The sequence below is a fragment of the Pantoea pleuroti genome (assembly GCF_014156615.1).
Classification (GTDB): Bacteria; Pseudomonadota; Gammaproteobacteria; order Enterobacterales; family Enterobacteriaceae; genus Pantoea; species Pantoea agglomerans.
In genome coordinates this window covers 1-57,671 of the sequence record NZ_SBFD01000006.1, presented here as the reverse complement: position 1 = coordinate 57,671, position 57,671 = coordinate 1, and the positions used below count along the sequence as shown (strand labels likewise).

50 protein-coding genes, 4 tRNA genes and 2 rRNA genes (1 of these 56 running past the window's edge) are annotated in these 57,671 nt (G+C 54.9%); 23 read left to right on the top strand and 33 right to left on the bottom strand.

The window, feature by feature from the left end:
* From nsrR to nnr, 12 genes are all read right to left on the bottom strand, one after another.
* Positions 1 to 275: the 5' portion of a nitric oxide-sensing transcriptional repressor NsrR gene (gene nsrR, locus EPG66_RS14930; protein WP_031592739.1), read on the bottom strand. Its footprint begins 169 nt before the window's first position; only the first 275 of its 444 coding nucleotides appear in the window; it begins with the start codon at positions 273 to 275; the stop codon falls past the left edge of the window.
* A gap of 218 nt (positions 276 to 493) precedes the next feature.
* Positions 494 to 1,792: an adenylosuccinate synthase gene (locus tag EPG66_RS14925; RefSeq protein WP_031592738.1), complete on the bottom strand. Its 1,299-nt coding sequence runs from the start codon at positions 1,790 to 1,792 to the stop codon at positions 494 to 496.
* 166 nt (positions 1,793 to 1,958) lie between these two features.
* Positions 1,959 to 2,159 carry a DUF2065 domain-containing protein gene (locus EPG66_RS14920; protein WP_182687371.1) on the bottom strand — a complete coding sequence of 67 codons (201 nt, stop codon included), beginning with the start codon at positions 2,157 to 2,159 and terminating at the stop codon, positions 1,959 to 1,961.
* A gap of 57 nt (positions 2,160 to 2,216) precedes the next feature.
* The gene (hflC, locus tag EPG66_RS14915) at positions 2,217 to 3,221 is read right to left on the bottom strand and encodes a protease modulator HflC (protein ID WP_010256123.1); all 1,005 of its coding nucleotides are present in this window, start codon (positions 3,219 to 3,221) and stop codon (positions 2,217 to 2,219) included.
* A 3-nt stretch (positions 3,222 to 3,224) separates the two neighbouring features.
* Positions 3,225 to 4,463: an FtsH protease activity modulator HflK gene (gene hflK / locus EPG66_RS14910; RefSeq protein ID WP_022623936.1), complete on the bottom strand. Its 1,239-nt coding sequence runs from the start codon at positions 4,461 to 4,463 to the stop codon at positions 3,225 to 3,227.
* A gap of 227 nt (positions 4,464 to 4,690) precedes the next feature.
* A complete protein-coding gene (gene hflX / locus EPG66_RS14905; protein ID WP_010256119.1) occupies positions 4,691 to 5,971 on the bottom strand; it encodes a ribosome rescue GTPase HflX in 1,281 nt (426 codons plus the stop codon).
* A gap of 72 nt (positions 5,972 to 6,043) precedes the next feature.
* Complete coding sequence (gene hfq, locus EPG66_RS14900) at positions 6,044 to 6,355, bottom strand: RNA chaperone Hfq (protein ID WP_010256116.1); 312 nt, start codon at positions 6,353 to 6,355, stop codon at positions 6,044 to 6,046.
* A 104-nt stretch (positions 6,356 to 6,459) separates the two neighbouring features.
* Positions 6,460 to 7,410 (bottom strand): tRNA (adenosine(37)-N6)-dimethylallyltransferase MiaA, encoded by a 951-nt coding sequence (gene miaA, locus EPG66_RS14895; RefSeq protein ID WP_031592737.1) that lies wholly within the window; start codon positions 7,408 to 7,410, stop codon positions 6,460 to 6,462.
* Positions 7,403 to 9,268 (bottom strand): DNA mismatch repair endonuclease MutL, encoded by a 1,866-nt coding sequence (mutL, locus tag EPG66_RS14890; protein WP_182687369.1) that lies wholly within the window; start codon positions 9,266 to 9,268, stop codon positions 7,403 to 7,405. The genes miaA and mutL overlap by 8 nt, the downstream gene beginning before the upstream one ends.
* A 46-nt stretch (positions 9,269 to 9,314) precedes the next feature.
* On the bottom strand, positions 9,315 to 10,985 hold the full coding sequence (gene amiB / locus EPG66_RS14885; protein WP_039390551.1) for an N-acetylmuramoyl-L-alanine amidase AmiB: 1,671 nt from the start codon (positions 10,983 to 10,985) through the stop codon (positions 9,315 to 9,317).
* On the bottom strand, positions 10,982 to 11,458 hold the full coding sequence (tsaE, locus tag EPG66_RS14880) for a tRNA (adenosine(37)-N6)-threonylcarbamoyltransferase complex ATPase subunit type 1 TsaE (protein WP_031592733.1): 477 nt from the start codon (positions 11,456 to 11,458) through the stop codon (positions 10,982 to 10,984). Before tsaE ends, amiB begins: the two co-directional genes overlap by 4 nt.
* Positions 11,455 to 12,975 (bottom strand): bifunctional ADP-dependent NAD(P)H-hydrate dehydratase/NAD(P)H-hydrate epimerase, encoded by a 1,521-nt coding sequence (nnr, locus tag EPG66_RS14875; protein WP_074399997.1) that lies wholly within the window; start codon positions 12,973 to 12,975, stop codon positions 11,455 to 11,457. Before nnr ends, tsaE begins: the two co-directional genes overlap by 4 nt.
* Between nnr and queG the strand changes: the two genes are divergently transcribed.
* A complete protein-coding gene (queG, locus tag EPG66_RS14870; RefSeq protein WP_031592730.1) occupies positions 12,974 to 14,113 on the top strand; it encodes a tRNA epoxyqueuosine(34) reductase QueG in 1,140 nt (379 codons plus the stop codon). The genes nnr and queG overlap by 2 nt on opposite strands.
* Positions 14,114 to 14,463: 350 nt before the next feature.
* Here queG and EPG66_RS14865 read toward each other — a convergent pair.
* The 4 genes from EPG66_RS14865 to orn all read right to left on the bottom strand — a co-directional run bounded on the left by EPG66_RS14865 (position 14,464) and on the right by orn (position 15,447).
* Positions 14,464 to 14,539 (bottom strand) — tRNA-Gly (locus EPG66_RS14865).
* A gap of 25 nt (positions 14,540 to 14,564) precedes the next feature.
* Positions 14,565 to 14,640 (bottom strand) — tRNA-Gly (locus EPG66_RS14860).
* 28 nt (positions 14,641 to 14,668) lie between these two features.
* Positions 14,669 to 14,744, bottom strand: a tRNA-Gly gene (locus EPG66_RS14855).
* 154 nt (positions 14,745 to 14,898) lie between these two features.
* Positions 14,899 to 15,447: an oligoribonuclease gene (gene orn, locus EPG66_RS14850; RefSeq protein WP_031592728.1), complete on the bottom strand. Its 549-nt coding sequence runs from the start codon at positions 15,445 to 15,447 to the stop codon at positions 14,899 to 14,901.
* Positions 15,448 to 15,548: 101 nt separating this feature from the next.
* On the opposite strand from orn, the gene rsgA reads away from it, so the two are divergent.
* The 3 genes from rsgA to mscM all read left to right on the top strand — a co-directional run bounded on the left by rsgA (position 15,549) and on the right by mscM (position 21,013).
* Positions 15,549 to 16,598: a small ribosomal subunit biogenesis GTPase RsgA gene (gene rsgA / locus EPG66_RS14845; RefSeq protein ID WP_031592727.1), complete on the top strand. Its 1,050-nt coding sequence runs from the start codon at positions 15,549 to 15,551 to the stop codon at positions 16,596 to 16,598.
* A gap of 171 nt (positions 16,599 to 16,769) precedes the next feature.
* Positions 16,770 to 17,669, top strand: a complete 900-nt coding sequence (asd, locus tag EPG66_RS14840; RefSeq protein WP_031592726.1) for an archaetidylserine decarboxylase — start codon at positions 16,770 to 16,772, stop codon at positions 17,667 to 17,669.
* Positions 17,670 to 17,683: 14 nt separating this feature from the next.
* Positions 17,684 to 21,013: a miniconductance mechanosensitive channel MscM gene (gene mscM / locus EPG66_RS14835; protein ID WP_069026552.1), complete on the top strand. Its 3,330-nt coding sequence runs from the start codon at positions 17,684 to 17,686 to the stop codon at positions 21,011 to 21,013.
* Between the two features lie 418 nt (positions 21,014 to 21,431).
* On the opposite strand, the gene mdh is transcribed toward mscM, so the two are convergent.
* Positions 21,432 to 22,370, bottom strand: coding sequence for a malate dehydrogenase (gene mdh, locus EPG66_RS14830; RefSeq protein WP_010699812.1), 939 nt, complete (start codon positions 22,368 to 22,370; stop codon positions 21,432 to 21,434).
* 428 nt (positions 22,371 to 22,798) lie between these two features.
* On the opposite strand from mdh, the gene argR reads away from it, so the two are divergent.
* From argR to yhcN (EPG66_RS14810), 4 genes are all read left to right on the top strand, one after another.
* Complete coding sequence (gene argR / locus EPG66_RS14825) at positions 22,799 to 23,269, top strand: transcriptional regulator ArgR (protein ID WP_010256080.1); 471 nt, start codon at positions 22,799 to 22,801, stop codon at positions 23,267 to 23,269.
* A 473-nt stretch (positions 23,270 to 23,742) separates the two neighbouring features.
* A complete protein-coding gene (gene yhcN, locus EPG66_RS14820) occupies positions 23,743 to 24,006 on the top strand; it encodes a peroxide/acid stress response protein YhcN (protein ID WP_022623941.1) in 264 nt (87 codons plus the stop codon).
* Positions 24,007 to 24,094: 88 nt separating this feature from the next.
* Positions 24,095 to 24,361 (top strand): YdgH/BhsA/McbA-like domain containing protein, encoded by a 267-nt coding sequence (locus tag EPG66_RS14815; RefSeq protein WP_031592724.1) that lies wholly within the window; start codon positions 24,095 to 24,097, stop codon positions 24,359 to 24,361.
* A gap of 93 nt (positions 24,362 to 24,454) precedes the next feature.
* Entirely contained in the window at positions 24,455 to 24,718 is a 264-nt protein-coding gene (gene yhcN / locus EPG66_RS14810; protein ID WP_010256072.1) for a peroxide/acid stress response protein YhcN, read from the top strand.
* 65 nt (positions 24,719 to 24,783) lie between these two features.
* Here yhcN (EPG66_RS14810) and EPG66_RS14805 read toward each other — a convergent pair whose 3' ends face one another.
* From EPG66_RS14805 to aaeX, 5 genes are all read right to left on the bottom strand, one after another.
* Positions 24,784 to 25,053, bottom strand: coding sequence for a barstar family protein (locus EPG66_RS14805; protein ID WP_010256069.1), 270 nt, complete (start codon positions 25,051 to 25,053; stop codon positions 24,784 to 24,786).
* Between the two features lie 55 nt (positions 25,054 to 25,108).
* Complete coding sequence (locus EPG66_RS14800) at positions 25,109 to 26,560, bottom strand: NAD-dependent succinate-semialdehyde dehydrogenase (protein ID WP_182687367.1); 1,452 nt, start codon at positions 26,558 to 26,560, stop codon at positions 25,109 to 25,111.
* A gap of 113 nt (positions 26,561 to 26,673) precedes the next feature.
* A complete protein-coding gene (aaeB, locus tag EPG66_RS14795) occupies positions 26,674 to 28,626 on the bottom strand; it encodes a p-hydroxybenzoic acid efflux pump subunit AaeB (protein WP_086906519.1) in 1,953 nt (650 codons plus the stop codon).
* A gap of 9 nt (positions 28,627 to 28,635) precedes the next feature.
* Positions 28,636 to 29,568: a p-hydroxybenzoic acid efflux pump subunit AaeA gene (gene aaeA / locus EPG66_RS14790; protein WP_031592721.1), complete on the bottom strand. Its 933-nt coding sequence runs from the start codon at positions 29,566 to 29,568 to the stop codon at positions 28,636 to 28,638.
* Positions 29,569 to 29,575: 7 nt separating this feature from the next.
* Positions 29,576 to 29,779: a p-hydroxybenzoic acid efflux pump operon protein AaeX gene (gene aaeX, locus EPG66_RS14785; RefSeq protein WP_010256058.1), complete on the bottom strand. Its 204-nt coding sequence runs from the start codon at positions 29,777 to 29,779 to the stop codon at positions 29,576 to 29,578.
* 230 nt (positions 29,780 to 30,009) lie between these two features.
* Here aaeX and aaeR point away from each other — a divergent pair, with 230 nt between their 5' ends.
* Entirely contained in the window at positions 30,010 to 30,927 is a 918-nt protein-coding gene (aaeR, locus tag EPG66_RS14780; protein ID WP_031592720.1) for an HTH-type transcriptional activator AaeR, read from the top strand.
* 33 nt (positions 30,928 to 30,960) lie between these two features.
* On the opposite strand, the gene tldD is transcribed toward aaeR, so the two are convergent.
* From tldD to csrD, 8 genes are all read right to left on the bottom strand, one after another.
* Complete coding sequence (gene tldD, locus EPG66_RS14775) at positions 30,961 to 32,406, bottom strand: metalloprotease TldD (protein ID WP_083070193.1); 1,446 nt, start codon at positions 32,404 to 32,406, stop codon at positions 30,961 to 30,963.
* Positions 32,407 to 32,470: 64 nt separating this feature from the next.
* The gene (gene yhdP, locus EPG66_RS14770) at positions 32,471 to 36,301 is read right to left on the bottom strand and encodes an AsmA2 domain-containing protein YhdP (RefSeq protein WP_182687365.1); all 3,831 of its coding nucleotides are present in this window, start codon (positions 36,299 to 36,301) and stop codon (positions 32,471 to 32,473) included.
* A 148-nt stretch (positions 36,302 to 36,449) separates the two neighbouring features.
* On the bottom strand, positions 36,450 to 37,919 hold the full coding sequence (gene rng / locus EPG66_RS14765) for a ribonuclease G (RefSeq protein ID WP_003855268.1): 1,470 nt from the start codon (positions 37,917 to 37,919) through the stop codon (positions 36,450 to 36,452).
* Positions 37,909 to 38,502, bottom strand: a complete 594-nt coding sequence (locus EPG66_RS14760) for a Maf family protein (protein WP_083070208.1) — start codon at positions 38,500 to 38,502, stop codon at positions 37,909 to 37,911. Before EPG66_RS14760 ends, rng begins: the two co-directional genes overlap by 11 nt.
* Before the next feature lie 8 nt (positions 38,503 to 38,510).
* Positions 38,511 to 38,999, bottom strand: a complete 489-nt coding sequence (gene mreD / locus EPG66_RS14755; protein WP_010256045.1) for a rod shape-determining protein MreD — start codon at positions 38,997 to 38,999, stop codon at positions 38,511 to 38,513.
* Positions 38,996 to 40,018, bottom strand: a complete 1,023-nt coding sequence (gene mreC, locus EPG66_RS14750; protein WP_031592717.1) for a rod shape-determining protein MreC — start codon at positions 40,016 to 40,018, stop codon at positions 38,996 to 38,998. Before mreC ends, mreD begins: the two co-directional genes overlap by 4 nt.
* 148 nt (positions 40,019 to 40,166) lie before the next feature.
* Positions 40,167 to 41,210 (bottom strand): rod shape-determining protein MreB, encoded by a 1,044-nt coding sequence (mreB, locus tag EPG66_RS14745; protein WP_004385136.1) that lies wholly within the window; start codon positions 41,208 to 41,210, stop codon positions 40,167 to 40,169.
* 311 nt (positions 41,211 to 41,521) lie between these two features.
* Positions 41,522 to 43,471 carry an RNase E specificity factor CsrD gene (gene csrD / locus EPG66_RS14740; RefSeq protein WP_010699819.1) on the bottom strand — a complete coding sequence of 650 codons (1,950 nt, stop codon included), beginning with the start codon at positions 43,469 to 43,471 and terminating at the stop codon, positions 41,522 to 41,524.
* 285 nt (positions 43,472 to 43,756) lie between these two features.
* Here csrD and msrP point away from each other — a divergent pair, with 285 nt between their 5' ends.
* The 14 genes from msrP to EPG66_RS14670 all read left to right on the top strand — a co-directional run bounded on the left by msrP (position 43,757) and on the right by EPG66_RS14670 (position 56,903).
* The gene (gene msrP, locus EPG66_RS14735; protein ID WP_031592715.1) at positions 43,757 to 44,761 is read left to right on the top strand and encodes a protein-methionine-sulfoxide reductase catalytic subunit MsrP; all 1,005 of its coding nucleotides are present in this window, start codon (positions 43,757 to 43,759) and stop codon (positions 44,759 to 44,761) included.
* Entirely contained in the window at positions 44,762 to 45,367 is a 606-nt protein-coding gene (msrQ, locus tag EPG66_RS14730; protein WP_022623945.1) for a protein-methionine-sulfoxide reductase heme-binding subunit MsrQ, read from the top strand.
* Between the two features lie 232 nt (positions 45,368 to 45,599).
* Positions 45,600 to 46,052, top strand: a complete 453-nt coding sequence (gene aroQ, locus EPG66_RS14725) for a type II 3-dehydroquinate dehydratase (RefSeq protein ID WP_010256011.1) — start codon at positions 45,600 to 45,602, stop codon at positions 46,050 to 46,052.
* 25 nt (positions 46,053 to 46,077) lie between these two features.
* Entirely contained in the window at positions 46,078 to 46,539 is a 462-nt protein-coding gene (accB, locus tag EPG66_RS14720; RefSeq protein ID WP_031592713.1) for an acetyl-CoA carboxylase biotin carboxyl carrier protein, read from the top strand.
* 11 nt (positions 46,540 to 46,550) lie between these two features.
* On the top strand, positions 46,551 to 47,900 hold the full coding sequence (gene accC / locus EPG66_RS14715) for an acetyl-CoA carboxylase biotin carboxylase subunit (RefSeq protein ID WP_031592712.1): 1,350 nt from the start codon (positions 46,551 to 46,553) through the stop codon (positions 47,898 to 47,900).
* A 72-nt stretch (positions 47,901 to 47,972) separates the two neighbouring features.
* Positions 47,973 to 48,215, top strand: a complete 243-nt coding sequence (locus EPG66_RS14710) for a YhdT family protein (protein ID WP_031592711.1) — start codon at positions 47,973 to 47,975, stop codon at positions 48,213 to 48,215.
* Entirely contained in the window at positions 48,205 to 49,650 is a 1,446-nt protein-coding gene (gene panF / locus EPG66_RS14705; RefSeq protein ID WP_031592710.1) for a sodium/pantothenate symporter, read from the top strand. The genes EPG66_RS14710 and panF overlap by 11 nt, the downstream gene beginning before the upstream one ends.
* A 16-nt stretch (positions 49,651 to 49,666) precedes the next feature.
* The gene (gene prmA, locus EPG66_RS14700; protein WP_069025437.1) at positions 49,667 to 50,548 is read left to right on the top strand and encodes a 50S ribosomal protein L11 methyltransferase; all 882 of its coding nucleotides are present in this window, start codon (positions 49,667 to 49,669) and stop codon (positions 50,546 to 50,548) included.
* Between the two features lie 367 nt (positions 50,549 to 50,915).
* Positions 50,916 to 51,881 (top strand): tRNA dihydrouridine synthase DusB, encoded by a 966-nt coding sequence (gene dusB, locus EPG66_RS14695; RefSeq protein ID WP_031592707.1) that lies wholly within the window; start codon positions 50,916 to 50,918, stop codon positions 51,879 to 51,881.
* Positions 51,882 to 51,904: 23 nt separating this feature from the next.
* On the top strand, positions 51,905 to 52,201 hold the full coding sequence (gene fis, locus EPG66_RS14690; protein ID WP_003855228.1) for a DNA-binding transcriptional regulator Fis: 297 nt from the start codon (positions 51,905 to 51,907) through the stop codon (positions 52,199 to 52,201).
* A 543-nt stretch (positions 52,202 to 52,744) separates the two neighbouring features.
* Positions 52,745 to 53,770 (top strand): amino acid ABC transporter substrate-binding protein, encoded by a 1,026-nt coding sequence (locus EPG66_RS14685; protein WP_010255984.1) that lies wholly within the window; start codon positions 52,745 to 52,747, stop codon positions 53,768 to 53,770.
* 68 nt (positions 53,771 to 53,838) lie between these two features.
* Complete coding sequence (locus tag EPG66_RS14680) at positions 53,839 to 55,017, top strand: amino acid ABC transporter permease (protein ID WP_031592703.1); 1,179 nt, start codon at positions 53,839 to 53,841, stop codon at positions 55,015 to 55,017.
* A 15-nt stretch (positions 55,018 to 55,032) separates the two neighbouring features.
* Entirely contained in the window at positions 55,033 to 56,133 is a 1,101-nt protein-coding gene (locus EPG66_RS14675) for an amino acid ABC transporter permease (RefSeq protein ID WP_182687363.1), read from the top strand.
* Positions 56,134 to 56,141: 8 nt separating this feature from the next.
* Entirely contained in the window at positions 56,142 to 56,903 is a 762-nt protein-coding gene (locus EPG66_RS14670) for an amino acid ABC transporter ATP-binding protein (RefSeq protein ID WP_010699823.1), read from the top strand.
* 193 nt (positions 56,904 to 57,096) lie between these two features.
* On the opposite strand, the gene rrf (EPG66_RS14665) is transcribed toward EPG66_RS14670, so the two are convergent.
* From rrf (EPG66_RS14665) to rrf (EPG66_RS14655), 3 genes are all read right to left on the bottom strand, one after another.
* A 5S ribosomal RNA gene (gene rrf / locus EPG66_RS14665) occupies positions 57,097 to 57,212 on the bottom strand.
* Positions 57,213 to 57,246: 34 nt separating this feature from the next.
* Positions 57,247 to 57,322 (bottom strand) — tRNA-Thr (locus EPG66_RS14660).
* A 14-nt stretch (positions 57,323 to 57,336) separates the two neighbouring features.
* Positions 57,337 to 57,452 (bottom strand): 5S ribosomal RNA (gene rrf / locus EPG66_RS14655).
* Between the last annotated feature and the right edge of the window lie 219 nt (positions 57,453 to 57,671).

Below are 57,671 nucleotides of genomic sequence, written 5' to 3'. Positions count from 1 at the left end.
GCGCAATCCACTAATTGTAGTGGTTCCATCTTACGTACCACGTCGCCAATGACAATCTGACGAGCTGGCATACCCAGACGAATGCCCCCGTTTTTACCACGCGTTGCGGCGACATAGCCCGCCCGGCTCAGCTGATTGATGATTTTGACCATATGATTACGGGACAAACCATAAGTGTTCGTCACTTCCGTAATATTGGTCTGCTGACCTTCCGGCAACGATGCCAGATAAATCAGTGCCCGTAAGCCATAATCAGTAAAACTCGTGAGCTGCACAGTAACCTCAGTGAACCTTCAGACGCGGCGTGACCTTATCCGCCCTGTGATTGATGCCAGGATTAAATCGGATCGCCATTCGATTAGCTACGATGATAAACCAGAGTCTGTCTGGCCGTGCGCTTTTTTAAGCCAGCAGAAGGTTTGACAAGCGAAGGGAGGTTAAGTGGCATCAAAGAATGGAAAAACAAGGGCCGGACAACGTCCGGCCTGAATGATTACGCGTCGAACGGGTCGCGCAGAATCATTGTTTCACTGCGGTCAGGGCCGGTAGAGATGATATCAATCGGCACCCCTGTTACCTCTTCCACACGCTTGATGTAGTCACGCGCGGCCTGAGGCAAACCTTCCAGCGTCTTGACGCCAAACGTTGTCTCGCTCCAGCCTGGCAGGGTTTCGTAGATCGGCTCAATGCCTTCCCAGTTCTCTGCCGCCAGTGGCGTGGTGGTCACTTCGCGGCCATCAGGCATACGATAAGCCACACAGATCTTCACCTCTTTCAGGCCATCCAGCACGTCCAGCTTGGTCATGCAGAAACCTGACAGGGAGTTAATCTGGACCGCGCGGCGAACCGCTACCGCATCCAGCCAGCCGGTACGACGACGGCGACCGGTGGTCGCACCAAACTCATTACCCTGCGCACAGAGGAATTCGCCGGTTTCATCGAACAGCTCGGTCGGGAACGGGCCTGCGCCAACGCGGGTTGAGTAAGCTTTCACGATACCCAGCACGTAGTCGACATAACGCGGGCCAATGCCTGAACCGGTCGCTACGCCACCTGCGGTAGTGTTGGATGAGGTCACGTACGGATAGGTACCGTGATCGATATCCAGCAGCGTACCCTGTGCACCTTCGAACATAATCAGATCGCCACGCTTACGCGCGACGTCCAGCAGTTCAGAGACGTCAACGACCATGCCAGTCAGGATGTCAGCGACTTCCATCACATCACTCAGGACTTTATCGAAGTCGACTGCCGGCTCTTTGTAGTACTCCACCAGCTGGAAGTTGTAGAAATCGACCACTTCTTTCAGCTTGGCAGCAAAGGTTTCTTTGTTGAACAGGTCGCTGACGCGCAGTGCACGGCGAGCGACTTTATCTTCATAAGCCGGTCCGATGCCACGACCAGTAGTACCAATCGCTTTGGCGCCACGAGCACGTTCACGCGCCATATCCATCGCAACATGATATTGCAGGATCAGCGGACAGGCTTCAGAAATCAGCAGACGTTCGCGTACCGGAATCCCGCGCGCTTCCAGGCCTTTCATCTCTTTCATTAAGGCTTCAGGAGAGAGCACTACGCCGTTACCAATGATGCTGGTGACGTTATCGCGCAGAATGCCAGAAGGGATCAGGTGGAGGACGGTTTTTTCACCGTTGATGACAAGCGTGTGGCCCGCATTGTGGCCGCCTTGATAACGCACAACGTAATTCGCGCGCTCAGTCAGAAGGTCTACAATCTTACCTTTACCTTCGTCACCCCATTGGGTGCCCAGTACGACGACGTTCTTACCCATTTCTCAAAATCACCGATTGCTTAAAAAAGGATTCTACCATCTGATCCCGTGGTTTTCAGCACTTTTAGCATACGATTGCGCGCTTTTTTGCCTGAGTTTTGATCACTACAACATGTTGGGGATAATAGCGTTGAAAGGCACAATTTAGCCGGTCTGAACGTGAGCCTCAGAGGTTACCGTGCAGGCTGAGCATGCAGTAAATCACCATACCAGCAACGACCAGCCCGCCACCAAAGCGGTGCAGCAGACGATCGGGCAATCGCGTCATCGTCAGGATCATGCGTCGCCAGGCGCGCGGAATAAACATCGGTCCCAACCCTTCCAGCACTAACACCAGCGCCAGCGCCATCCAGATGCTTGTTTTCATTCTGATACCCAAAAAAAAGGGCCGACAACATTGTCGGCCCACAGGTTATATCAGTTCTTAGCGTGTCGCGTTAGAGGGCGCCTTCATATATCGGAAGAAGTCGCTATCCGGGCTTAACACCATCACATCCTGATCGCTATTGAAGCTGTTTTCATATGCACGCAGGCTACGAATAAAGGCATAGAAGTCCGGATCTTTGCTGAACGAATCGGCAAACAACCGCGCCGTTTCCGCATCACCGTCACCGCGTGTAATCAGCGCTTCACGCTGGGCTTCAGCCAGAGTACGGGTAACCTGGTAATCGGCCTGGGCGCGCAGTTTTTCCGCCTCTTCCTGACCCTGTGAACGCTGGCTACGCGCTACCGCTTCACGCTCAGCACGCATACGGTTGAAGATCGCATCAGACACTTCGGTCGGCAGGTTGATCTGCTTGATGCGCACATCCACCACCTGAATACCTAACGCCGCCATACTGTTCGGGTTCGGTGCTGGCTCGCTGCTGTTGGTTTCACGCTCGACACGGGCCGCTGCACTGGCAATCGCGTCATCAGCCGCAGGGGTTGCGATTTCATCATCGTTGCCTGCAGAGCCGGTATTCAGCGCGTCACGCACATCGGTGGTCAGACGACCACGGGAGTCCGTTACGATATCTTTCACATCCAGACGGCCCATTTCAGAACGCAAGCGGTCACTGAACTTACGTTTCAGCAGCACTTCCGCCTGAGAGACATCACCGCCACCGGTGGCCAGGTAGTAGCGACTGAAGTCGCTGATACGCCACTTGATGTAGGAGTCCACGATCAGATCTTTCTTCTCTTTGGTGACGAAGCGATCGGCCTGGTTATCCATGGTCTGGATACGCGCATCCAGTGTTTTAACCGTTTCCAGGAATGGAATCTTGAAATGCAGACCCGGCTCAAACACCTGCGGTTTGTTTTCGCCGTCGCGCAGGACTTTACCGAAGCGCAGAACAATGCCTCGCTGCCCTTCCTGCACCACAAACAGGGACGCATAGAGCGCCACCAGCACGACAATGATTAAAAATACTATTGGCTTACGCATCGATTACTCTCTCCCTTCGCGCTGGCTGTCGCTGCGCTGAGCATTCGCCCGACGCTGATCCATGATATTGTCCGGACTGTATGACGACGTGTCATTGCGGCTGGCACTGCTATCGGAGCGCGCAGGCAGCGAAGAACCATTCGCGCCTTTCTGACCATTCTGGCCCGATGAAGTCTGACCGCCACGCATCAGTTGATCCAGCGGCAGCACCATCAGGTTATTACCCCGATCGTTAACCAGTACTTTGCGGGTATGGCTCAGCACACGTTCCATGGTCTCGATATAGAGACGCTCTTTGGTGATTTCGGGCGCAGCTTTATACTCAGGCAGGATCTTGGCGAAACGCGCCACCTCACCCTGCGCTTCCAGCACGGTACGCTCTTTGTAAGCGCGTGCCTCTTCCAGAATACGTTGCGCCTGGCCGTTAGCACGAGGCTGAACTTCGTTGGCGTAAGCTTCGGCTTCACGAACGTACTGCTCGCGGTTTTCGCGTGCGGCAATCGCGTCATCAAATGCAGACTTCACCTCTTCCGGCGGACGTGCAGCCTGGAAGTTGACGTCCAGCACCGCGATCCCCATGTTATAAGGGCGAATCGTCTCGTCGATTTCACGCTGGGTATCGCTACGAACCACGGTACGACCTTCGGTCAGGATGCGGTCCATGGTAGAGCGACCAATCACGCCGCGCAGCGCGCTGTCGGTAGCCTGACGCAGGCTGTCGTCCGCGCTGGTCACAGCATAAAGATAACGTTCCGGATCGGTCACGCGGTACTGCACGTTCATTTCCACGCGCACCACGTTCTCATCAGAAGTCAGCATGACGCCAGAAGCAGCCAGTTCACGCACCGATTCAACGTTAACCGCACGCACCTGATCAACGAATGTCGGCTTCCAGTTCAGACCAGGTTCGACCAGGTGACTGAATTTACCGAAGCGCGTCACCACGCCACGTTCCGCTTCTTTGATGGTGTAGAAACCGCTTGCAGCCCAGATGACTACAGCAGCAACAGCCACGATACCAACAATTTTGCCACCGCTGCCGGAGCCGCGCTGACCGTTGTCGTTCTGTTTGCCACCGCCCAGTCCACCAAGCTTCTTGCTCAGCTTACGGAAGATATCATCCAGATCAGGAGGCCCGGATTCCCGTCCTCCCTTATTCCCCCCAGAGTTGCCGCCTTGATTATTGCTGCTTCCCCACGGGTCGCGGTCCTGTCCGTTATTTCCGGGCTGATTCCACGCCATGTTTCTACTCCATTTATTGTAATTACGATTTTTACCCTTCAGCTTTCGGATTGCAGCGGTGTTGGCTGCCTTCGCTCACCCTGGTCACTTACCTGCGTAAGCTCCCGGGGATTCACTCAGTTGCCGCCTTGCTGAAATCCGAAATACTCGGGTAACTCCAGCGTATTCGGGTCTGCAAAGAAAGTGCGACAATCTTCAATTTTTAAGGTAAATGCGTTTGGGCAATATCAAACAATGTAACTGGTCAGCGACGGTTCCTGCTTACATAAACGCATCCACTCAATAATGGGCATACGTATCTGCAATCCTACACTGCCGTCTTCTTCATTCCACTCTTTCTCAATCGCCTGCAGCTGATAGAAACGGCTGCGAAGTCGCCCCGCTTCCGGTGGCAGACGTAATGCGTGCTGGGCTATTTCACCCGCCAGACGCTCAGACAGCGCCTGCCATAGCAACGGAATGCCTGCGCCTGTCTGGGCGGAAAGCCAGACGCGGATTGGCAGGTTCTCTTCGTTACGATCGATACGCGGTTCAAATCCGTCGAGCATATCGATTTTATTCATCACCAGTAACGTCGGGATTTCGTCCGCTTCAATTTCTTCCAGTACGGCATCGACGGCGGCGATATTTTCCGTGACGCGAAGGTCAGCCCCATCAATCACGTGCATTAACAGCGTCGCCTGACGTGTCTCCTGCAGCGTGGCTTTAAAAGCGGCAACCAGATCGTGAGGAAGATGGCGAATAAAGCCTACCGTGTCCGCCAGTACCACGTCCCCGACATCAGCAACATTCAAACGGCGCAGTGTAGGGTCGAGCGTCGCAAACAGCTGGTCTGCGGCAAAGACGTTGGCGGAGGTCATGGCGTTAAAGAGGGTCGACTTGCCGGCGTTGGTGTAACCCACCAGCGAAACCGTTGGCACATCCGCTTTGGCTCGTGACTGACGTCCCTGCTCACGCTGTTTTTCAACTCGCTCAAGACGAGACAAAATCTGACTGATACGGCCGCGCAGCAGTCGGCGGTCCGTTTCTAACTGCGTTTCACCCGGGCCACGTAAACCAATCCCGCCTTTCTGGCGTTCAAGGTGGGTCCAGCCGCGCACCAGACGTGTCGCAAGATGGCGCAGCTGTGCCAGCTCAACCTGCAATTTACCTTCGTGGGTACGTGCGCGTTGGGCAAAGATATCCAGAATTAAACCGGTGCGATCAATGACCCGGCATTCGCACAGGCGCTCGAGGTTTCTTTCCTGAGCGGGCGTAAGGGCATGATCGAATAATACGACCGATGCTCCTGTTGTTTTTACCGCATCGGCAATTTCAACGGCCTTTCCTTCACCGACAAAATACTTGGGATGTGGCGCTTTGCGGCTGCCAGTAACCACTTGCAGCGCCTCAACGCCAGCAGAAGAGACCAGGGTTTCAAACTCCTGCAAATCTTCTACTTCTTTGTCTTGGGAGAACCAGATGTGTACCAGTACGGCCTGCTCACCGGCTTCATAACGGTCAAACAAGCTATAACCTCGCTAAATAAAAGACCAGGACGGAAAACTTTTGTTCTCCGTTCCTGGCTGTACGGTGACGCGTTATTCTGCGTTATCACCGTCTTGTTGTGGCTGTGGCTGCGCAGTTGTGTTGCTGCCGCCATGATGGTAATTGTTGCTGCCGCCACCGGTATTATTGCTATGGTGAGAAACCGGGCGTGAAGGAACAACGGTAGAAATGGCATGCTTATACACCATCTGACTCACCGTGTTTTTCAACAAAATGACGAACTGATCAAATGACTCAATCTGACCCTGCAACTTAATACCGTTAACCAGATAAATCGAAACCGGAACACGTTCACGACGCAGTGCGTTCAAAAACGGGTCTTGTAATGATTGCCCCTTAGCCATTCTATCTTTTCCTTATATGCTTGTTGTTTGTTGCAAGTAGAACCTATGGTTCTGAAAAAAACTGCGTAAAAATTTGCGCACGATAACCCATCAATTGTACACAATCACCCATGCTTCGCACTAAGAACCTGTAACACTGTATCACGCGCCAGCCGGGGCTCGTCACTGTCAAGCCAGTGAACATTTTCCCAACCGCGTAACCAGGTCATCTGTCGCTTAGCAAGCTGCCGGGTTGCGCAAATTCCCCGATAAACCATCTCGCTGTAATCGATTTCGCCCGATAAATAAGACCACATCTGACGATAGCCAACACAACGAATGGAAGGCATGTCCGTATGCAAATCACCTCGTGCAAAAAGGGCCCGAGACTCCGCTTCAAATCCTGACGCCAACATCTGCTCAAAACGCAACGCGATGCGCTGGTGCAGCAATTCACGGCTCGCGGGGGCGATGGCAAACTGTTGCACGTCGTAGGGTAACGCTTCACCGGATGTTTTTGTCAGTTCCGTTAAAGTTTTACCCGAAATAAAAAAAACTTCCAGTGCTCGCGAAAGTCTCTGCGGATCATTCGGATGAATACGACTGCCGGCAACCGGGTCGATTTCACACAGCTGGCGGTGTAAAGCTTCCCAGCCTTTTTCACGCGCCGTTTGCTCTATCCGCTGACGAACGTCGGGATCGGCCGAGGGCAACGGCGACAATCCTTCAAGTAACGCCTTGAAGTAGAGCATGGTTCCACCAACAAGCAACGGTATTCGTCCGGCTTCAACGATCTCCGCCATTTCTGCTAAAGCATCCCGCCGGAACTCCGCAGCCGAATAGGCTTCAGCGGGATCGCGAATGTCGAGCAGACGATGGGGTGCCACTGCTAACTCCTCAGCCGACGGTTTCGCCGTACCAATATCCATCTGACGATAGATTAAGGCAGAGTCTACGCTGATTAGTTCCACTGGTAACCGCTTACGCAATTCAATTGCTAAAGCGGTCTTGCCAGAAGCCGTGGGTCCCATCAAAAAAATAGCCTTTGGCCGGCCAGCCTGGTTTAATTCACTCATGCTTCAACGCGTTGATCGCGCTCTCAATCTCTATGGGCTGTAATAAGCCTGAAGGCGGCGATTTCAGGAGCTGTGGGCAAAGCCGTTCAAGCTCTGCCAGCAGGTTGATCGCCTGTGAGTGATTCCAGTCGGAGGACTCTGTATCCTGACGCCGTGCCAGCCACTGGGCCAGTTGCGTCGCAGAGATCTCCTGCTGCCGGGCGAGATAGCCTAACAGCTCAGGAATCAAGATTTGTAAATTTTGTGTTCGTAACGGTAAAGGCACCGCGCGTAAGGTCACGTGGTCACCTTCGGGCTGAAGATCAATACCCATCTGATTGAGCAGGCTGCTCTTTTCTTTTGCGGCCTGCCGTTCATCCAGGGCGATTTTGAGCCGCACCGGAATCAGCAGGGGTTGCGGTTTAAGCCCCTCTTCACCCGGTTCAAGCTGCGCCTGTTTCAGCCAGCGCGCCGCGACCGGCAGCGCCATCAGCATTAACTTCTGATCCTGCTCCAGCAGCGCATAGTGTTTTTGCAACACGGTCAGTACCCGGCCAAAACTCTGGGCATGCGCGGCCAGCGGCGAGGGTTTTTCGGCCGCACGCGGTGCCGGTTCACGGTTTTTTGGCGGCGGCGTGGCGCTGACAGGCGTTTTCAGCAACTGCTGATAAACCGCGCCTTCACGCTGACGATACGCGTTCTCTTTGTTTTGCCAGGCCGGCGCCGCTGCGGGCGGTGTTTGCCGTGTGGAGGCTGAAGATTGATTCTCGATGGCGGGCGTTGAAGGCTGCGCAAAATGATTACCCCCCGCCGCCTGACGGTTTTCAGGCTGCCAGCGCGCTGCGGCTTCTTCTGCCTGCAGCGCAGGCAAAACGGGTGACGCTATCGCCTGTAACGCGCTGACCACGCCCTGATAAATAAAATCATGCACCAGGCGTGACTGATGAAAACGTACTTCATGCTTGGCCGGGTGAACGTTAACATCCACCTGATGCGGATCGATCTCCAGATAGAGCACGTAAGCGGGCTGCTGGTCATCCTGAAGCTGGGTCTGGAAAGCCTGGCGGATAGCGTGATTAATCAGCTTGTCGCGCATCATCCGGCCATTGACGTAGCAATATTGTAACTCGGTGACCTGGCGCGAACCGGCAGGATCGGCGACCCAGCCGCGCAGCGAGAGATCATCATGCTGCCAGTCAATTCGCAGCGCATGCTGAATAAACGTGGTGCCGCAGATAGCCGCCAGCCGCCGTTCGCGCTGGCTCTCCTCGCTGACGGCCCGATACTGACGCATCATTTTGCCGTTGTGGCTCAGTGAAAGCGCGACATCAAAACGCGCCAGTGCAATACGACGGATCACTTCGTCGATATGACCGAACTCGGTTTTCTCTGTGCGCATAAATTTGCGGCGCGCCGGGGTGTTATAAAACAGATCCAGCACTTCGAGCGTGGTCCCACAGGGATGCGCAGCCGGTTTAACCGTTACCGTCATATCACGCCCTTCCGCATAGGCCTGCCAGGCTTCGGTTTGATCGGCGGTACGTGAGGTTAAGGTCAGGCGGGAGACAGAACTGATACTGGCGAGCGCTTCACCGCGAAAACCCAGGCTCATGATCGCTTCCAGGTCATCCAGTGAGGCGATTTTACTGGTGGCGTGTCGGGCCAGCGCCATCGACAGCTCGCTTTTCACGATGCCGCAGCCGTTGTCACGAATGCGGATAAGCTTTGCGCCACCCTTTTCAATATCAACGTCAATGCGCGTTGCACCAGCATCCAAACTGTTCTCCACCAGCTCTTTTACAACCGATGCAGGACGTTCAACCACTTCACCCGCCGCAATCTGGTTTGCCAGTTGGGGCGGTAAAATTTGTATCGGCATGGTTTTCCTTTTAGCTGGCCGCCCGGCGCAGCGGCCGGGCAAACAATCAGGATGCAGGGATTTTCAGGTTCTGCCCCAACATGACGTTGGTCGATTTCAGATTATTGGTCTGCATTATCGCTTTCGGGCTGACGCCATAATGTGCGGCAATGCCGGTCAGTGAATCGCCCACGACCACTTTATGACGTACAACGCCGCGTGGCGTGGCGCGCGTGGTGCGGCTGGCGGCCGCACTGGCCGGCACTTTCAATCGCTGTCCAACCCATACCACATCCCGCTTCAGGGTGTTCATTTCACGCAGGGTCGACATGCTGACGCCATACTTCGCGGCAATCCCGGAAAGTGTCTCACCGCGCGTTACCGTATGGCGCTGAGTTACGCCAGTATATTGCGTCACCCCGGTCGCCGGGTTGCTGGCGACGTTAACCGCTGGCGACGAGCCCAGCGGCCGGTTTTCCTCCTTTGGGATGGATTGCAGCGGGTGCGCCAGGAAATAAGTGCGCAGACCTTTATAGATCGACTGCGCAATCTTATCCTGGTGTGCGCTACTGCCAAGCAGTCGCTCCTCCGAGGAATTACTGATAAAGCCGGTTTCCACCAGCAAAGAAGGAATATCGGGTGAACGCAGCACGCCAAGACTGGCATGCTCAGGCAGACGTTTATGCAGCGACGTCACGCTGCGCATCTGCTGCAACACTTTCTGGGCGATGTCATAACCGACCCGCTGCGAGTGACCGAATTGCAGGTCAAGTACCGCCTGGCTGAGGTAGGGGTCGGCCTGACTGTTAGCCAGCAGGTCACCTGCGCCGCCCAGCAGCTCAGACTGTTTCTCTTTCTGCTCCAGCCAGTTAGCCATCTCGTTATTGGCCCGGCGGTTTGATAATACCCAGACCGATGCACCGGTCGCCGCATGGCTCGGCGCGGCGTCAGCATGAATTGATACCAGCACATTGGCGTTGGCTTTACGCGCCACGTCGGAGCGGCCCATAACCGAGATAAAATAGTCGCCATCACGCGTCAGGACGCCTTTGAACATCGGATCGTTATTCAGCAACACCCGCAGTTTACGTGCAATCGCGATCGTGACGTTCTTCTCTTTCAGCCCGCGCTGCCCGATAGCGCCGGGATCCTGACCGCCATGTCCGGCATCAATCGCCACAATCACGGTATCATTCTGGCTGACGGCCCGGCCAGGACTCACGGTGCTGGCTGTGCTGGTCACGGACGTCACCGGATTCGAATTAAAGGGGTTAGCCGCTGCGGCACTCTGGGTGGGCACGCGCGTCGGGGCCGTTACCGGCGCAGGCACACTGCGCTTAACAGCAGGCGGCTTACCGGTAATGGTGAAGACCACGCTGTAGCTGTTGCCATTGCGCTGGGTGACCGCCCGGGTTTTACCCGCCTGCGTCAGCTCAAACACCAGCCGCACGCTCTGTTTATCTTTAGGGGTGCTGGTGCGAATTCGCTTTACGATGTTTTCGCCGCTGAAATTTAACGGCAGGCCCTGAACCACGCCGCTCTGGCGCACATCAAGCACCACACGGTCAGGATTGCGCAGCGGGAAGAAGCCATAGACAGGCTGTCCGGCAAAATTCAGGGTGATGGTTGCCTGGCTGTCGCCATTGGCGACTTTGATGTCTGACAGGGTGGCGGCAAACAGGGGTGTAGAGACCAGCAGCAACAGTGTCACCAGCGCTATTTTCATCCGTGACATCATGCCTGATCCCTGCCCTGACCAAATTGTTCAAGCCATTGCTGGCCCGACGAGGATTGTGCGGTCAGTTCCGCTTCACGCGCGTCACCCACGTAACGCAGCGTTAGTGTGAGATCGGGCGGCGGCAGAAAACCGGCGCCCTGCTGCGGCCATTCGACCAGGCAGATAGCATCGCCGCTGAAATAGTCGCGGATGCCCATGAATTCAAGCTCTTCGGGATCGGCAAGACGATAGAGGTCGAAGTGATAAAGTGTGCGGTCGTCCAGCGTGTAAGGCTCAACCAGCGTGTAAGTGGGGCTTTTGACGTTGCCCTGATGGCCCAGCGCCTGCAGAAAGCCGCGGCTGAAGGTGGTTTTACCCGCCCCCAGATCGCCATAGAGATAAATCACTGCCGCGCTGCCACAGGCGCGCGCCAGCTGAGCGCCCAAACTGAGCGTAGCCGCCTCATCGGGCAAAGAGATAACACAGGTCTTCATGCTTCTTTATTCATCTCAGGATTAACAAACTGCCACAGCAGATCCAGTAAATCAGTTGCCAGCATACCGCGCGTACCACGTTGCGCAGCGACCGCATCGGCCGCGGCACCATGTGCAACGCAACCGGCGCAGGCCGCATCAAACAGCGTCAGTTTCTGGCCCACCAGCGAGGCGATGATTCCACTCAGGAGATCGCCCATACCGCCGGAGGCCATTCCGGCATTGCCCACGTCAGCAAAGGCCATTTCACCCTGCTCGCTGGCAATCAGCGTACCGGCACCTTTCAGTACCACTACGCCGCCATAACGCTGCGCCAATGTCTGCGCTGCATGTAAGCGGTCACTCTCAATTTCACTAGTCTCGGTATTCAGCAAACGCGCCGCTTCACCAGGATGCGGCGTAATAATGCGATTCTGACGTTTCTCCGCACTGATTGCCAGCAGGTTAAGCGCATCCGCGTCCCAAAGCATCGGCTTTTCACTGCCCGCTACCTGCTTCAGCGCCCGCTTTCCCCATTCGCGCTGACCCAGACCGGGCCCTATCGCAATGACATCGGCCCACTCCAGCGCCTCCGTCAGGCGCTCATCGGTCAGTTCATCGACCATAATTTCGGGCCGGGCGGTCAGGATTGGAATAATATTATCTTTGTGAGTAAGTACTCGCACTAACCCACTACCGCTGCGCAACGCCGCTTCTGCCGTCATCCGCACCGCGCCAGCAGTACCGGCATCGCCCCCCACTACCAACAGCCGGCCGTGACTGCCCTTGTGCGAGGTTGGTTTGCGCGGCTTGAGCCAGCGGGTTAATGCGCTGGCATCATAACGCGCGATGGGAGCCCCTTCGCCCGCCAGAAAAGCGGCCAGGCCGAGATCGGCATAGTAAAGCTCTCCAATGTAATCTCGCGCTTTGCCAGTGATCTGGCCCGGTTTAAGAGCGACCACACTCAGCGTATGGCTGGCATTAATTACTTCGCCGGGCGCGGTGCCATTGCCGGCTGATAAGCCGGAAGGCATATCAATGGCAAGTTTCGGCGCCGCATGGGCGTTCGCCCGCTGGATCAGCGTGGCATAGGGTTCTTCGGGCGCACGATTACTGCCGGTTCCCAGCAGCGCATCCACAATCACATCGATCTGCTCTGGCCAGGCCGCATCGGCCGCATGAATTTCACCGCCCGCATCCAGCCACGCGTCACGTGCACGCTGCGCCTCTTCCGGCAACGCTTTTTCACTTTCGCACGCCAGCAGCGTAACGGTTTTGCCCGCCGCCTGTCCCAGTCGCGCCAGCACATAACCATCGCCACCGTTGTTGCCGTGACCACACAGAATCAGCCAGTGGCTGGCCTCTGGCCAGTGCGCCGTCAGATGCTCGTAAGCGGCCTGTCCGGCACGCAGCATCAGCTCATACAGCGTAATGCCGAGCGCATCGGCCCCTTGTTGCTCAAGCTGGGCCACAGCCTGCGCAGGCCAGACAGAATATGGTAAACTGCGGCTGTTTTTCTTCGAATCCTGGTTACTCATGTCATACCCTCTCGATCTTCATCAATTCGCACAACAGATTAAACAGTGGGGATTGGATCTCGGCTTTCAGCAGGTCGGCATCACCGATACCGATCTCAGTGCGGAAGAGCCGCGCCTGCAGGCGTGGCTGGATAAGCAGTATCATGGCGAGATGGAGTGGATGGCGCGACACGGCATGATGCGGGCGCGTCCTCATGAACTGCTGCCCGGCACACTGCGCGTTATCAGCGTTCGCATGAACTACCTTCCGGCCAAAGCCGCCTTTGCCAGCACGTTGAAAAATCCCCAGCTGGGCTATGTCAGCCGTTATGCATTAGGTCGTGATTACCACAAAGTATTGCGCAATCGACTGAAAAAGCTCGGAGAAATGATCCAGCAGCAGTGTGGCGAGCTTAATTTTCGCCCGTTTGTGGATTCGGCCCCGCTGCTTGAGCGGCCGCTGGCGGCCAAAGCGGGACTCGGCTGGACCGGAAAACATTCGCTGATACTGAATCGGGAAGCTGGCTCGTGGTTTTTCCTCGGCGAACTGCTGATCGATATTCCGCTGCCGGTAGACACACCGCAGCAGGAGCAGTGTGGCCGCTGTGTCGCCTGCATGACTATCTGCCCCACCAGCGCGATCGTTGAGCCCTACGTCGTGGATGCCAGACGCTGTATTTCCTATCTCACCATTGAGCTGGAAGGCGCGATCCCGGAAGAGTTTCGCCCGCTGATGGGCAACCGGATATATGGCTGTGATGACTGCCAGCTGATCTGTCCGTGGAATCGCTATGGACAACTCAGTGACGAAAGCGACTTTTCACCGCGAGCGGCGCTACATGCCCCTGAGCTGATCGATCTGTTTCAATGGGATGAAGCGAAGTTTTTACGCATCACTGAAGGCTCAGCGATTCGCCGCATTGGTCATTTACGCTGGCTGCGTAATATTGCAGTGGCGTTGGGTAACGCGCCCTGGTCGCCCGAAATCGTTCAGGTACTGGAACAACGACTCGGTGAAAGTGACCTGCTGGATGAACATATTCTGTGGGCAATCACGCAGCAGCAGCAGAAACGAGAGCAACTCGTGGTTGAAGTGCAACCGGCCCAGCAGAAGCGCCTGGTTCGTGCAGTAGAGAAGGGTTTACCGCGTGATGCGTGATTGAACAGCCTGATCGCGAATTATCGTTTTCCACATGCTGTGAATAAAAATAAAAAGCTGTTGTCATTCAACTGCAACAACGCTGATTTTGCTGTTAAATAACAAATTGAAATATTTTCATAATTATAAATATCAACAACTTATATAAAAGTTGTGTTTATTTAATAATGAGGCTATCGCTTCGGTTAACCTGTGAGACTGTGGATAACTCTGTTCAAAAGCCATTTACAGATCGCCGTAACAGGCGCAGACGATGGGGTGCAGTGCTGTGGATAACCTTCATGAAACAATCACAATCACGCGACGTAAAACAGTCGGATAACGGACTGAAATGAGGGTGATGTTAAATCTGGAGCGGGAAACGAGACTCGAACTCGCGACCCCGACCTTGGCAAGGTCGTGCTCTACCAACTGAGCTATTCCCGCATAGAAGGGCACTGCTAAATAAAACTGGAGCGGGAAACGAGACTCGAACTCGCGACCCCGACCTTGGCAAGGTCGTGCTCTACCAACTGAGCTATTCCCGCAAAGAGGGTACTGCTTACATTTTAAAACTGGAGCGGGAAACGAGACTCGAACTCGCGACCCCGACCTTGGCAAGGTCGTGCTCTACCAACTGAGCTATTCCCGCGCCTTGTACCGTTAATAAATTCTTCACCGGTACGGGGTGCGCATTATACGAGAAATCGTTGCTGCTGCAAGCGTCTGAAAGCAAAAATTTTCGCTTTCCGCGCGTTTGCTGATTAAATCAGCAACATGGTGATTTCATGCGCACCCGTCGCCGATTAAAGCTGCAAAAAGTGTTCGCGGTAGTACGCCAGCTCCGCCACGGACTCGCGGATATCATCCAGAGCCTGGTGCGTCCCCCCTTTTTTGAAGCCAGGAAGGATATCGGGTTTCCAGCGACGAGCCAGCTCTTTCAGGGTACTGACATCCAGATAACGATAGTGGAAGTACGCTTCCAGCTCAGGCATGTACTTAAACAGGAAACGACGATCCTGCCCGATACTGTTGCCGCAGATAGGCGAGGTGTTCGCCGGAACCCACTGTTTCAGGAACTCAATGGTCGCCAGCTCTGCTGCGCGATCGTCAATCTGACTCTCCTTCACCCGCGCAACCAGACCGCTGTTGGTGTGGGTGCGGACATTCCACTCATCCATCAGCGCCAGCTGCGCATCTGACTGATGAACGGCCATGACCGGCCCTTCCGCCAGAATGTTCAGGTTGGCGTCAGTCACCAGGGTCGCAATTTCAATAATACGATCGTGCGTCGGATCAAGTCCGGTCATCTCAAGATCAATCCAGATCAGATTCTGTTCATTTCCAGTAGGCATGCTGTTTCCTGCGGTTGCTGTAGTCGTCATTTACGATGAATAAGGTGTATCATAGACGTTTTGCCCAGCCGGGCGAAATCTGGCTAACGCTGTGAGGGTGAGTGAGTAAAAATAAACTGTCGAAGGGCCAACAACGCCGCGTAAGCGCTAACCACGATCGCCGTCTCAACCAGCGCAAAGAGCGTCCGGAAGCGGATGACAACCTGTTTGGTGAAGCTGCAGATGGGGTCGTTGTCAGCCGTTTTGGCATGCACGCTGATGTTGAGGATAGCGCAGGCGTCGCCCACCGCTGCAATATCCGCCGAACCATTCGTTCGCTGGTCACCGGCGACCGGGTGCTGTGGCGTCCGGCAACCAGCGGCAACAAAGGTATTGTTGAAGCGGTGCATGAGCGCACCAGCGTATTAACCCGCCCCGATTTTTACGACGGCGTGAAGCCGATGGCGGCGAATATCGACCAGATCATCGTCGTCTCCGCGATCCTGCCTGAACTGTCGTTAAACATCATCGACCGCTATCTGGTTGCCAGCGAAACGCTGGACATTGAACCTTTGCTGGTACTGAACAAAACCGATCTGCTGGATGACAAGGCGCGCGCGTCTGTCGATAAGCAGATGGATATCTATCGCAATATTGGCTATCGCGTGGTGATGGTCTCCAGCCGGGCGAAAAACGGCCTGGACGACCTGAAAGCGGCGCTGACCGACCGCATCAGTATCTTTGCCGGTCAGTCTGGCGTCGGCAAATCGAGTCTGCTGAATGCCCTGCTCGGCTTCGACAAAGAAGAGCAGGTCGCTATTCTGACTAACGAGGTTTCGGATGGCTCAGGCTTAGGCCAGCACACCACCACCGCATCACGTCTTTATCACTTCCCGGATGGCGGCGATGTGATCGATTCACCCGGCGTGCGTGAGTTCGGTTTATGGCATCTTGAGCCGGAACAAATTACCCGCGGATTTGTCGAATTCCGCGCATTCCTTGGCGATTGCAAATTCCGCGATTGTAAGCACGGCAGCGATCCTGGCTGTGCCATCCGCGAAGCGGTCGAACAGGGCAAAATCAACAGGTCCCGTTTTGATAACTACCACCGTATCCTGGAGAGCATGGCGCAGGTAAAAACGCGTAAAAATTTCCCTGATGGTGAAAGTTAATCGGTATAACCGCGTCTGAACGGATAAGCCGGGGCATTTTGCGAGGTGCATTCCAGTCGCGCGTCCAGACCGTGCAGCGTGCCGGAAATCGGGTATAGTCGCCATCTGAACGGGGCGCTGCTACAATCCGCCCCCTTTTTTACAACGTCATAAAATAGCCAGGAGGCTAAGGTGTTTGATCGTTTAAAACTCGGCTTGAATCATATTCTCCCGAAGAAATGGCTGACTGAACTTGCCGGTTGGGGCGCCAGTCGCCGCGGTGGTTGGTTGACCAAACTGGTCATTGACATCTTTGTCTGGTTTTACAAAGTCGACATGGCGGAAGCGCGCAAGCCCGATACCGCCAGCTATCGTACCTTTAATGACTTTTTCGTTCGTCCGCTGAAAGACGATGCGCGTCCGGTGGATGCCGATGCCAATCTCATCGCCCTGCCCGCGGATGGCGCTATCAGCCAGCTCGGCCACATTGAAGGCGATCAGATTTTCCAGGCTAAAGGTCATCACTACACCATTGACGCCCTGCTGGCGGGTGATGAGCGCATGGCAGCCCAATTTGTTGATGGCGAGTTCGTCACCACCTATCTGGCACCTCGTGATTATCACCGCGTCCATATGCCGTGCAACGGCATCCTGCGTGAGATGATTTATGTGCCTGGCGACCTCTACTCCGTTAACCCGCTGACCGCGCGTAATATTCCCAACCTGTTCGCCCGTAACGAGCGCGTCATCTGCTACTTCGAAACCGATATCGGGCCGATGGTGCAAATCCTGGTGGGTGCCACCATTGTCGGCAGCATCGAAACCGTCTGGGCTGGCACCATCACGCCACCGCGTGAAGGCGTGATCAAGCGCTGGCACTATCCGGCAGCGGATGATGAAGGCGCCGTGGTGCTGTTGAAAGGCCAGGAAATGGGCCGCTTTAAGCTTGGCTCTACCGTCATCAATCTGTTCGCACCTGGCCGCGTCAAACTGGCTGAAAGCCTGGAAGCAGAAAGCAAAACCCGTCTGGGTCAACCGCTGGCGATTGCGCTACCGGTCGCGACAGACATGTCCGACGTCATCGTCGATTAAATTGAGTGTCCTCTGTGCGTTCGATTCTCCTCCTGCTGCTGAGCCTGTGGCTCAGCAGCCCGGCCTTCGCGGCCAGCCTTCCTGACGCCAGCCAGCTCAAACAGCAGCTGGAAGAGATAAAATCGGCCAAAAGTTCACCCTCGCAGGCTGAACAGATCCAGACGATTGAAGCTGCCTTAAACTTTCTCTCTGAACGTGATGAATCGCTGGAGCGCGCGGCGCAATATCAGCAGGTTATTGATGATTTTCCGCGTCTGGCGCGCGAACTGCGTCAGCAGATCGCCGCGCTGAGTGACAGCGGGAAAACCGTGCGCAATAACATGAGCAGCGCCGAGCTGGATCAGGAGATCCTGCAGGTCAGCAGCCAGCTGCTGGAAGAGGGGCGTCAGGCACGGCAGGAGCAGGATCGGGCGCGGGAAATCAGTGATTCGCTGTCGCAACTGCCGCAGCAGCAGACTGAAGCACGCCGGGCGATGACGGAGAGTGAACGCCGTTTGCAGAGCGTCAGCAGCAGTTCGCCACAGGGGCAACTGCAACTGGCGGCTCGCCAGGCGGAAAGCGCCGCGAATAAAGCGCTGGTCGATGAACTTGAGCTGGCACAGCTCTCTGCCAACAACCGTCAGGAACTGGCGCGGATGCGGGCTGAAGCCCACCAGCGTAAAGCGACTCAGCTCGATAACTATCTTCAGGCGCTGCGCAACCAGCTCAACGATCAGCGGCAACGTGAAGCCGAAGTCGCGCTGGCCCGCACCGAGCAACTGGCGGAAAACAGTGGCGATCTTCCGCCAGAGATCAGCGATCAGTTTCGGGTTAACCGTGAACTCTCGGTTGCCCTGAATCAGCAGGCGCAGCGCATGGATCTGGTGGCGTCGCAGCAGCGACTGGCCACCAACCAGATTATTCAGGTCCGCCAGGCGCTCTCTACCCTGCGTGAACAGTCGCAGTGGCTGGGTGCCTCTAATCTGCTGGGCGAAGCGCTACGGGCGCAGGTCGCGCGTCTGCCGGAGATGCCCAAGTCGCAGCAGATTGATAATGAGATGGCACAGCTTCGCGTGCAGCGTCTCAATTATGAAGATCTGCTGGAGCGCCAGGAGACGCTGCGCAAGGGACGGCAGGCCGATGGTCAGCCCTTCACCGCAGATCAGAAGCGTATTCTTGATGCGCAGCTACGCACTCAGAGAGAACTGCTCAATTCGCTGATCTCCGGCTGTGACACGCTGATTCTGGAGATTACCAAGCTCAAGGTTGGCAACACGCAGTTGCAGGATGCGCTAACGGAAGTCAAAGAGGCGACGCACCGCTATCTGTTCTGGACCGCCGACGTTAATCCGATTGGTTTGAGTTATCCGCTGGATCTGGCCAAAGATCTTTCCCGTCTGCTGTCGCTGGATACGCTGGGTCAGCTCGGCAAAGCGATGGCGATGATGTTTACCAGCCGCAACTCGGTGCTGCCGATTATTGGGGCATTGCTGCTGGTCGGCTTCAGCATCAGTTCGCGCCGCCACTTCAATGCTTTCCTTGACCGTTCCGCCAGCAAAGTCGGCAAGGTTACTCAGGATCGTTTCCGCCTGACTATCCGTACCCTGTTCTGGTCGATCCTGGTGGCGCTGCCGCTACCGGTGTTATGGGGTGCGCTGGGTTATGGCCTGCAGAACGCCTGGCCCTACCCTATCGCCGTAGCGATTGGTGATGGCATTACCGCCACGCTGCCACTGCTGTGGGCGTTTATGATCAGCGCTGCCTTTGCCCGTCCTAACGGCCTGTTCATTGTGCATTTCCGCTGGCCGCAAAACCGGGTGGCGCGCGCCATGCGCTACTACTCGCTGAGCATCGGATTGATTGTGCCGCTGATTATGTTGCTGATCGCCTTTGGTAATCTGGAAGATCGGCAGTTCTCCTCCTCGCTGGGCCGTCTCTGTTTCATCCTGATCTGCGGGGCAATCAGCATTGTCACCGTCAGCCTGAAGCGTTCCGGGATTCCGCTCTATCTCGATAAAGAGGGAAATGGCGAGAACATGGTGAACCGGATGCTGTGGAACCTGATGATCGCTATGCCGCTGATGGCGGCTCTCGCCTCCGCTGTGGGTTATCTGGCTACCGCGCAGGCGCTGCTGGCGCGACTGGAGACCTCTGTCGCCATCTGGTTCCTGCTGCTGGTTATCTATCACATTATCCGGCGCTGGATGCTGATTCAGCGTCGCCGTCTTGGCTTTGATCGCGCCCGCCAGCGCCGTGCCGATATGCTGGCTAACCGTGCGCGCAGTGAAGAAGAGAAGGAGCAAGGCTCTCTGAACACTGATGCGATTGAAATTGAAGAGCCGGTAATTGATCTGGATGCAATCAGTGCGCAGTCGCTGCGGTTGGTACGCTCTATCCTGATGCTTATCGCACTGGTCTCCGTGATTGTGCTGTGGTCAGAAATCCATTCGGCCTTTAGTTTCCTGGAGAATATTCCGCTGTGGGACGTCAGTACCTCAGTACAGGGCGTAGAGTCGATTCAGCCCATCAGTCTGGGGTCGGTGCTGATTGCCATTCTGGTGTTTATTATCACCACTCAGCTGGTGCGCAATATGCCCGCGCTGCTTGAGCTGGCGCTGTTGCAGCATCTTAATCTGACGCCAGGTACGGGTTACGCCATCACCACACTGACCAAATATCTGCTGCTGTTGATTGGCGGGCTGATTGGTTTCTCAATGATTGGTATTGAGTGGTCTAAGCTGCAGTGGCTGGTTGCCGCGCTGGGTGTGGGACTGGGGTTTGGTTTGCAGGAGATTTTTGCCAACTTTATCTCAGGTCTGATAATCCTGTTCGAAAAGCCGATTCGTATTGGCGATACCGTGACGATCCGCGACCTGACCGGCAGTATCACGCGGATTAATACCCGCGCGACCACCATTACCGACTGGGACCGCAAAGAGATCATCGTGCCGAACAAGGCCTTTATCACCGAGCAGTTTATTAACTGGTCGCTGTCCGATTCCGTGACGCGCGTGGTGCTCACCATTCCGGCTCCGGCGAAAGTCAGCAGTGAACAGGTGACCACCATTCTGATCCAGGCGGCTGAACGCTGCAGCTATGTCCTGGACACGCCGCAACCGGAAGCCTTCCTGGTCGATCTGCAGCAGGGAATTCAGTTATTTGAACTTCGTGTGCATGCCGCTGAGATGGGACACCGTATGCCGCTGCGTCACGAGTTGCATCAGTTGATTCTGAGCGGATTTGATCAGCACGGTATTGAGATGCCGTTCCCGCCGTTCCAGATGCGTATGGAAACCCTGGGCAAGAAGCTGCCTGCCAGCAACGGTACACCCGCTGCCCGCGCCTATAAGTCCGGCGGACTGTAATGCAAAACGCCCGGCTAAGCCGGTGCTGGTCAGTTAAGCGACAGGTGATAACGCAGTCTGGTGCGTGCTGTTAAAAAGGGCACGAGAGTGGAGGCCTGAGCGCCTATGCTGCTGCAAGGGCTATCCGCAGCGCTGAGGCGTGACGGTGGGCCAGAAGTCCACGCCGGGAAGCGTGGACAGTTCGGGGCCGGCCAGGGAGGGCCGATCCCCGAACTGTTCGTCGGCACGACGTCAAAGCCGAAGGTACCGCGTGAGCGGCGCGAGGACGGCCCGGTAGCAGCAGAGGTGCGCTGGCCCGCACTGCAGCTCGCTCGCCCAGAAAAAAAGCTGCCACGTTTGACCGTGACAGCCTTTACAAATCTAATCTTTACTAATCAGCATTACGGCCAGGCCTGGTTTTTTCAGTCTGAGCCGTCAGTTACTGCTTAACGAACTCTTCGCCCTGGGCGATATCTTTCTTCAGCGTATCCAGCATGCCTGACAGCGCCTGCTGTTCGTAAGCGCTGAGGGTACCAATCGGCCTGCGTTCAGCCACACCGTTTTTACCCAGCAGCAGCGGCTGCGAGAAGAAGCGCGCATGTTCACCCTCGCCTTCTACGTAAGCACACTCCACCACATTAGCTTCACCCTTCAGCGCGCGTACCAGTGACAAACCGAAACGTGCGGCTGCCTGGCCCATCGACAGCGTGGCCGAGCCGCCACCCGCTTTGGCTTCCACCACTTCGGTACCGGCGTTCTGGATGCGTTTGGTCAGATCGGCCACTTCCTGATCGCTGAAGCTGACGCCTTTAACCTGCGACAGCAGCGGCAGAATGGTTACGCCGGAGTGGCCACCAATGACCGGGACTTCCACCTGGTCAGGCTGCTTGCCTTTCAATGCAGCCACAAAAGTATTGGCGCGAATGATATCCAGCGTGGTCACGCCGAACAGCCGATTTTTGTCGTAAACACCGTGCTTTTTCAGCACTTCTGCCGCAATGGCCACGGTGGTATTGACCGGATTGGTGATGACACCAATCAACGCTTTAGGTGCCGTTGTGGCAACCTGTTCGATCAGGTTACGGACGATACCTGCGTTAACGTTAAACAGGTCGGCGCGATCCATACCGGGCTTGCGTGCGACACCAGCGGAAATCAGTACCACATCGGCACCCTGTAAGGCAGGCGTGGCGTCTTCTCCACTGAATCCCTGAATAGCCACTGCGGTAGGAATATGGCTGAGATCAACGGCAACACCCGGCGTAACCGGCGCGATGTCATACAGTGAGAGTTCTGAACCTGCGGGAAGCTGGGTTTTGAGCAGAAGTGCGAGCGCCTGGCCTATGCCGCCAGCGGCACCGAGAACGGCAACTTTCATTCTTAACTCCTTATTAAGGTGGGGCAGAGATGGGCCGAAATTCTATCTGTGTCAGACCTTAATCAACTGCTCAGGCGATGATAAATATCCGTTGTTAATTCTACGTGTTTTCACACTTAATCTCCGGATTCAAAAGTTACTTATCATTGCACCTGAATGACCGACAACTTTGCCGTCGTCAGACAGAGAACGGCTACGTGCGTTTTCTGTTACTACACCACCAATAATATAACAACTTTGCAACCTTCGCCTTCCGGGGCTGTGACGCGTGTTTTGGTCTGAGCGAATTTATTTGCTATTATCGCCGCCCGCTAGCCGCCCGGACGCTGCTCATCAATCGAACGATTGCATAAAAATGCATATAAATGCATAATCACCACTCTGCCGCGGGCGGATGCGCGGTTATTCTCTCTATTTATTGGTAACCTATGCGAAACCCATCGAAACAAGACGATCTGGTTAAGGCTTTCAAAGCCTTATTAAAAGAAGAAAAATTCAGTTCCCAGGGCGAAATTGTTCAGGCGCTTCAGGATGAGGGCTTTGAAAATATCAATCAGTCCAAAGTCTCGCGGATGCTGACCAAGTTTGGCGCAGTGCGCACCCGGAATGCCAGGATGGAGATGGTCTATTGCCTGCCCGCTGAGTTGGGTGTACCGACCACCACCAGCCCGTTAAAAAACCTGGTACTGGATATCGACTACAACGATGCCCTGGTGGTGATTCATACCAGTCCCGGCGCAGCACAGCTGATTGCACGTATGCTGGATTCACTGGGTAAGTCGCACGGGATTCTGGGTACCATCGCGGGTGATGACACAATCTTTATCACCCGCGCGCGCGACTTCACCGTTAAGCAGCTGCACGGTGCCATCCTCACCCTGTTTGAACAGGAACTCTGATCGCGGACTGACGACCGGCCATCATGCGCCAGATCGTCAGTTCGTTCTCTCTGCTCACCCCTTTCCACAACAGTTACTTGCTCTGGGTAAGTAATAAGCCTGCTTTTACACGCCCGGCTGTTGGTCAGATCGATAACTCTGCTTCACTTTCTGCGCTATTTTACACTGCTTTACATCACTGAACCGACACCATTGCCCGGATCCAGATCAAACTCCAGCCCGATACACCTCCACTTTCGCACTAAAAGTTAAAGTGATCTATCTCACTGTTTTTGCAATTAAAAGTGGCTTAAAGGTTACTTTTTATCCTTTTTTTATAACGTTAAGTTATTAAAAGTAGCCATAAGGATAAAGAATCACAAAAAAACATTATTAGCGGGGTATTAATTTCTTCCGTTATTAGTTCTATACTTCTTTTCGTGATGCAAATCACACTAAATAAAAAGATAAAAATAGACGACGAGGAAAAATCTATGAACGTAAAAACTACTATTGCTACCCTGAGTATTCTCTCAGCCCTATCATTTGGTGCTGTGGCAGCAGAATCTATTGATGCGTCACAGGCACAGAATCTGCAGGCTGTCGGCACCATCAGTGTCAGCGGCGTGGCGGGTTCACCGATGGATATCAAACAGAAACTCAGCGACAAAGCCGATCAGCAGGGCGCAAAAGCCTATCGCGTGATTGAGGCATACAACAACGGCAACTATCACGCTACCGCCGCACTGTATAACTAAGGCGTAACCGATAATGCCATCTGCTCTCTGTCTGACGCGCCCTTTTGCGCTCCGGAGAGCTGAAGCAGAAATTTCAGGAGAGTTGACCATGAAAATGAAATTAGCTATCGCTGCACTGAGTCTGGCATCCCTGTTCTCAGTGGGTGCTAACGCCGCCAGCCTGGTGTCCAGCGAACAGGCACAGGGTCTGCAGCCAATGAATCAGACCATCAGCATTGGTGGACGAAATGGCGACCAGACGCATATCCGTCAGGTGCTGTCAGAGAAAGCGGATGCCCAGGGCGCGAGCCACTATCGCATTATCGAAAACAACCAGGATAACACCTGGCACGTTACCGCTGAGCTTTATAAATAATTAACCGTGATGACGCCTGAAGGGCGTCAGAAGATATCGACGACCCGCCTTTATGAGTAACCGCAGGTTGTTGAATGTATTGAGGAGATAATCATGAATATTAAAACAACCATCGCTACAGTCAGTCTGCTTTCCGTTATGGCGTTCGGTGCATCAGCCGCACAGCTGGTCACCGGCGATCAGACGCAGAACCTGCAGCCTGCGGGCACCGTGACCATCAGTGGAACCGCGGGATCGCCAATGGATTACCGCGCTGAGCTTTCTCAGAAAGCGGATGAACAGGGTGCCAGTGCCTATAAAGTTATTGAGGCGCGCACCGGCGATAACTATCACATCACCGCACAGCTTTATAAGTAATTCCTCGTCAGATGTATGACGAATCCTTTGGCCCCGCTCGCCGGGGCCTTTTTTCATCTGACGTTTTATCTGACGTTAAAATGAAGCTGACCTTCCAGCTCCTCTTCCGCTTCATCAAATAACAGAATCAGCGCGCCATAACGCCGTCGCTGTCCCCTGCCCAGATTAACAAACTCAATCTCCAGCGGCAGCGGTAACAGATCGCCCGTCACCACATCCCATAATCCATCCAGATCGCAGATGCGGCGCTCCTCCAGCGCAAATCGCTCGCTGAACTGGCGGAAGAAATGGGCCTGATCGACAATTTCATTAAAATCAAAACGCTCGATTTTCATGCTGACGGCTCCCATGCTCCGTCTGCGGGCGACCTTCGCCGCCCGTTACTGTCCGCTAGCTCAAACCGCCCAGGTGCAGCGCTTTGACCTCCAGATACTCTTCCATGCCAAGAACCGAACCTTCGCGGCCCAGCCCCGACTCTTTTACACCACCAAACGGCGCCAGCTCGGTTGATACGGCACATTCATTAATGCCGATCATGCCGCTTTCCAGCGCGGCTGAAACACGGAACACCCGCTGCAGATTCTGGGTGTAAAAGTATGCGGCAAGGCCGAACGGCGTATCGTTAGCGCGGCGGATGACGTCATCTTCATCATCAAAGCGGAAGCAGGCAGCCACCGGACCAAAGGTCTCCTCCTGCGCGAGCTGCATCCCTTCGTGCGCCTCAGTAATCACAGTGGGCTGCCAGAAGTTGCCACCCAGCGCATGTCGCTCGCCACCCGCCAGTAATTTACCGCCTTTTGCTACCGCATCATTGACGTGCTGCTCAACCTTTTCCACCGCCGATGCCTCAATCAATGGCCCGACAATCACGCCCTCTTCCATGCCGTTGCCCACCTTCAGCTTGTTCACTTCGGCAGCCAGCTGCTGAGTAAAACGATCATAGATAGCATTGTGAATGTAGAAGCGGTTTACGCTGACGCACACCTGACCCGCATTACGGAATTTGTTGGCAATAGCGCCCTGCACGGCGGCATCAATGTCGGCATCGTCAAACACGATGTAAGGGGCATTCCCCCCCAGCTCCATCGATACTTTTTTCATGGTTTCGGCAGCATTGCGCATTAGCAGCTTGCCCACCTGGGTGGAGCCGGTGAACGAGATTTTACGCACCGCTTTGCTGGCCATGATGGCATCGCTGATGGCATGGGTATCACCGGCTAACGCATTCAGTACACCATCAGGCACGCCTGCCTCCTTCGCCAGCGCCAGCAGGGCAAAGGCGGAGAGTGGCGTGTTATTGGCGGGTTTGATAATGCCGGTGCAGCCGGCAGCCAGAGCTGGCCCCAGTTTGCGGGTCAGCATCGCCATCGGGAAATTCCACGGCGTAATGGCAGCCACAACGCCAATCGGTTCGCGGGTTGCCAGAATACGGGAGCCGGGTTTAGCTGGCGGGATGATCTCACCATTGGCCCGTTTCGCCTGCTCTGCGAACCACTGAATAAAACTGGCGGCGTATTCAACTTCCCCTTCCGCCTCTTTCAGGGGCTTGCCCTGTTCGGTCGTCATCAGCTGTCCCAGCCAGCGTTTGTTCTCAATGATAAGCTGGTACCAGCGAGTGAGAATTTCAGCGCGCGCTTTTGCAGTCTGCGCCCGCCAGGCGGGAAATGCGCGCTCCGCTGCGGCGATAGCCTGTTCCGTTTCAGCTTTACCTGCTTTTGCCACCTGTGCAATCACCTCACCGGTCGCCGGATTGGTCACGTCAAAGGTAGAGGCAGCCTGATGCCACTGACCGTCCGCTAAATAGCCGGTCCGGAACAGTTCGCTCTCTTGCAGTGATTTCATTGATTCGCTCCTGTCAGTTTTGCTCTTCCGTCTGGAGAGTATAGTTGGCAAAAGCGACAGATTTTGTGATGGGAGGGGATTGCGCAGGCCGCTGCAGGTCACAGCGGCCAGATTCAGATTTGGATGAGCGTGTTCTGGTACTTATCCAGCATCATAGCCAGTCGTTTTACCGGTTCCGTTACGCTGGCGGGTGCCTCGTAGTGGGCCAGTTTTTCCTGATAGACATCCAGCTCTTTCAGCAGACGTTCAAAATAGTAACGCCGCTTGTCATCGCTGCTGGCGGAGATCACCCGATCAGCGGTGTAACGCAACTGCCGGTGATAAGCAGAGAGATCGGCATTCACCGGCACTTCTGCGTCGCGTAACCGCTGATGACCGATGATCAGCGTCAGGGCGATGCGATATTTGTTGATATCGCCCGGAAACAGGTTGAGCAGCAGAAACAGTTGCTGATAGAGCGCTGGCAGATGGTTTTCACGCCGGCGCGCCTGATTGGTCGTCATGGCAGAGACAGCCGCATACATAAAGCGGTTCAGTAGTTTGCGGCCGGTGCGCGCTTTTGATTTATCACGAATCAGCAGGATCACCATCATCGCCACGAAGCAGCCGATGACCTGGCCCAGAACGTTATCGAGAAAGACGTTAATGTGGAATTCCATCGGATTATCCAGCACCAGAACGTTAAGGGTGCCAATCAATGCCCCCAGCGTGCCGAGCTGACGCCGCTGAATGAAGATACCACCGATAAAACCGAGCAGGCCGATGGCGATGCAGAGCAGCAGCGCACTCTGCTGCGTCGCCGGAAGAACATACATAAAGTAGAGCCCCCCCAGCGGAACCGCAACCGTCATGCCGTAGAGAAAGTCCTTTGCCATCATCAGCGGGTTGGGCATACGCATCGCCAGTGCGGTGATGACAGCCAGCATGACCATGCAGCCACTGCCAGAGGTCCAGCCGGTATAGAGCCAGAACAGCGAACCCAGTGCGGTCGCCACAAAGGTACGGATACCGTTGATCATCGCATGATGCGTTTCAGCGGAACGCGCCTGGATCACCACCTCGCGCTGCAGAATCTCCTCTTCCAGCGAGGTGATCCGGCTATTACTTTTGATCCCTTTCAGCAGCAGCAGATATTCGGTAGCAGTGCCTACCCAACTGGCCAGCGTGACCGGCGTTGATTTGCCGCTGGCACCAATCACCCGCCGCATTACTTTCATCCGCTTATGCACCTCTTCAACGGTCGAGGCTGGTTTTTCGACCATCAGGCGATACTGGGGCGGGATGTAATCAGGACGGGAATTCTGGATCAGAAAGGTTTCGGCTGCCTGTGTAATCAGCGTCAGTGACAGCGTATTGAGCATCTGCAAACGGCGATTGCTGTTCTTCCAGCGTGAGGACTCCATCATCAGCTGGCTGCGCATGCTGTTCAGCGCCGTGGTGCGCCTTACCAGCGCGCTCCAGGCTTTATCGACCTCTTCTTTATCACCGTGTGCGACGCAGAGTTGCAGCAGGTTATAGTGTGCCACCAGCAGCGAATCGACCTCAGCGTCGATCACTTTTTTAATCGAACGGGGTGAGAAAATCATGTCGGCCAGAATGGCACACAGAATGCCGAGTACGATTTCACTGCAGCGCTCTACCGCATATTGTGGCACCAGCGTCAGACCGCCGCTGGCGTTAGCCGTCACCACAATAATCAGCGCGGTGTAGCCCGCCAGTCCGAGCGCGTAAGAGTTTTCTACCTTGATCAGCGAAGAGAGCCAGACGCAGAGTCCCGCCCAGATGCAGCACAGCAGCAGCATCACGACCGGCGCACGCACAGTGGCGATCATGATGGTCAGCGCGGCGATACAGCCAATAAATGTCCCGATAATACGCAAAACGCCGCGATAGCGTAGCGCCCCTGAATAGGGATCACCCCCGGCCGCAAACGCGGTACCGCCAGCCACGATACCGGCGGTCATCACCGCCCAGCGCGGCGTTTCGAGGTTAAAGTGAAAACCCACCATCAGCGCTAATACCAGCGCAAAGGTGAGCTTTACCGGGAACCGCAGGAACTCGATCATATCGCCCTCTTAACCAAACTCACGCAGGCGATTAAACAGTCGGACCATCGGTGAAACCTGTTCAGGCTGACGATCGGCCTGGCCGGTGATCACCACTGTCGCTGTCGTGCCCGCCGGGAAGCGATTGCCGGGCTGCTGATCAAGCCGGATGCGCACCGGCACACGCTGCGCCAGACGGACCCACTCCAGATTGGAATCTACCGTGGCCATGCCTTTGCTGTCGACCGAGCTGCTGCTGTTGGTAACGCCAGCCGCCACACTGTCTACGGTGCCGCGCAACACGATGTTGCTGCCAAGTGGGGTCACTTCCGCGCGGAAGCCCTTCTCCACGCCGTGCAGTTTGGTCTCTTCCAGGTAAGCCAGCACATAGAAGGAGTGCTCCTGAACCAGCGCTACTGCAACCGAACCACGGGTAATAAACTCACCCTGGTAGACATTCAGGTTGGTGACCCAGCCATCGGATGGCGCTTTCACAGTGGTGCGCTCAAGGTCGATCTTCGCCAGATCGCGTGTCGCCACCGATTTCGCCAGCTGATGTTCGCTGGTTTGCAAATCGTTATTGGATTGCTCGATAGCCTCGCGTGACATTGCGGAGGTACCCAGCTGGTTACGGCGCCCGGCTTCGCGACGTTTCTCACTGACCAGCGCCTGGTAATATTCAACATCCGCCTGCGCCTGATCGAGCGCTTTTTGATAGCGCGGCCGATCAACCACAAACAGCGTATCGCCCTTCTTCACCAGCTGGTTGTCGTGTACCGGAACCTCGGTGATCAGGCCGGTGACGTCAGGGGAGATCGCCACCACGTCAGCGGCGAAACGCGCATCACGGGTCCAGGGCGATTCGGTATAGAAGACCCAGGCACGGAAAATAATGACCACTGCGATGATGACCAGCAGGATAGTAATCGCGTAGCGCGCGATTTTTCTTATGAGTGCTTTCACTTAAACCTCAGACTAATAAACGGGAGACAAGGTAAAACACACAGCAGTAAAGCGCTGTATTAAAAAGTGCCGGATGCCAGACAAGATCGTAGATACCGCTCGGCGTAAGCACGCGTTTCACTAACCAGAACAGCATCAGTGAAATAATAAGTTCGATGAAAATGGGCGGAAAAGAGAGCCCAAACATGACAAATACCGGAAGCACACTCATCACAAATCCTTAGTTCGACCTTGCCGGGATACTCATGCCTCTTCCGATGTCGCGGGAAAACCCTCTGCAAGCGTTATCCGAACCGCAGCTGGCTTAATAATAGCGTATCATCGAAGGGTATCAGACAATGAAGAATCACCGGGAAATACCCCGGCGCGCTTATAATAACGCGCCTGACTATAAGTTTTCTACAGAACGTGATCTAAATCACTTTTAAGCCAGAGTAAATAATGGAACGACTGAAAGGCATGTCTGTCTTCGCCAGAGTGGTTGAACTGGGTTCGTTTACCGCTGCGGCGCGTCAGCTTCATCTGAGCGTCTCATCAATCAGCCAGATCGTCGCGAAACTGGAAGATGCATTGCAGGTTAAACTGCTGAATCGCAGTACCCGCAGTATCGGCCTGACCGAAGCGGGCAAAATCTATTATCAGGGCTGCCGCCGTATGCTGGCCGAAGCAACGCAGGTGCATGAGCAGCTTTACGCTTTTAACAATACGCCCATTGGCGTACTGCGAATTGGCAGCTCCTCTACCATGGCGCAGAACGTGTTAGCCGGCATGACCAGCGATATGCTGCGGGAATATCCGGGGCTGAGTGTGAATCTGGTTACCGGCGTTCCGGCCCCGGATCTTATCGCGGATGGTCTGGATCTGGTGATTCGGGTGGGAGCGTTAAAAGATTCCAGCTTGTTTTCGCGTCGCCTGGGTGCGATGCCGATGGTGGTGTGCGCCGCAAAAAGCTATCTGGCGCAGCATGGTACGCCGGAGAAGCCGGGTGATATCGATAATTTTTCCTGGCTGGAATATAGCGTACGGCCCGACAACAATTTCGAACTGATTGCGCCGGAAGGATTAGTGACACGCCTGGCTCCGCAGGGACGTTTTGTGACCAATGATTCCCTGACGCTGATTCGCTGGCTGAAGTCGGGCAATGGGATCGCCTATGTGCCGATGATGTGGGTGATTGATGAGATCACCGCAGGCGAGATCGATATTCTGTTTCCGCAGTATCAGTCCGATCCGCGCCCGGTCTACGCGCTCTATACCGAGAAGGATAAGTTACCGCTTAAGGTGCAGGTCTGTATCGATTATCTGACCGGCTATTTTGAACAGGTGGCTGAACAGTATCAGCAGCACCGTAAAAGTTAACAACCCGCCAGGCGGCGGGTTGTTAGGGTCACATCAGGCGGTGCCGCCGATGGTCAGTTTATCCAGCTTCAGGGTCGGCTGACCGACACCGACCGGCAGGCTCTGCCCCTCTTTACCACAGACACCGACGCCTTTATCCAGCGCCAGGTCATTACCCACCATCGAGATCTGCTGCATCGCTTCAATGCCGGAACCAATCAGCGTTGCGCCTTTAACCGGTTTGGTGATTTTGCCGTTCTCAATCAGATAAGCCTCTGAGGTTGAGAAGACAAATTTGCCGGAGGTGATATCCACCTGACCGCCACCAAAGTTCGGCGCATAGAGGCCATACTCAACGCTTTCAATAATATCCTGCGGCGATGACTTGCCAGCCAGCATATAGGTGTTGGTCATACGCGGCATCGGCAGATGCGCGTAGGATTCACGACGTCCGTTACCGGTAGGGCTAACCCCCATCAGTCGTGCATTCAGCTTGTCCTGCATGTAGCCTTTAAGCACACCATTCTCAATCAGCATGTTGTACTGACCGGGCACACCCTCATCATCTACCGCCAGTGAACCGCGCAGCCCTTCAAGGGTGCCGTCATCTACCACGGTACAGAGGTCAGACGCAACCTGCTGACCAATTTTACCGCTGAACACCGAGGTGCCACGGCGATTGAAGTCGCCTTCCAGACCGTGACCGACCGCTTCATGCAGCAGCACGCCCGGCCAGCCCGCACCCAGCACCACCGGCAACGCACCAGCAGGTGCGGCCACGGCGGAGAGGTTCACCAGCGCCATACGCACCGCTTCACGCGCCCAGGCGTCAGCGCGGACTTCGCCATCTTCATCTGCCAGGAAAAACGCATAACCGGTGCGCGCACCGCCGCCGCTTGCGCCGCGTTCACGTTTGCCCTGATCTTCCACCTGTACGCTGATAGAGAGGCGAACCAGCGGACGGACATCTGCCGCCAGCGTGCCGTCAGTCGCGGCTACCAATACCTGCTCGTAAACGCCGGTCAGGCTGGCATTGACTTCCTGCACGCGCGGATCAGCAGCACGAGCCACTTTATCAACGCGATGCAGCAGAGCAATTTTATCTTCACGCGTCAGGCTGTTCAGCGGATCGATCGACGAATAGAGCGAACGGTTCATCACGGCAGAAAGCGTGTGCGCCTTGCCATTTCCCTGTTCGCGTACGATGCTGCGTGCGGCTTCAGAGGAGAGACGCAGTGCATTCAGCGTGATCTGGTCGGCATAGGCGAAGCCGGTTTTCTCCCCGCTGACCGCACGCACGCCCACACCCTGATCGATATGGTAGGAGCCATCTTTAATGATTTTGTCTTCCAGCACCCAGGATTCGTGAAAACTGGACTGAAAATAGAGATCGGCATAATCCAGACGACGTTCTGAAAGCTGCCCTAACAGGGAAAATAGGTCCTGCTGATTAATGCCGTTAGCAGTCAGTAACTGCTCACTTACCAGGTTCAGAGTCATCGTTTCTCACTCATTATGTGCTCAGATAATCATAGCCTGCGGTAATTCCGGTACGGCGTCAAATTCACTTGTTGTCAGTTTCACGCGGTTTACGCAGCACTTCATTGATTTCCGGTTTATCCAGCGGGCCACTGATGTGATAACGCAGCAGCGATATCCTGTTCCACAACGGCGCCAGAACTTTACTGGCGGCAAACACCGCCGCGCCAATTACCGGATTGATGGCAAACGCTGTCGCCACACCAACCGAGGCGGATATTTCCGGCGCAACCACCGCTTCCATATCGATCTGACGCTTCACCAGGTCGAGATTACCCTGCATCGCGATGTCCGCTTCCAGGCCATCCACCAGCAAATTATCGGTGCGCATCATGCCGTTTTCGATCCAGGCCGTGCCGTTAATCGAGTCGAAGTAGAAAGAATTGGTGAAGGTGTCGCTAAAGTCGAAGCGCAGTTTGCGCAGTAGCGCATCAAAGCTCACCAGCCGCAGGATTTTTCCGGCGGCACCGGTATTCACATCGGCGATCTGGCCTTTGCCAAAGTGGGTCTTCAGGGTACCGCTCAGCGTCTCTGCCGAGGGCTGCCAGGGAGCAGAGCGCCAGTGCAGGTCATAGGCAATATCAAATGGCGCATCGCGCAGCGGCGTGTTGACGCCAAACCAGTTGGTCGCGTTATTAATATTCGGGCCTTTCAGCGAGCCCTTCAGCGAAGTGCGCTGGTCGTCCGGGCGGTTAACCCATTCCCCGTTGATTTTCAGCTGTGAACTGCCAGTATCTACTTTTCCGTTAGTAAGCGCTAACGTATCTCCGCGGGGTTGCAGCATCGCGGAGACCTGACCATATTTCTGACCCAGTACCCAGCACTCTTTACAGCGCAACTGTAAAGCGGGCCACTGGCTGAAATTAATGGTCGTGGCTTTTTGAGGCGGCGCTTTGCCGCCTTTGCCTTCACCGTTATCCCACTGCGGGTTGTAGTAAAGGTAATCCAGGTTCACCTGCCACGGTGCTTTCGGGGCCATTGCCAGCGCACCACGCAGCTCTTTAGCCCTGACGCCGACCTGGCCCTTGCCGCCTGCACTCTGAGCCAGTGTCGCTTCAACCTCATGCCATTGCTGCCCGGCCAGGGTGACCGCCGGGCTGCGAAGCGTGATATTGCCGGGCAGCGTAACGCCACCCGTTTTGAGGCCGCTGCCGCCGCCTGACTCGCTGCCCGCGGATGCTCCCCCTGCGGCCATCATCGCCACCCAGGCCTCGCCATCCAGCGCAGGCAGGTTCAGCACCATGCCGGGATGATCGGGCAGAGCAGGTGTTTTCTGCGCATCATTCAGCCAGATGCCACGATCGACGCGCAGCGTCGGCTCCAGCAACCAGCGGCTGTTAAAGCGATGGTTTGCATCAACGCTGCCACTGAGATCGAAATGGTGCAGGTCGCCACTGGCCTTGATTGCAACAGGCATCGCCTCACCAGCTTTCTTATAGAGCGGTGCAGGTAAGTGACTACTTACTTCTTTTGCATTACCGTTCAGCGTTACGTCATAACGCGCGCCGCCATGATGGGGCAGCGTAATATTGACGTCGCCCTGCCACGGCAGATTTCCGCCCAGCTGCTTGCTGACGGCTGCAGGAAGCTGGCTGATTTTAGCGGGCTGCCAGTCGCCCTGAAGTTTGACGTTCACGCCAAAATCGTCCGGATTCTCTTTGGTGCTGAAACGCACGCCCATCGGCTGACCAAACCAGTTCGCACGCAGATCCTCACTGGCCAGATTTCCGTTGTCGTAACGGAAGCGCCCTGAGAGATTGTTAATGGTGGTTTTTAACGGTTTGATAAACAGCGAATTATTGTTCAGGTCCACATTGCCACGGGCGTGAACCTGCTCACCATCCAGCGGGATATCCAGATTCAGGTGGCCGCCGACGCGGCCTTTGATTTCCAGCTGCTCCAGCGCGGCACCCAGTGAAGGTTTCAGCGGAGTCTGCCCGAAATAGTCCGCGATCTGCTGGCCTTCACCACTGATATCACCCTCAATGATCAGTTTTTCTTTCAGGTAGTCGGGGATCACCGCAGTGACATTGTGCGCGTCCACCTCGCCCAGTTTAGCCACTGGCGCTTTCATCCAGAGACCGTCATTCAGGAAGTTAAGGTCGATATCGAGATTGCTCAACGCTGGCCATTTGGGCTGAAACGCATAGGTTGCCTGGCGAAGCGGCACCCAGACCTGGAACATGCCATCATTATGCTTGAACGGGAACAGCGCCGGATTACCGGCAAACAGCAGTGTGGCGTTGTCCACCTTGCCCCCCTTCACTGCCCCACTCAGATAGTGCGTCAGGCTGTTCCCCATCAGCGGCACCGGGAAATAGCGCCAGGCATCGCCCGCATCGGTAAGCCGGATACCGGCCAGAATATCCAGACGAGGCTCACCGCCGCTATTCTGCTGGTAGCTGAAGTCGCCGCGCGCCCAGAGCGAGCGTGCTTCCAGGTCAAGATTTTCGCCCGCCAGCGTGAGGCCATGATCATCATTCAGCCAGCGCAGTGCACCGGTCACCCGCTTAATCTCTAACGGAGCCTGGAACATGTCGCCATAGGGAACGATCGCCGCCCCCATATCCACACTGACCTGACCATTGCTCAGGCTGCCGCGCGCTTCCCCGCTTAAATGGCTGATGCCCGGCAACAGTTTCCAGTGCTGCCAGCTGAAATCACGCCACTTCACCTGTACGCGGGTTTTTTCAGGCTGCTGTAACGGAATATCCAGCGCCAGGCCATCGATGGTGCCCTGTGGCTGCAGCGTCTGCCAGTTTTCAAACAGTGCCGGAGAGAGCGGCGCAAACAGCGGAACGATAGGCGCAATATGACTCAGCACCAGCTGTGTGGCGCGAACGCGCACTTCCGGCTGACCATCCGGTCCCAGCATCTGCTTATCTTCAGGACGCCATAACAGAGAGAAGTGGCCAGCGGGCCAGGCGTGGCCGTCGGTGCTGAGCCGGGTTTGTGGCACATTGACCACCCAGCCATTCTGGAAACGTGACAGATGCGCGGTCAGCCCATCGACTTCAATGCGGTGTCGTCCGGTCTCGCCCTGCCAGGTGGCTCCGCCCTTGCGCAGCAGCAGATCGCCGGCGTAGATGTCGCCATCGCGCAGGTTAACCCAGGCCGCCAGGCTAAATCGGGCGCTATCCAGCCGGGTATTGTCGCGCACCCAGCGGCCCAGCCACGGGCGCATATCGACGTCGTCGGCCTGCATCCAGATACGGCCATCATTGAGTAAACCGTTGCTGTCGTTAAGATCAAGCCGCACCTGGACCACGCCGTGCTGGCCGGTAAAGCTCGACAGACTGACTTCGCCTTCGGCCCGGTGGCGGTTATCTTCATTGACCCAGGTGAGGCGCGGGATCGCCAGCTCAGCATGCTGACCGGAAGGGGTGCGGAAACGGATGGTGCTGTCACGCAGATCAAAGTGGTCAAACTGACGCAGGAAGAGTTCGTTAATCTGCGCCGGACGGAAGCTGTTTTTCTCTTTGTCGTTATCCAGCAGCGGGCGATTAGTATCGAGGTGCAACTGCCAGAAGGTCAGATCGCGAAACTGCCACCGCCAGTGCAGCAGGGACTGCCAGACGTCGAGAGCCAGATTGATACGTTTGATAGTGAGTTTGCCGTTCTCATGCAGATCGACGCTAAGATCGCGAACCTGCAGGGTTGGGCCAAAATTCTCCCATTTACCCTGTAACTGGCTGGCGTTGACCGGCACGCCGCTGCTGTCGGAGATGTATTGCAGAAGGTTGCTGCGATAGCTGTCGAGATGCGGCATCACCAGACGCAATCCGCTGACCAGCAGCGCGACAATCACGATGATTGCCGCGACCAGCAGTAACAAAATCCTCGGCAACTGCCTCACTCACGCCTCTCCTTGTGTTCCGTAAACGACGGATAGTTGGTTCTCATACCCGACCGTCTCCCGATAAAAGCGTTAAAACGCGCATTTTATCTCAAACAAGGGCGATTTTTCAGCCCGATATCCGAAGAAACCGGTGACCGGGCTGGCGTTACATCATCACCACGTCGAACTGCTCCTGAGTGTAGAGCGCTTCGACATGAACTTTAACCTGCTTGCCGACAAAGATTTCGACTTCAGCCAGTGCATGAGACTCGTCAGTTTTTAACGCCTCACCCACCGTCGGTGAAACATAGACCAGAAAGCGGTCAGAATCATAAGCGTGATGAACCCGGACAATCTCACGCATGATTTCATAGCAGACCGTCTCAACGGTTTTCAGCGTACCGCGCCCTTTGCAGACCGGGCAGTCCTGGCACAAAACGTGCTCAATGCTTTCGCGGGTACGTTTACGCGTCATCTCCACCAGACCCAGCGCCGAGAAACCATTAATACCGGTTTTAACCCGATCTTTGCTGAGCGCGCTTTCCAGCGAATGCAGTACCCGGCGGCGATGGTCTTCGTTGCTCATATCGATGAAGTCGATAATGATGATGCCACCAAGATTACGCAGTCGCAGCTGGCGCGCGATCGCCTGAGTGGCTTCAACATTGGTATTAAAGATCGTCTCATCAAGGTTACGATGGCCGACAAACGCACCGGTGTTGATATCGATGGTGGTCATCGCTTCGGTCTGATCGATGATCAGATATCCGCCTGACTTTAGTTCAACTTTTCGATCCAGCGAGCGCTGAATCTCATTTTCGACGTCAAACAGGTCGAAAATAGGCTGTTTACCGTTGTAGAGCTCCAGCTTACCGGCCATTTCCGGGATATATTCACCGGTAAATTCCACCAGCATATCGCAGGTCAGGCGGGAGTCGACCCGGATGCGATCCAGCGCTGCGCCCGCAAAATCACGCAGAATACGCTGGGCCAGAGCCAGCTCACCGTAGAGCAGGCAGCGGGTCTGATTGCGCTTTTTACGCTCGCTGACTTTGGTCCAGAGTCGTTTGAGAAAAGCCGCGTCCTGCGCCAGCTCCTCTTCCCCGATGCCTTCTGCGGCGGTACGGATAATAAAGCCGCCCAGATCGTCGCAGTAGTCAGCCACGACCGCTTTAAGCCGATCGCGCTCTTTCTCGCTCTCAATACGCTGAGAGACACCCACATGCGATGCGCCTGGCATAAAGACCAGGTAACGCGAAGGCAGAGTGATGTCAGTGGTCAGCCGGGCACCTTTGGTGCCAAGCGGGTCTTTGACGACCTGAACCACCAGATCCTGTCCCTGACGCACCAGCTCGGCGATATCCCGCACGATAAAGTTTTTCTTTTCGTCGCCCGCCACACATTCAGTATGCGGCATGATATCTGAGGCGTGCAGAAAGGCCGCTTTCTCCAGACCGATATCAACAAAGGCGGCCTGCATGCCGGGCAGAACACGGCTTACACGGCCTTTATAAATATTGCCAACGATGCCGCGCCGCGCCTCACGCTCAATGTGAATTTCCTGCAGTATGCCGCCGTCGATATAGGCAACACGTGTTTCAGAAGGCGTGACGTTTACCAGTAATTCAGCCGTCATGTTGACCCCTTACGGCACGCAGTGACTCGAAATGGCTGATCAACTCCCCTGTCTCAACCAAGGGTAATCCGACCACTGCATGGTAGCTTCCATTAATTTTGCGGACAAAGTTTCCTCCCCTGCCCTGGATACCGTATGCACCCGCTTTATCCATTGGCTCGCCGGTCGCGATATAGTCGTCGATGTCGGTTGCGGTTAAGGTGCGGAATGTCACATCAGTGGTTACGACGCAATCCAGCGCCTGCTGGCTGTCGGCCAGTGCTACCGCCGTCATCACCTGATGCGTATGACCAGAGAGTTTGCACAGCATCGCGCGGGCATTGGCGGCATCACGCGGCTTTTCCAGCACTTCGCCATTCAGCACCACAATCGTATCCGCGCCCAGCACCGGCAGATCCTGCGCGGCCAGTTTGACACCCGCCTGCGCTTTATCATTGGCCAGACGGCGGACATAGATCTCCGCCGCTTCGTTCGGCTGACGCTGCTCTTCAACGTCAGTCACGATGCGCTCGAATGTCAGACCAAGTTGAGTTAACAGCTCACGACGACGCGGTGAACCGGAAGCAAGATAGAGGGTTACCATAAATTTCCTTATTGAACAGCGAACTGACGACGAATTTTTCTCATTAATAAGAATAGCCAGGGCCAGAGAATACCGTCGACGACACTGCTCCAGAAAATTTCAGGTCGGAATGAAACGTTGATTACCAGGAATTCAGCCCAGAAGACAATCACATCCATCGCCAGCGACAGCACCATAACCATTAACGCTTGCTGCCACAACGCTAAGTTGCGGAATAACTGGAACTTAAAGGCAATCAGGTAGGCGATGATACTGAGCGCCAGCGCACGCACGCCGAGTGTGGAACCCGCAATCAGATCCATGATGGCACCCAGCACAAATCCGCTGCCGACATTGACCCGATGCGGCAGTGCGAGCACCCAATAGATTAGGATCAACAGCAGCCATGAGGGCCGGAACATATAAATTTCATCCGGCCAGGGCATGATCTGCAGGACAAGCGCAACCAGGAAGGAGAGCCAGATGACCCAACGTCCCTGGCTGCGATATCGACTCAAGGCTGCCCCCCGCGTGAACGCGAGGAGTTGCTTTGTCCACTGCTGCTGGTGGCTGACGGTGCAGGCGGTCCCATCTGTACGGCAGGCGCAGGCGGGCCCATTTCTCCCGCAGGCGGTAAGACCTGCGGCATCATCTGCATCAGACGCTCGTTCGCAACGCGATGAACTTCATCCTGCGGCAACGGCATATCACCATTGCGATCGGCACCCCACAGCAGCAGCAGGTAACGCAGACGCTGCAGTCCCGCGGTCGGATGCGCCTGAATCACCGTATAGGCGCGTTGGGTATCCACTTTTACCGAGGAAACCACACCCACCGGATAGCCTTCAGGGAATCGGCCACCGATACCTGAAGTCACCAGTACATCGCCGACCCGAATGTCCGTATTACCTGGCAGATGCTCAAGCTGGAGATCTTCAGTACAGCCGTTACCTGCGGCAATGACACGAATGTCATTACGCAGCACCTGAATCGGCAGGGCATGTGACGCATCACAGATCAGCAGAACACGGCTGGTGAGTTGTCCGACAGCGATGACCTGACCGACCACCCCTTTATCACTGATGACCGGCTGGCCTTCATAGACGCCGTTAACGCTGCCTTTGTCGATTACCACCTGGTCGGTGTAAGGATCGGTGCCGGTGGAGATGACCTGTGTCACCATCTTTTGCTCATCCTGACGCAGCGGTGAACCCAGCAGTTCACGCAGGCGTGCGTTTTCCTGCTTATATTGCCCCAGCATTAGCAGGTTACTGTTTTTCAGGAAGAGCTCACGACGTAACGCTTTGTTTTCCTGCTCCAGCAGCTGACGCGACGCCAGCGACTCTGACACGCCATCCAGCAGCTGACGTGGCCCATTGGCCAGGAAGTAAAACGGACTGACCGACGTATCCAGATAGTTGCGTATTTGGGTGAAAGAACCCACACGGCTGTCGGCAATGATAATGGCAATCGCCACGATAACCGCCAGGAATAGACGCAACTGCAGGGAAGGTCCCCTGCTAAAAATCGGCTTCATATAATCTGCGTGATCCTCGACAACAGGAGAGGAAGCAACGGCATAACACCGTGCTTCCCTGGGCTGAACGCACTGCACCGGCACAGATTGCGCCGGTTCACATGCCACTCCCTCGCATGATCATTGCGTTCTCAGCCGGTTGAGGCAATTATTCTTCGCTGAACAAATCGCCGCCATGCATGTCGATCATTTCCAGCGCTTTGCCGCCACCGCGAGCCACACAGGTCAGTGGATCCTCAGCAACCACAACCGGAATGCCCGTCTCTTCCATCAGCAGACGATCCAGGTTGCGCAGTAACGCACCACCGCCGGTCAGCACCATGCCGCGCTCCGAAATATCTGAAGCCAGCTCAGGCGGACACTGCTCAAGGGCAACCATCACCGCGCTAACGATGCCGGTTAATGGCTCCTGCAGCGCTTCCAGAATTTCATTAGAGTTCAGTGTAAAGCCGCGCGGCACACCTTCTGCCAGGTTACGGCCACGCACTTCGATCTCACGGACTTCATCACCCGGATAGGCTGAACCGATCTCATGCTTAATACGTTCTGCGGTCGCTTCGCCGATCAGTGAACCGTAGTTACGACGCACATAATTAATAATAGCTTCATCGAAACGATCGCCACCAATACGCACTGACGAGGAGTAGACCACACCGTTCAGGGAGATCACCGCCACTTCTGTGGTACCGCCACCAATATCCACCACCATTGAGCCGGTCGCTTCTGAAACGGGCAGACCCGCACCAATTGCTGCAGCCATCGGCTCTTCAATCAGAAACACTTCACGCGCGCCTGCGCCCTGAGCGGATTCACGAATCGCGCGGCGTTCAACCTGTGTTGCCCCGACGGGTACGCAGACCAGCACACGCGGGCTGGGACGCATAAAACTGTTGCTGTGAACCTGCTTGATGAAGTGTTGCAGCATCTTTTCAGTCACGAAGAAGTCAGCAATAACGCCATCTTTCATCGGACGAATCGCTGCGATATTGCCTGGCGTACGGCCAAGCATCTGTTTGGCCTCATGACCCACGGCCGCAACACTTTTCGGTGAACCGGCACGATCCTGTCGAATAGCGACGACGGAGGGCTCGTTCAGCACGATGCCCTGTCCTTTCACGTAAATCAGGGTATTCGCGGTACCCAGGTCAATGGACAAGTCGTTGGAAAACATGCCACGAAATTTTTTAAACATACTAAGGGGTAATCCTGCAAGCTGGGGGCGGAAAATAAAATCCGCTTACTTTACCAACCACACGAAGCTGCCACAAGGCGCAAAAACGTTCTGCTTCGGTGAAAAAAGACGCCTGATTGCGTTTAAGTCATCTGAACTGGCGATCCACAACGGCAGAATGGCGACCAGACGCCATCAGCACTGCATTTCACGCTATTTCCCCTCGCCCTGTCCGACATAAAATCTAACATTTCCGGCAGTAAGTTCAGAGGTTCAGACGCGGATAAACATTAAAAAAAACCGTAAATTTCCGTCAGTACGACCGCAATTCATTAAATACGGTAACGTTGTGAATACTTCTTCACGTTACTGTTAACCGGAAGCGAGGGGGCAAAAAAGTCGCCCTGCCCACCTGCTACGCCCAACGCGACTAATGTTTGCCACTCCGCTTTAGTGCGAACACCGGTAGCAAACACCTGAATGCCCGTACATTTACAGACTTCCAGCAGACTCTGCACAAACAACTGATTTTCAGTCCGCCGCTCAATATTGCGCACCAGACCGGCATCAAGCTTGATCAGTTCCAGCGGCAGCTGTCGTATGTAGGCGCTGCTTACCACGGTTAAACCCGCCTGATTTACCGCAACCCGACAGCCAAAAGCCTTAAGTGCGCGGAAAACTGGCGTTAAACGGTTGATGTGTTGACAAACATCTGCCTCGGCAAGTTCAAATAAAAATCGTTTTCTTTGCGCTTTCGGGCACTGCAGCAGCATGTTCTGCAGCCAGAGGACAAAAGAGCGTTGCAGAAGCGAGGTAATCGTCACCGGGATCACCAGCGTCTCTTCTGGCCAGAGTTCAGAGAGTGCCGCAATGCGGGTCATTAGCTGGCGATCCCAGCCATCAGCCATGCCGAGCTGCTGCACCAGGGGCATATATTCTGCGGCCAGCACTTCTTTATCGCCGTCGAAGATGCGGGTCAGCATCACCCGGTGCTGTACCTTGCCCTCAATATTGACGGTGGGTTTATGGTAGAGCCGCGGGCCGCCACGGCTAAGTGTGTTCTCCAGCAGGGTTCGCCAGCGCACACTCCCCCGCCCGGCGTCCTGCGGATTTCCGGCCCCATTGGTCCAGTTGTTGCCGCCCAGCAGTGCCGCACGTCGGGTGGCCATTTCGGCATTTTCCATCACCTGCGGTACGGTCTGCCCGCTGTGCCAGGCGCTGATACCGATATGGATGAGATCATCACGATTGACCAGCCGCATCGGCGGCAGTGAATCAACGGCATTGATCAGCTGATCCGCAATACTGTTTGCCTCTTTGAGACTCCGATGCGGCAGTAGCACGGCAAAATCACTGCGGAAATAGCGTGCCAGCAGGGCACCAGGATAGCGCAGCACAAAGGTGGAAAGCATATTGACGAAATTGAAGAGGTACTCCTCAACCAGCCCCGGCTCAAGCGAATCCTTCAGCGTGTCCAGATCGGGCAGGCGCACCATCATCACCACACCATGGGTGCCGACAGCTTCCTGATCTTCCAGCAGGGTGGCGAGCTGGTTATCAAAGAACAGCCGGTTGTTGAGACCGGTGCGTCCATCCTGCGCAGCAAAGGTGCGGATCAGCGTGTCGATACGCAGACGCTGTTCGCCCGCTTCCTGCAGATCCGCCAGCAACACATCCAGTGCGCGGCTCGCTCTCGGTGGCCACTCATCCGCACCGCGTTTCGGCATTACGCCGCGCTCACCGCTGATAATCGCCTCTGCCCGCACTTCAAGATGCTCCATACCGCGCCACTGACGACTGAGCCAGCGATGCATCAGCAGCAGCACCAGACTCATCACCAGCATGACGGTAAACAGGATGCCCAGCGTAGAGGTGCCGGTAATGGAGCGCAGCCAGGTTTTGGCAGGATCAAGGGTGACAACCCGCAACTCTAAACCCGTCTGGTGCATCAAAGGCACATCGACCTGAATAAAACGATTAGGCTCGTCTTCCAGCATCTGGTTTTCGTGTCGGGAGAGGGTAAGGAAAGTCTGCCTGCCGTTGTGAAGTGAAATCTGCTCGGCATTCATTATCGGCATCATACGCGTGAGCCAGACATGCAGCTCTGCCGGCGTCTGGGTGAACATCGCCTGATCCACTTCGGTCGCCAGTATCTGCGCCCGATGTTCAACCCGCTGATGACTGAACCAGAAAACACTGAATGCACAGCCTGCCAGCATCAACGACATTGCCAGCAGGCTTAAAAAGGTAATAAACGCAGATAATTTTGTGGTTAATCGCATCCCTGTGCCTGTATTACTGCGGTGATAACCGGATCACCCAACCTTGTACCGTCAGCCTGACGAAAACGCGAGCAAAATAGCATAATTTGCCGTTGCCGACATCGCCGGGACGTATGAAGCCGAAGTATATCGTCGGGATATCATCGCTGACGTTGATCCTGACACTTTTCGGTGCATTCTCATCGTACCGGCCAGCCAGGAAATTTCACATTTTCAGGGCGAAACTGGCTGATATCAGTAATAGTCACCATGCTGGTTAATGACATCCTGTCTGGAGAAGGCACCATGAAACGCACACCCTGTCTGACCGAAGCCGACGTAACGCCGGAAAGCATTTTTAACATGAAGCGCCGCCAGGTGCTGAAAACGCTGGGACTGAGCGCCGCGGCAATGGGTATGCCGGGCGTGGCGCAAGCCGATATTCTCAGCTGGTTCAAAGGCAACGACCGCCCACCCGCGCCAGCAGGCCGGCCGCTGGACTTTACCAAACCAGCGCAATATCAGGCCGATCTGACCTTAACGCCTGCGGATAAAGTTTCCGGCTATAACAACTTCTATGAGTTCGGGCTGGATAAGGCCGATCCGGCCGCCAATGCCGGTACGCTGAAAACAGAACCCTGGAAACTGACCATTGATGGCGAAGTGGCTAAGCCCGTAACCCTGGATATGGATGACATCTTTAAACGGTTTGCCATGGAGCAGCGAATCTATCGCATGCGCTGCGTGGAAGCCTGGTCGATGGTGGTGCCCTGGATAGGCTTTGAGCTGAATAAGCTTATCTCTCTGGCGGAACCCACCAGCAAAGCGCGTTTTGTCGCCTTCCAGACGCTCTACGATCCCGAGCAGATGCCAGGCCAGAAAGATCGCTTTATTGGCGGCGGACTCAATTATCCCTATGTCGAAGGTTTACGTCTGGATGAAGCAATGCATCCGCTGACGATACTGACTACCGGCGTCTATGGCAAAGCGCTGCCGCCGCAGAATGGCGCGCCGATTCGCCTGACGGTACCGTGGAAATATGGCTTTAAAGGTATTAAGTCGATCGTCAAAATCACCCTGACCGACAAACAGCCGCCAACGACATGGAACCAGATCGCCGCAGATGAATATGGTTTTTATGCCAATGTGAATCCGCACGTTAATCATCCACGCTGGTCGCAGGCCACTGAGCGGTTTATTGGGCCGGGCGGCAGTCTGAAGGTCGAACGTCAGCCAACACTGCTGTTTAACGGCTATGCCGAACAGGTTGCGTCGCTCTATCGTGGCCTGGATTTACGGGAGAATTACTAGGTGGTACGCCTGTCGATAAAACAGATCACCTGGCTTAAGGTGATTCTGCATCTGGCGGCCCTGTTGCCGCTGGTTTATCTGGTTCTTGCCGCAATGCAGGGCGGCCTGAGTGCGGATCCAGCAAAAGATATTCAGCATTTTACCGGCCGCATGGCGCTGAAACTGCTACTGGGTACGCTGCTGGTCTCACCGCTGGCACGTTATGGCAGGCAACCGCTGTTAATCCGCACGCGACGTCTGCTTGGCGTCTGGACGTTTGTCTGGGCTTCTCTCCATCTGCTGAGCTATTACCTGCTGGAGCTGGGCGCTGACAATCTGCGTCTGCTGGGCAGCGAGCTGATTTCCCGTCCCTATCTGACACTGGGTATTATCAGCTGGCTGATATTACTGGCCCTGGCGCTGACGTCGTTTCAGCGTGCTCAGCGCAAGCTCGGTAAGCGCTGGCAAACCCTACACAACGCGGTCTACCTGGTAGCGATTCTGGTGCCGATTCACTATATCTGGTCAGTGAAAACCCTGTCACCCCAGCCACTTATCTACGCCCTACTTGCTGCGATACTGTTAGCCTGGCGTTACAAAAAATTTCTCAAATGGTGGCCTCGCTAGCGCTTCCCCCGTTGTTTTCCTCTGCCGTTTTCTGATAAAAGATGTGGCCCGCTGGCCACATCCGATCATCTTCGCAGATAAGACCAGTATTTTGCTGCGAAATGACACGAAACGGATATAATGCCCGGCTTTATTGCTCGTCGGGTCTTCTTTTTCATTCTCAAAGGTGACAAATGAAGATTCGCAAGGTATTTTACGCGATGCCTCAATGATTGCGGGAGATGGCAGCACGATGGCGCATAAATTACATATTCTGCTTTTAAACGGACCCAATCTGAACCTGTTGGGAACACGTGAACCTGAGAAGTATGGTCATACCACGCTGCGTCAGATCGTTGACGATTTGACACGTCAGGCAGACCAGTTGAATGTGGAATTGAGCCACCTGCAAACCAATGCTGAATTTCAGCTGATTGATCGCATTCATGAGGCCAAAGGCAATGTGGATTACATCATTATTAATCCTGCCGCGTTTACCCATACCAGTGTCGCACTACGTGATGCCCTGCTGGCGGTAGAAATACCGTTTATCGAGGTTCATCTCTCCAACGTGCATGCCCGCGAGCCCTTCCGCCATCACTCCTATCTTTCTGATGTCTCTGCTGGCGTGATCTGTGGGCTTGGCGCTGACGGCTACACATGGGCTTTACAAACGGCAGTAAAACGCCTGTCTCAAACTAATTAATCAAACTGAGTACGGAACCCCACTCATGGATATTCGTAAAATTAAAAAACTGATCGAACTGGTTGAAGAGTCTGGCATTTCAGAGCTGGAAATTTCTGAAGGTGAAGAGTCCGTTCGCATCAGCCGTGCACCTGCAAACGTGGGTTACCCGATGATGCAGCAGGCTTACGCTCCGCCGGTTCAACAGCCTGCTCTGGCAACAGCTGTTGCCCCTGTTGCAGCGGTTGCCGAAGCGGCACCGGCTGAAATCAGCGGTCACATCGTGCGTTCACCGATGGTAGGGACCTTCTACCGCACGCCGAGCCCGGATGCGAAAGCCTTTGTGGAAGTCGGCCAGAAAGTGAATGCCGGCGATACCTTGTGCATCGTCGAAGCCATGAAAATGATGAACCAGATCGAAGCTGACAAATCAGGCGTGGTGAAAGCTATTCTGGTTGAAAGCGGTCAGCCGGTCGAATTTGACGAGCCACTGGTTATCATCGAGTAACGGGGCAGATCATGCTGGATAAAATTGTTATTGCTAACCGTGGTGAGATTGCGCTGCGCATTCTGCGTGCCTGTAAAGAACTGGGCATCAAGACTGTTGCGGTACACTCAAGCGCGGATCGTGACCTGAAGCACGTGCTGCTGGCAGACGAAACCGTCTGCATCGGCCCGGCGCAGTCAGTTAAAAGTTACCTCAACATCCCGGCGCTGATCTCTGCTGCAGAGATCACCGGCGCGGTGGCGATTCACCCTGGCTACGGCTTCCTCTCTGAGAATGCCGATTTTGCTGAGCAGGTTGAGCGCTCCGGCTTTATCTTTATCGGTCCGAAAGCAGACACCATTCGCCTGATGGGCGACAAAGTCTCTGCGATTAATGCGATGAAGAAAGCAGGCGTTCCAACCGTACCCGGTTCTGACGGTTCGCTGACCGATGATATGGAAAAAAACCGTGCCTTTGCGAAGCGCATCGGTTATCCGGTCATCATCAAAGCCTCTGGCGGCGGCGGCGGTCGCGGTATGCGCGTTGTGCGCAGCGATAAAGATCTGGAACAATCCATCAACATGACGAAAGCGGAAGCCAAAGCGGCTTTCAGCAACGACATGGTTTACATGGAGAAGTATCTGGAGAATCCGCGCCACATTGAGATTCAGGTTCTGGCTGACGGCCAGGGCAACGCGATCTATCTGGGCGAACGTGACTGCTCCATGCAGCGTCGTCACCAGAAAGTGGTTGAAGAAGCGCCAGGACCAGGCATCACGCCGGAACAGCGCAGCTTTATCGGTAATCGTTGTGCCAAAGCCTGTATTGAGATTGGCTATCGTGGCGCAGGTACCTTCGAGTTCCTGTACGAAAACGGTGAGTTCTACTTCATTGAGATGAACACCCGTATTCAGGTGGAACATCCGGTGACCGAGATGATCACCGGTGTGGATCTGATCAAAGAGCAGCTGCGCATCGCTGCGGGTCAGCCATTGTCGATCAAACAGGACGAAGTGGTTATTCGCGGGCATGCGGTCGAGTGCCGTATTAACGCTGAAGATCCGGTCACCTTCCTGCCAAGCCCGGGCAAAATCACCCGCTTCCATGCGCCAGGCGGTTTTGGCGTGCGCTGGGAGTCGCATATCTACTCAGGCTACACCGTACCGCCGTATTACGACTCCATGATCGGTAAGCTGATCACCTATGGCGAAACGCGCGAAGTGGCTATTGCCCGCATGAAGAATGCGCTGGCGGAACTGATCATCGACGGTATCAAAACCAACGTTGAACTGCAGATGAAAATCATGTCCGACGAAAACTTCCAGCACGGTGGAACCAATATCCACTATCTGGAGAAAAAACTCGGCTTGCACGAGAAGTAATCGCAACGCTGAGTCAGTCAGAGGCCGGTTAATCCGGCCTTTTTCTTTTGCCGCTGGCGTTAAGGTTGAATCATGGATGCTCGTTTTATACAGGCACATAAAGAGGCGCGCTGGTCGCTCTATCTCACCCTGCTCTGGCTCGCTGCCTGGGGGCTTTCAGCCTGGCTGGGCGGACGTGAAATCGGTATCACCGGCCTGCCGCGCTGGTTCGAACTCTCCTGCCTGTTTGCTCCCCTGTTGTTCATATTCCTGTGCTGGATGATGGTGCGGGTCATTTTCCGCGACATGCCGCTGGAGGATAAAAGTGAACAGTGAAATCATTCTGCCGTTACTGATTTATCTGGTGCTGGTTGCTGCGCTGTCGGTCTTTGCCGTCCGTAAAAGGCGTGAAGGCAGCTTCCTCACTGAATATTTCCTTGGCAGCCGCTCCATGGGCGGATTTGTGCTGGCGATGACGCTCACCACCACCTATATCAGCGCCAGCTCGTTTATTGGTGGTCCCGGTGCCGCCTACAAATATGGGCTGGGATGGGTATTGCTGGCGATGGTGCAGGTGCCTGCCGTCTGGCTCTCGCTGGGTGTGCTGGGTAAAAAGTTCGCCATACTGGCACGTAAGTATAATGCGGTGACGCTGAATGACATGCTCTACGCCCGCTATCAGAGCCCGCTGCTGATCTGGCTGGCGAGTCTGAGTCTGCTGGTTGCCTTTATCGGTGCCATGACGGTGCAGTTTATTGGCGGTGCGCGGCTGCTCGAAACCGCCGCAGGCATTCCGTATGATACCGGTCTGCTGATTTTTGGCGGCACTATTGCGCTCTACACCGCTTTTGGCGGATTCCGTGCCAGCGTGCTCAATGACGCCATGCAGGGTGTCGTGATGCTGATTGGCACATTTCTGCTGCTGTTCGCGGTGATTCATCAGGCTGGCGGCCTGAGCACGGCCGTCCAGAAACTGCATGACATCGATCCTGCTTTGCTGTCGCCGCAGGGGCCGGGAGAGATTATAACGCCGACCTTCCTCAGCTCGTTTGTCGTGCTGGTCTGCTTTGGGGTGATTGGCTTACCGCATACTGCCGTGCGCTGCATCTCTTATAAAGACAGCAAGGCAGTCCATCGGGCCATTATTCTGGGCACCATTGTGGTGGCGATCCTGATGCTGGGAATGCATCTGGCCGGTGCGCTCGGCCGGGCAGTACTGCCGAATCTGACCGTGCCGGATAGTGTGATACCCACCCTGATGATCACAGTGCTGCCACCGTTAGCCGCCGGACTGTTTCTGGCAGCACCTATGGCCGCCATTATGTCGACCATCAATGCCCAGCTGTTACAGGCTTCGGCCACGCTGATCAAAGATCTCTATCTGCGTGTCGCCCCGCAGCAACTGGAAAATGAGACGCGGCTGAGGCTGTTATCTGGCACCATTACGTTCGCACTGGGTATGCTGCTGCTGATTGCAGCCTGGAATCCACCGGATATGATTATCTGGCTCAACCTGCTGGCCTTTGGCGGCCTTGAGGCGGTTTTCCTCTGGCCGCTGGTACTGGGCCTCTACTGGGAACGCGCTAATGCCGCGGGAGCCATCACCGGCATGGTGGTGGGTGGAGGCTGCTACGCTTTTCTGGCGAGCCTGAACCTGCAGATTCTGGGTTTTCATCCCATTGTGCCCTCACTGCTTTTGAGCCTGCTGGCATTTTTAGTGGGCAACCTGTTTGGACGCGCGCCGCAAACGGTCGACGCGCCGCAACATTGACGGAAAGAGAGACGTTATGCCGTGGATTCAAATCAAAATTAACAGCTCAGGTGAACACGCGGAAACGCTGAGCGATGCGCTGATGGACATCGGTGCGGTTTCAGTGACCTTTCAGGATACCAACGACACGCCGGTATATGAGCCGCTGCCAGGTGAAACACGCCTGTGGGGCGATACCGATGTTATCGGCCTGTTCGATGCAGAAACTGATATGGCCGCGATTACCGCCGAACTGGCGCAGCATCCGTTGCTGGGCACCGGTTTTCGTCACCGGATCGAGCAGATCGAAGATAAAGACTGGGAGCGCGAATGGATGGAAAACTTTCATCCGATGCGCTTCGGTGAGCGGCTCTGGATCTGTCCGAGCTGGCGTGATGTGCCGGATCCCGATGCCGTCAACGTGATGCTCGATCCCGGCCTGGCGTTTGGGACCGGCACCCATCCGACCACCTCACTCTGCCTTACCTGGCTTGATGGGCTGGATCTGGTGGGCAAAACGGTGATCGATTTCGGCTGTGGTTCGGGGATCCTGGCGATCGCCGCACTGAAGCTGGGCGCGGCTCAGGCGATCGGGATTGATATCGATCCGCAGGCTATTCAGGCCAGCCGGGATAATGCTGAGCGCAACGGCGTCTCTGATCGCCTGTCGCTCTACCTGCCCCACCAGCAACCGGACAATCTGCAGGCTGATGTGGTGGTGGCCAATATCCTGGCTGGCCCGCTACGTGAACTGGCACCGCTGATCAGCGTACTGCCGAAGTCTGGCGGTCATCTGGGCCTCTCGGGCGTGTTAGAGAGCCAGGCAGAGAGCGTCTGCGAAGCGTATGTCAGCGAGTTCACGCTCGACCCGGTTGCGGTTAAAGAGGAGTGGTGCCGGATTACCGGGATTAAATCCTGAATATAGCGCCTGTCTGCCCCTTCTGACATCGCTCTGCCCGGAACAAAGTGCCTTAACAGAACATTCAGCCAGCCCGTAGCGTAAGTTGCGGGCTTTCCCGATTTGAAATGGATGCTTGTATCGTTAATCACGTCATGTGACGTTTTTTATCTGGCGAATTGACGTACTTTTCTGGAAAAACTTTTGCTCACAATTTCAGCATAAATTGTTAAGTTATTGATATTTAATAGCAATAAATAAGAGCATCGATCATGACCCGGATTTCATTGATCTTTCTTGCTGATTGTTCAAAGTTTGGCCTTTCATCTTCCTGCAAAAATGCGTAATATACGCCGCCTTGCAGACACAGTATGGCCATTCTGACTTCATGCGTATTGGAAACCTCCAGCTGAGAAATCGACTGATTGCAGCACCGATGGCCGGTATTACCGACAGGCCGTTCAGGACGCTGTGTCACGAAATGGGTGCAGGCATGGCAGTTTCTGAGATGTTGTCTTCAAACCCGGAAGTCTGGGCAAGCGACAAATCTCGATTACGTATGGTTCACAGCGATGAGCCAGGCATTCGCGCCGTGCAAATTGCCGGTTGCGATCCCAGTGAAATGGCGCAAGCTGCACGCATTAATGTTGAGGCTGGTGCACAGGTTATCGACATTAATATGGGATGCCCTGCCAAGAAGGTTAACCGCAAAATGGCGGGTTCAGCCTTGCTGCAATATCCCACCGTGGTGGAGTCAATTCTCTCCGCAGTGGTTAATGCAGTGAATGTGCCGGTTACGCTGAAAATTCGTACCGGCTGGGATCCTGAAAACAGGAACTGTGTCGCGATTGCCCAATTGGCTGAACGCTGCGGTATACAGGCTCTGACGATACATGGCCGCACTCGTGCCTGCCTGTTCAACGGAGAAGCTGAATATGACAGCATTCGGACAGTTAAGCAGAGTGTCTCCATTCCGATTATCGCGAATGGAGACATAACTGACCCGCATAAAGCCAGAGCGGTGCTCGACTATACAGGGGCCGATGCTCTGATGATAGGACGTGCTGCTCAGGGAAGACCGTGGATCTTCCGGGAAATCCAGCATTATCTGGACACTGGGGAGTTGCTTGCCCCGCTGCCGATGGCAGAGGTCAAGCGCTTGCTTGTTTCGCATATACGTGAGCTGCACGACTTTTACGGTTCAGGCAAGGGATACCGTATAGCGCGAAAGCACGTCTCCTGGTACCTGCAGGAGCACGCCCCGAATGACCAGTTTCGGCGCACATTCAACGCCATTGAGGATGCCAGCGAACAGCTGGAGGCGTTGGAGGCATACTTCGAAAATCTTGCGTAACGAAATAAAGAGCTGAAAGAACTATGTTCGAACAACGCGTAAATTCTGACGTACTGACCGTTTCAACCGTTAACTCACAGGATCAGGTAACTCAAAAACCTTTGCGTGATTCGGTTAAACAGGCACTGAAGAACTATTTTGCTCAACTGAATGGTCAGGATGTGAGCGACCTGTATGAGCTGGTTTTGGCTGAAGTCGAGCAGCCTCTGTTGGACATGGTGATGCAGTATACCCGTGGCAATCAGACCCGTGCTGCCCTGATGATGGGTATCAACCGCGGTACGCTGCGTAAGAAATTGAAAAAATACGGCATGAACTGATTTTTAGTTCTGTCTGTAAATCACGCCAGCCTTCGGGCTGGCGTTTTTATTTGTGCGTTGACGCACAAAGCCACGATAATGATAGTGAAACAGTTTCCGGTAATATGGTAACTGTAGTTGCAATCGCTGGCGTGATATTTCACCCTCTCGCTTTTGCCCGCTGTGATTTGACTTAGTGCCTGCCTGACCCTCACCTCGCTTCACATCCCCGCCACTGCTGGGTATGTGACTTTCTGCGCATTAAAAAGCAACGCAATCTCTTCATACATTTTTGCCTGAGTGAATGCTCACACTGCTCCCACATAGTGAAACTATTTGCACTAAATGTGATCGGGTCGACTCGCATTGCTTCCTTTTGGTGCGCCATATTAGCGGAACTTTCTAAGTGCTTCCGATTATTAACCGTTCTTTCATACGAATTCAGGAACCTGCAAACCTGGCATCAGCTTTGCAGAGTCGTGGATGGCTGACCGCCACAGACAGGAAAAACGCACACTAAAGTGCGCAAACATAACAACATGATCCCGCCACACAGGATGCTTTATGAAAAAGATGATGCTCTCTACGCTGATCGCGGCTGCCTCGCTGGTTGCCGTTGCTCAGCAAGCACACGCAGGCACCACACTGGATGCGATAAAGAAAAAAGGGTTTGTTCAATGTGGTATCAGTGACGGCTTGCCGGGCTTCTCCTATGCAGATGCTGGCGGCAAGTTTACCGGTATCGATGTAGATGTGTGTCGTGCGACGGCTGCCGCTGTGTTTGGTGATGCGACCAAAGTGAAATATACCCCGCTGACCGCGAAAGAGCGTTTTACCGCCCTGCAGTCCGGCGAGGTGGATGTGCTTTCACGTAATACCACCTGGACCTCATCGCGCGATGGCGGCATGGGCTTCCTGTTTGCGGGCGTGAACTATTACGACGGTATCGGCTTCCTGACTCACCAGAAGGCCGGCCTGAAAAGTGCGAAAGAGCTGGATGGTGCCACCGTCTGTATTCAGGCGGGAACCGACACCGAGCTGAACGTAGCGGACTTCTTTAAAGCCAACAAAATGCAATATACGCCTGTGACCTTTGACCGCTCTGATGAATCGGCTAAAGCGCTGGATAGCGGACGTTGCGATACGCTGGCGTCTGACCAGTCTCAGCTCTACGCATTACGCATTAAGCTGGGCAAACCGGACGAATTTATTGTTCTGCCCGAAGTGATCTCCAAAGAGCCGCTGGGGCCGTTGGTGCGTCGTGGTGATGATGACTGGTTCACCATCGTGAAGTGGTCGCTCTACGCCATGCTGAATGCGGAGGAGATGGGCATCTCCTCGAAGAACGTTGACCAGATGACGGCCAAGCCAACCACACCAGACATGGCACACTTCCTGGGCGCAGAAGGTGATTTTGGTAAGGATCTGAAGCTGGATAACAAGTGGGCTTACAACATCGTTAAGCAGGTGGGTAACTATCAGGAAAGCTTTGACCGTAACGTCGGTAAAGACAGCGCACTGAAGATTGCACGTGGTCAGAATGCGTTGTGGAACCAGGGCGGTATTCAGTACGCACCACCGGTACGTTAACAGACCTCACTAATCGGGCACCCTATTCTGCGGTGCCCTACCCCAGCTTTCGTTACTGAGGTTTCAACATGTCACAACGCCCAACCGTGAAAAGGGATTTTTCATTTGGTAATCCCACGGTTCGCGCCTGGATTTATCAGCTCATCGCCGTCGTCGCGGTGCTTGGTGTGGTGGGTTATCTGGTGCATAACACCATTATTAACCTTGCCAATCGCGGCATAACATCGGGGTTTGGATTTCTTGAGCGCACTGCCGGTTTCGGCATCGTTCAGCATCTGATTGAGTACACTGAGGGAGATACCTACGCGCGCGTGTTTCTGGTCGGATTAACCAACACGCTGCTGGTTTCTGCACTCTGTATTGTTTTCGCTTCGATTCTCGGATTCGCGGTCGGTCTTGCCCGCCTTTCTGACAACTGGCTGCTACGGAAACTCTCGAATATCTATATCGAAACCTTCCGTAATATCCCGCCCCTGCTGCAAATCTTCTTCTGGTACTTTGCAGTCTTGCGCAATCTGCCGGGGCCACGTCAGGCGCTGAATGCTTTTGACCTGGCATATGTCAGTAATCGCGGACTCTACGTTCCATGGCCGACCTATGCAGCAGGCAGCTGGCCGTTTGTTATTGCACTGCTTCTGGCCGCGGCTGTGAGCTATGGCCTGTACCGCTTTAACCGTAAACATCAGTTGAAAACCGGTCAGTTACGTCGCACATGGCCCGCTGCCGTTGTGATGCTGATTCTCTTTCCTTTGCTTGCACACCTTGGGTTTGGCCCAGCCACGCACTGGGATGTGCCACAACTGCGCGGTTTCAATTTCCGTGGCGGCTCGGTGATGATACCGGAGCTGGCAGCCCTGACGCTGGCACTGTCGATTTATACGTCGTCGTTTATCGCTGAAGTGATCCGCTCCGGGATTCAGTCGGTCCCCTATGGTCAGCATGAAGCGGCGCGGTCGCTGGGGCTGCCTAATCCGGTTACGCTGCGCCAGGTGATTATTCCTCAGGCCATGCGCGTCATTATTCCGCCACTGACCAGCCAGTATCTGAACATCGTGAAGAACTCCTCACTCGCCGCCGCTATCGGTTATCCCGATATGGTGTCGCTGTTCGCCGGATCGGTACTGAATCAGACCGGTCAGGCCATCGAGACGATTGCTATCACGATGGGCGTTTACCTGATTATCAGCCTGCTGATATCAATGCTTATGAACTTCTACAACCGCAAAATTGCGCTGGTTGAGCGTTAAGAGAACGGGATAACTATGTCTTTAACTACGCATGAAACGCCCCCCGTCCCGACGACTCTGGTCAGTCGCGCCTGGTTCTGGGCTCGTAAGAACCTGTTTTCCAGCTGGTTTAATACGCTACTGACGCTGTTTTGCATCTGGGTCATCTGGCACGTCATTCCGCCCGCGCTGAACTGGCTGGTCTTTCAGGCAAACTGGATCGGCACCACGCGCGCCGATTGCACCAAAGAGGGTGCCTGTTGGGTCTTTATCCATGCTCGTTTCGGCCAGTTCATGTATGGGCTTTACCCGCATGAGTTGCGCTGGCGTATTAACCTGGCGCTGGTGATCGGCCTGTTGTCGATTGTGCCGATGTTCCTGAGGAGCCTGCCGTATCGTGGACGCTACATTGCTGCCTGGGCTGTCATCTATCCGGTGGTTGTCTGGTTTCTGCTGTATGGCGGATATCTGGGGCTGGAACGCGTCGAAACACGTCAGTGGGGCGGATTAACGCTGACGCTGATTATCGCCTCGGTGGGTATTGCCGGTGCGCTGCCGCTGGGCATTTTGCTGGCACTGGGCCGTCGCTCACGCATGCCGGTCGTGCGCACGCTGTCGATTATCTTTATTGAGTTCTGGCGCGGCGTGCCGCTGATTACCGTGCTGTTTATGTCATCCGTGATGCTGCCGCTGTTTATGTCTGAAGGCACTAACATCGACAAGCTGGTGCGCGCGCTGGTCGGGGTCATTCTGTTCCAGTCCGCCTATGTGGCAGAGGTGGTTCGCGGTGGACTGCAGGCACTGCCTAAAGGTCAGTACGAAGCAGCCGAATCTCTGGCGCTGGGCTACTGGAAGACGCAGATGCTGGTTATTCTGCCCCAGGCGCTGAAGCTCACTATTCCCGGCCTGGTCAATACCATCATCGCACTGTTTAAAGATACCAGCCTGGTCATCATCATTGGTCTTTTCGATCTGTTCAGCAGCGTCCAGCAGGCAACGGTCGATCCGACCTGGCTGGGGATGTCGACCGAAGGTTATGTCTTTGCTGCACTGGTCTATTGGATCTTCTGTTTTAGCATGTCGCGCTACAGCCAGTATCTGGAAAAGCGCTTTCACACCGGGCGTACATCGCACTGAGGTTTTACATGACTGACTCTATGACACACTCTTCCGACGCGTTGATGATCTCGCTTGAGAACGTGAATAAATGGTACGGGCAATTCCATGTACTGAAAGACATCAACCTGCAGGTTAAACCCCGTGAACGCATCGTACTGTGCGGACCTTCCGGCTCCGGCAAATCGACGACGATCCGCTGTATCAACCATCTGGAAGAGCATCAGCAGGGCCGCATTGTTGTTGACGGTATCCATCTTAATGATGACGTTCGTAACATCGAGCGCGTGCGCACCGAAGTCGGTATGGTCTTCCAGCACTTCAATCTCTTTCCGCATCTGACCGTACTGCAAAACTGCACGCTGGCACCTTCCTGGGTAAGAAAGATTCCAAAGAAGGAAGCTGATGAGCTGGCCATGCACTATCTGCAACGCGTGCGTATTGCCGAGCATGCACATAAGTTTCCGGGCCAGCTCTCTGGCGGACAGCAGCAGCGTGTCGCCATCGCCCGCTCACTCTGTATGAAGCCAAAAATTATGCTGTTTGATGAACCCACGTCAGCGCTGGATCCTGAGATGGTTAAAGAGGTGCTGGATACGATGATTGGTCTGGCGGAGGATGGGATGACCATGCTGTGCGTCACCCATGAGATGGGCTTTGCCAGAACGGTGGCTGACCGGGTGATCTTTATGGATCGGGGAGAGATCGTCGAAGTCGCGCCACCACAGGAGTTCTTTGCGAATCCAAAATCGGAGCGTACGCGGGCGTTCTTATCGCAGGTTATTCACTGATCAGACGTTTAGTTATCTTACTACCCGGCCTGGTGCCGGGTTTTTTATGGCCTGAACAGCCGCTTTAATACGCTTACTGACCTGTTACTGTTATGAATAAACAGACGGATACGCCGTGCAGAGGGAGTTTTATCGCCGTTTTCCACAACGAAAAAAGCCCTTCGCATACGCAAAGGGCTCTCTCTTATTTGATGCCTGGCAGTTCCCTACTCTCGCATGGGGAGACCCCAAACTACCATCGGCGCTACGGCGTTTCACTTCTGAGTTCGGCATGGGGTCAGGTGGGACCACCGCGCTACAGCCGCCAGGCAAATTCTTTTATTTACCGAACTCGTGTCTTAACTGGTGCTGATACCCAGAGTCGAACTGGGGACCTCACCCTTACCAAGGGTGCGCTCTACCAACTGAGCCATATCAGCACACTAAATTTGATGCCTGGCAGTTCCCTACTCTCGCATGGGGAGACCCCACACTACCATCGGCGCTACGGCGTTTCACTTCTGAGTTCGGCATGGGGTCAGGTGGGACCACCGCGCTAAAGCCGCCAGGCAAATCTTGGTGCACGAAACGAATCTTTTACCCCATGACCGCGTTGCCATCGCTCGGCCACACCGGTCACATACTTCAGTATGCTCCCGCTGACGTCCTCGCTCTGCGCCTTGTCACGCCGCAAAATCTTTCGTTTCCGCTAATTTTTATCCGGTAACAGGCTGAAAATTGTGTCTCTCAAAAACGCCTCTGGCGTTGTAAGGTTAAGCCTCACGGGTC

Bases quoted from the DNA above. Each gene is read 5' to 3' on its own strand.
- EPG66_RS14925 (WP_031592738.1), bottom strand. From the start codon at position 1,792: ATGGGTAAGAACGTCGTCGTACTGGGCACCCAATGGGGTGACGAAGGT.
- EPG66_RS14920 (WP_182687371.1), bottom strand. From the start codon at position 2,159: ATGAAAACAAGCATCTGGATGGCGCTGGCGCTGGTGTTAGTGCTGGAA.
- hflC (WP_010256123.1), bottom strand. From the start codon at position 3,221: ATGCGTAAGCCAATAGTATTTTTAATCATTGTCGTGCTGGTGGCGCTC.
- hflK (WP_022623936.1), bottom strand. From the start codon at position 4,463: ATGGCGTGGAATCAGCCCGGAAATAACGGACAGGACCGCGACCCGTGG.
- hfq (WP_010256116.1), bottom strand. From the start codon at position 6,355: ATGGCTAAGGGGCAATCATTACAAGACCCGTTTTTGAACGCACTGCGT.
- miaA (WP_031592737.1), bottom strand. From the start codon at position 7,410: ATGAGTGAATTAAACCAGGCTGGCCGGCCAAAGGCTATTTTTTTGATG.
- mutL (WP_182687369.1), bottom strand. From the start codon at position 9,268: ATGCCGATACAAATTTTACCGCCCCAACTGGCAAACCAGATTGCGGCG.
- amiB (WP_039390551.1), bottom strand. From the start codon at position 10,985: ATGATGTCACGGATGAAAATAGCGCTGGTGACACTGTTGCTGCTGGTC.
- tsaE (WP_031592733.1), bottom strand. From the start codon at position 11,458: ATGAAGACCTGTGTTATCTCTTTGCCCGATGAGGCGGCTACGCTCAGT.
- queG (WP_031592730.1), top strand. From the start codon at position 12,974: ATGTCATACCCTCTCGATCTTCATCAATTCGCACAACAGATTAAACAG.
- nnr (WP_074399997.1), bottom strand. From the start codon at position 12,975: ATGAGTAACCAGGATTCGAAGAAAAACAGCCGCAGTTTACCATATTCT.
- orn (WP_031592728.1), bottom strand. From the start codon at position 15,447: ATGCCTACTGGAAATGAACAGAATCTGATCTGGATTGATCTTGAGATG.
- mdh (WP_010699812.1), bottom strand. From the start codon at position 22,370: ATGAAAGTTGCCGTTCTCGGTGCCGCTGGCGGCATAGGCCAGGCGCTC.
- argR (WP_010256080.1), top strand. From the start codon at position 22,799: ATGCGAAACCCATCGAAACAAGACGATCTGGTTAAGGCTTTCAAAGCC.
- yhcN (WP_022623941.1), top strand. From the start codon at position 23,743: ATGAACGTAAAAACTACTATTGCTACCCTGAGTATTCTCTCAGCCCTA.
- EPG66_RS14815 (WP_031592724.1), top strand. From the start codon at position 24,095: ATGAAAATGAAATTAGCTATCGCTGCACTGAGTCTGGCATCCCTGTTC.
- yhcN (WP_010256072.1), top strand. From the start codon at position 24,455: ATGAATATTAAAACAACCATCGCTACAGTCAGTCTGCTTTCCGTTATG.
- EPG66_RS14805 (WP_010256069.1), bottom strand. From the start codon at position 25,053: ATGAAAATCGAGCGTTTTGATTTTAATGAAATTGTCGATCAGGCCCAT.
- EPG66_RS14800 (WP_182687367.1), bottom strand. From the start codon at position 26,560: ATGAAATCACTGCAAGAGAGCGAACTGTTCCGGACCGGCTATTTAGCG.
- aaeB (WP_086906519.1), bottom strand. From the start codon at position 28,626: ATGATCGAGTTCCTGCGGTTCCCGGTAAAGCTCACCTTTGCGCTGGTA.
- aaeX (WP_010256058.1), bottom strand. From the start codon at position 29,779: ATGAGTGTGCTTCCGGTATTTGTCATGTTTGGGCTCTCTTTTCCGCCC.
- aaeR (WP_031592720.1), top strand. From the start codon at position 30,010: ATGGAACGACTGAAAGGCATGTCTGTCTTCGCCAGAGTGGTTGAACTG.
- tldD (WP_083070193.1), bottom strand. From the start codon at position 32,406: ATGACTCTGAACCTGGTAAGTGAGCAGTTACTGACTGCTAACGGCATT.
- rng (WP_003855268.1), bottom strand. From the start codon at position 37,919: ATGACGGCTGAATTACTGGTAAACGTCACGCCTTCTGAAACACGTGTT.
- EPG66_RS14760 (WP_083070208.1), bottom strand. From the start codon at position 38,502: ATGGTAACCCTCTATCTTGCTTCCGGTTCACCGCGTCGTCGTGAGCTG.
- mreC (WP_031592717.1), bottom strand. From the start codon at position 40,018: ATGAAGCCGATTTTTAGCAGGGGACCTTCCCTGCAGTTGCGTCTATTC.
- mreB (WP_004385136.1), bottom strand. From the start codon at position 41,210: ATGTTTAAAAAATTTCGTGGCATGTTTTCCAACGACTTGTCCATTGAC.
- csrD (WP_010699819.1), bottom strand. From the start codon at position 43,471: ATGCGATTAACCACAAAATTATCTGCGTTTATTACCTTTTTAAGCCTG.
- msrP (WP_031592715.1), top strand. From the start codon at position 43,757: ATGAAACGCACACCCTGTCTGACCGAAGCCGACGTAACGCCGGAAAGC.
- aroQ (WP_010256011.1), top strand. From the start codon at position 45,600: ATGGCGCATAAATTACATATTCTGCTTTTAAACGGACCCAATCTGAAC.
- accB (WP_031592713.1), top strand. From the start codon at position 46,078: ATGGATATTCGTAAAATTAAAAAACTGATCGAACTGGTTGAAGAGTCT.
- accC (WP_031592712.1), top strand. From the start codon at position 46,551: ATGCTGGATAAAATTGTTATTGCTAACCGTGGTGAGATTGCGCTGCGC.
- EPG66_RS14710 (WP_031592711.1), top strand. From the start codon at position 47,973: ATGGATGCTCGTTTTATACAGGCACATAAAGAGGCGCGCTGGTCGCTC.
- prmA (WP_069025437.1), top strand. From the start codon at position 49,667: ATGCCGTGGATTCAAATCAAAATTAACAGCTCAGGTGAACACGCGGAA.
- dusB (WP_031592707.1), top strand. From the start codon at position 50,916: ATGCGTATTGGAAACCTCCAGCTGAGAAATCGACTGATTGCAGCACCG.
- fis (WP_003855228.1), top strand. From the start codon at position 51,905: ATGTTCGAACAACGCGTAAATTCTGACGTACTGACCGTTTCAACCGTT.
- EPG66_RS14685 (WP_010255984.1), top strand. From the start codon at position 52,745: ATGAAAAAGATGATGCTCTCTACGCTGATCGCGGCTGCCTCGCTGGTT.
- EPG66_RS14680 (WP_031592703.1), top strand. From the start codon at position 53,839: ATGTCACAACGCCCAACCGTGAAAAGGGATTTTTCATTTGGTAATCCC.
- EPG66_RS14675 (WP_182687363.1), top strand. From the start codon at position 55,033: ATGTCTTTAACTACGCATGAAACGCCCCCCGTCCCGACGACTCTGGTC.
- EPG66_RS14670 (WP_010699823.1), top strand. From the start codon at position 56,142: ATGACTGACTCTATGACACACTCTTCCGACGCGTTGATGATCTCGCTT.